This window comes from Amycolatopsis sp. NPDC003676 (genome assembly GCF_053587275.1).
In genome coordinates, this window is record NZ_JBSFNS010000036.1 from 1 (window position 1) to 56,380 (window position 56,380).

Genomic DNA, 56,380 nt, shown 5'->3' on the forward strand with positions numbered 1-56,380 from the left:
GGCGCTTGGCCCGGGTGCGTTCGCGGCGAAGGCGCGCGTGCAGATCCTGCGCGACACCGGCGCGGCGATCGCCCCGCTGAACAGCTTCCTGATCCTGCAGGGCATCGAGACGCTGTCGCTGCGCGTGGAGCGGCACTCCACCAATGCGCTGGCTCTTGCGGAATGGCTGGAAGAGCGCGACGAAGTCGAGAAGGTGTACTACGCCGGTCTGCCGTCGAGCCCGTATCACGCGGCGGCGCAGAAGTACCTGCCGCGCGGTGCCGGCGCGGTGTTGTCGTTCGAGCTGCGCGGCGGCGTCGAGGCGGGCCGGAAGTTCGTCGACGGCACCGAATTGCACAGCCAGCTGGTGAATCTCGGCGACGTGCGCAGCCTGATCGTGCACCCGGCGTCGACCACGCACAGCCAGCTCGGCCCCGAGGAGCAGGTCGCCGCCGGCGTCACCCCGGGTCTCGTGCGGCTCGCCGTCGGACTGGAAGGAATCGAGGACCTGAAGGCCGACCTCGAGGCAGGCTTCCGAGCTGCCAAGGCGGCGCTGTGACCGATCCCGGCGCGAGTCTCCCGCCCGTCACCGGCGCGTGGCGGGCGGGGGACCCACCCGGCAGACGGCACTGGTTCACCGGCCCCGGCGCACTCGCGCTGGAGGCCGGCGCCAGCCTGCCCAGCTACACCCTCGCGTTCGAAACGTGGGGAACGCTCAACTCCGACGGGTCCAACGCCGTCCTCATCGAGCACGCTCTCACCGGCGACAGCCACGCCGCCGGTCCCGCCGAACCCGGGCATCCGAGTCCCGGATGGTGGGACGGACTGATCGGTCCCGGCAAGGCTTTCGACACCGGCGAGCTGTTCGTCGTGGCCCCTAACGTCCTCGGCGGCTGTCAGGGGTCGACAGGCCCGTCCTCGCTCGCCCCGGACGGTGAGGCGTGGGGCAGCCGATTCCCGGCTCTGACCGTCCGGGATCAGGTCAACGCCGAAGCGGCACTCGCGGACGCGCTCGGCATCGAACGCTGGGCTGCCGTCGCGGGCGGTTCGATGGGCGGGATGCGGGCTCTCGAATGGGCCGTAACTCAACCCGATCGTGTTGCCTCGGCGCTCGTTCTCGCTTCGACCGCGCGCGCGTCCGCCGAGCAAATCGCTTGGGCCGCACCCCAACTCCACGCGATCCGAGGCGACTTGGCCTGGCGAGGCGGCGACTACTACACCGCCGCTGAAGGCCCGTACCGCGGACTGGGTGTGGCCCGGCGGATCGCGCACGTCACCTATCGCTGCGAACCCGAACTGGAGACGCGTTTCGGGAACCGGCCGCAGCCGGACGAGGATCCGCTGGCCGGCGGGCGATTCGCGGTCGAGTCCTATCTGGACCATCACGCGGACAAGCTCGTCCACCGCTTCGACGCGGGTTCCTACGTGGTGCTCACCGAATCCATGAACACCCACGACGTCGGCCGCGACCGCGGTGGGGTCGCCGCCGCCTTGGGCCGGGTCACCGCGCGCACAGTGGTCGCTGCGGTGGACAGCGACCGGCTCTATCCGCCGTACCAGTCGCACGAGATCGCGGCGGGAGTCGGCGGCGAGGCCACGATGCTGACTTCGCCGTACGGCCACGACTCGTTCCTCATCGAGACCGAGCAGATCGCCGCGCTGGTCAAGACCTTGCTGGGCTGAGCCGCGAGAAAGGCCGCCTTGAGCGAACTCAAGGCGGCCTTCCCGAATCTCAGCGAAACGTCAGCCGATCGCCGAGGTCAGCGGCGAGTAGTAGCCGCCCCGCTGCCCGGCGGCAGTCGGGTGGTACGACTCGTCCACCGGCCAGGTCAAGCTGTGCAGGTAGTCGCTGGCCGCCGAGCAGATGTTGTGCCCGACGAACGCCGACCGCACGTCCACGAACTTCCCGCCCGCAGCGGAAACCCGGGACGAAATCACCGAAGCCAGCGTGTCCGCCCCGGAGTTGATCGCCGACCGCTTCGTGTCGCTCAGCCCGACGCTGCACGAACCCGGCACGGTGTAGAAGCGCGGGTAGGACAAAACGACCAGCGAAGCCCCGGGAGCCTTGCTCTTGGCCGCCGAGTACACCTTGTCCAGCAAGCCGGGCAGGGTGTTCTGGACATACGTCTTGGCGGTGTTGACCCGGTCGACGCAGGTCTGGTCGCTTCCCAGCGTGCACGTCTTGATCACGTCGGTGAAGCCGGCGTCGTTGCCGCCCACGGTGAGCGTGATCAAGGTGGCGTTGGACGGCATCGAGCTGATCTGGTTCAGCACGTCGCCGGTCTTCGCGCCCGAACAGGCGAGGAAGGTGAAATTGGTGCCGGAGTGGGCGTTGGCCCACAGCTGGCCGTACGCGTTGGCACTGCGTTTGCAGCTGCCGGAATCCCCGTAGCTCCCGGCGCCCACTCCGGAGGAGTAGGAGTCGCCGAGCGCGACGTAGTTTTGCGACGCAGCGCTCGCACCGGTGGCGAAGCCGAGCGAGGCAGCGAGAGCGACCCCCAGGGCCGCGCACATCCGAAGGATGCGTCGTGATGGTTGACGGGTGGTTGCAGCCATAGGTCACTCCTGTCGTGACAGCTTGACGCGGTAAAGCTTTACCAGGTGCAATCCCCACGAGACACCCCTGAAATCCGGGTGCGTCCACTTGGCTCAAGCAGGAAGTAGGGCGGGAAGTTAGCGCTCGCTAACCGCGGGACCTACTATGTGCGGATGTCGGCGAATTCCCTCCCACTGGTGAACGGCGCGAAGCCGAACAGACGGGAACAGATCCTCACCGCCGCCGCCGAGCTGTTCGCCCACCACGGTTTCCACGGCGTCGGCATCGACGACATCGGCGCGGCCGTCGGCATCTCCGGTCCCGCGCTGTACCGGCATTTCCGCAGCAAGGACGCGATTCTCGGGGAAATGCTCAACTCGATCAGCCACTACCTGCTCGAAGGCGGCACCCAGCGCGCCGAAGCGGGCGGCACCCCGGACGAGCTGCTCGCCGCGCTCGTCCGGTTCCACGTCGACTTCGCGCTCGACCACCCCTCGCTCATCACCGTGCAGGAGCGCAATCTCGCGAATCTCACCGACGGTGACCGCAAGCAGGTGCGCGCGCTCCAGCGGCAGTACGTCGAGGTGTGGGTGCGGGCGATTCGCGAAGCTGTGCCCGGCCTCGGCGAACGCCAGGCGCGCTCGGCGGCACACGCCGTGTTCGGCTTGATCAACTCGACGCCCTACAACCGCCATCTCGGTGACGGCGCGCTCGCCGATCTGCTGTGCCGGCTCGCGCTGGGCGCCCTTTCCGCGGCGGGCTGAGGCCGCGATCCGGGGTATCCCGCCGACCGCCGGTCTGGTGTTTGATAGGCACGTGACCGCGGACCGGAGCGAGGGCGAGCAGCGGCTCGTCGAGAAGGCACAGCGCGCGCTCGTCGCCATCAGTCTTGGCGAGGACACGGAGGCGCTGGAAGAGGTCACGCCCTCGTCGCAGGAGCCGGGCGAACGCGACGAGGAGACGAAAGAGCTGATGCTGCTGCTCTTCGGCGAGTGCAGCGCGATGGTGTCCACGCTCGGTGACGGCGGCACCGCCCCGGTCAAGGTGCAGGTTTTCGACGAGGCGGGCGAAGAGGTTTCGATCGACCAGGCCGATCCGCCGGTCCGCACCGCCGTCCGCACGCTGCTCGCCGAAGTGCACGGCAATACCGCCGCCGCCCGCGAACAGGTCGAGATCGCGTTGGCGAGCGCCGCCCCGAACGAGGTGGACAGCCTGCTGTTGCAGGCGTTGCGCTGGACGATCCGGCTGTCGGTCGAATGCCTCGAACGGGATCTGCCGGTGGCCGGCTGGATCTCGGACGCCGTAGCGGGCTGACCGCCGCCTTCTCTTCACTCACTCGTGGCCGCCCCAATGTGGCATTGGGTGCGTCAGACGCACCGAACGCCACATTGGGTGCGTCACATGCACCCAATGCCACATTGGGGCGCTGTGGGCTGGACTGGACAGCGGGGTTAACGGCCACTAACATCGGGTCCGGAGTTAACGACCGCTAACGTCTCGACGGAGAGTCATGGACACGCCGGTACTGCGCAGTTCCGCGGATCGCAGCAGCGACACCTTCACCCGTAGCGTCACTTCGCACGGCGAATTGGTCGAGGATCTGCACAAGCGGCTCGCCGCCGCCCGGCTCGGCGGGCCGGAGAAGTCGCGCGCCCGCCATGTGGAACGCGGCAAGCTGCTGCCGCGCGACCGGGTGGACACGCTGCTGGACCCGGGATCGCCGTTCCTCGAGCTTTCCCCGCTCGCCGCGACCGGGCTGTACGACGACGAGGCCCCGTCCGCGGGCATCATCACCGGGATCGGGCGCGTGTCCGGCCGCGAATGCGTGATCGTCGCGAACGACGCCACGGTCAAGGGCGGCACGTACTACCCGCTGACGGTGAAGAAGCACCTGCGGGCGCAGGAAGTCGCGCTGCACAACAACTTGCCGTGCATTTACCTGGTCGACTCCGGCGGCGCGTTCCTGCCGCGCCAGGACGAGGTTTTCCCGGACCGCGAGCACTTCGGCCGGATCTTCTACAACCAGGCCACCATGTCCGCGCGCGGCATCCCGCAGATCGCCGCCGTGCTCGGCTCGTGCACCGCTGGCGGCGCGTACGTCCCGGCGATGAGCGACGAAGCGGTCATCGTGCGCAATCAGGGCACTATTTTCCTCGGCGGCCCGCCGCTGGTGAAGGCCGCGACCGGCGAGGTCGTCACCGCTGAAGAACTGGGCGGCGGCGACGTGCACGCCCGCCAGTCCGGCGTCACCGACCACCTCGCGGATGACGACGCGCACGCGCTGCGCATCGTCCGCGACATCGTCTCCACGCTCGGCCCGCGCACGCCGCGGCCGTGGGACGTCAAGGCGATCGAGCCGCCCGCGGTGGACGAGCGCGAGTTGTACGGCGTGGTGCCGACGGATTCGCGCACCCCGTACGACGTGCGCGAGGTCATCGCCCGCGTCGTCGACGGCAGCCGGTTCGCGGAGTTCAAAAAGGAATACGGCTCGACGCTCGTCACCGGCTTCGCGCACATCCACGGCCACCCGGTCGGCATCATCGCGAACAACGGCGTGCTGTTCGCCGAGTCCGCGATGAAGGGCGCGCACTTCATCGAACTGTGCGACCGGCGCTCGATTCCCTTGGTATTCCTGCAGAACATCACCGGCTTCATGGTCGGGCGCGCGTACGAGGCGGGCGGCATCGCCAAGCACGGCGCGAAAATGGTGACCGCGGTGGCGTGCGCGCGGGTGCCGAAGTTCACCGTGATCATCGGCGGCTCCTTCGGCGCGGGCAACTACTCCATGTGCGGGCGGGCGTATTCGCCGCGCTTCCTGTGGATGTGGCCGAACGCGCGGATTTCCGTGATGGGCGGCGAGCAGGCGGCGTCGGTGCTGTCGACGGTGCGCCGCGACGCGATCGAGGGCCGCGGCGGCGAATGGTCCACAGAGGACGAAGAGACCTTCAAGGACCCGATCCGCGAGCAGTACGAGGAACAGGGCAGCCCGTACTACTCCACCGCGCGGCTGTGGGACGACGGCGTGATCGACCCGGCGGACACCCGCACGGTGCTCGGGCTCGCGCTGTCGGCCGCGGCCAACGCGCCCTTGCCCGAGGTCAACTACGGCGTCTTCCGGATGTGATGAGCGTGTTCGAGACTGTTCTGGTTGCCAACCGCGGCGAGATCGCGGTTCGCGTAATCCGGTCGCTGCGTGCGCTCGGGATCCGTTCGGTCGCGGTGTACAGCGACGCGGACGCCGACGCCAAGCACGTGCGCGAGGCCGACACCGCGGTGCGCCTCGGCCCGGCCGAAGCGGCGAAGAGCTACCTGTCGATCCCGGCGATTGTCGCGGCGGCAAAGGAAACCGGCGCGCAGGCTGTGCACCCTGGCTATGGCTTCCTCGCCGAGAACACCGCGTTCGCGCGGGCTTGCGCGGAGGCCGGGCTGGTGTTCATCGGCCCGCCGCCGGAAGCGATCGACAAGATGGGCGACAAGATCCGGGCGAAGGCCACGGTGTCCGCGGCCGGGGTTCCGGTGGTGCCCGGAGCGTCCGATGTGGACATTCCGGAGGGCGGGTTCGCCGAAGCGGCGGCGAAAGTCGGCTATCCGCTGCTGCTGAAGCCGTCCGCGGGCGGTGGCGGCAAGGGCATGCGCCTGGTGCACGAAGAGTCCGAATTGGCTGCTGCGATCGAGTCCGCGCGCCGGGAAGCGAAGAGTTCGTTCGGCGACGACACGTTGCTGATGGAGCGGTTCGTCACCACCCCGCGGCACATCGAAATCCAGGTTCTGGCTGACACGCACGGCACTGTGCTGCATCTCGGCGAGCGCGAGTGCAGCCTGCAGCGGCGGCACCAGAAGATCATCGAGGAAGCGCCGTCGGTGCTGCTCGACGAGGCCACGCGGGCGAAAATGGGCGCGGCGGCCGCGGAAGCCGCGCGGTCGGTCGGCTACGTCGGCGCGGGCACGGTCGAGTTCATCATGTCCGCGCACAATCCGGACGAGTTCTTCTTCATGGAGATGAACACCCGGCTGCAGGTCGAGCACCCGGTCACGGAAATGGTGACTGGTCTCGACCTGGTGTCCTGGCAGGTGCGGGTGGCGGCAGGGGAGCCACTCGGACTGACGCAGGACGACGTGCGCCTCGACGGGCACGCGGTCGAAGCCCGGGTCTACGCCGAAGATCCGGCGCGCGGGTTCATCCCGACCGGCGGCACGGTGCTGGCCGTGCACGAGCCCTCCGGCGACGGTGTGCGAGTGGACTCGTGGATGTCGGTCGGCGCGGTGGTCGGGTCGAACTACGACCCGATGCTGGCGAAGATCATCGCGCACGGCCCGGACCGGGCGTCGGCGTTGCAGAAACTGGACCGCGCGCTGGCCGACATCGCGTTGCTCGGCCTCGGCACGAACATCGCGTTCCTGCGCGGTTTGCTGGCCGACGAGGACGTCCGCGCCGGAAAGCTGGACACCGAACTGGTGGACCGGCGACTGTCCGAATTGGTCTCCTCGGAAGTCCCGGCCGGGTTTTTCGTCGCCGCCGCAATGGATCGGCTGATTTCGCTGCAGCCGACGGGTGCGGTCGTGGACCCGTGGGACATCCCGAACGGCTGGCGGCTCAGCGGCCCCGGCGGGATCACTTTCCGCTTGCGGACCGGGGAAAACCAGGCCGTCGTGCGGGTCGAGGGCACGCCGTCGGACGCTTCGGTGCAGGTGGACGACGCCGAGCCGGTACGCGTTTCCGCCCGCCGCGAAGGCGATCTGCTCGAGGTGCGCCGGGCCAACGGGGTGGAGCGGTACCGCTGCGCCGACGGTCCACAACGGACAGTGTGGCTGGCCCGCGAAGGCCAGTCGTTCGCGTTCGCCGACCAGGAATTCACGCTCTCCTCGCGCGGCGAGGCGGCGGGTGCTGGTCCGGTGAAGAGCCCGATGCCGGGAACGGTGCTGGTGGTCAAGGCCGCCGAAGGCGACGTGGTGAGCGCGGGTACGCCGCTGCTGGTCGTCGAGGCGATGAAGATGGAGCACACCGTGACCGCGCCGATCGACGGTGTGGTGACTGAGCTTTCGGTGCGGGTCGGCCAGCAGGTCGCGCTCGACGAGACGCTTGCCGTCGTGAGCGCAGCAGAGGAGAAGCAGTGATCGACTTCCGGCTGGACGAGGAATACGAGGCGCTCCGCAAGACGGTCGAGGACTTCGCGCAGGCCGAGGTCGCGCCGGTGATCGGCCCGCTGTACGAGAAGGAAGAATTCCCGTACGAACTGGTCGCCAAAATGGGCGAAATGGGCTTGTTCGGCCTGCCGTTCCCGGAGGAATTCGGCGGCATGGGCGGCGACTACTTCGCGCTGTGCCTCGCGCTGGAGGAGCTGGCGCGGGTCGACTCCTCGGTCGCGATCACGCTGGAGGCGGGGGTTTCGCTCGGCGCGATGCCCATCTACCGCTTCGGCACCCAGGAGCAGAAGGAAACCTGGCTGCCCATGCTGACGACGGCCGAGGCGCTCGGCGGATTCGGCCTCACCGAACCGGGCGGCGGCTCCGACGCCGGGGCCACCCGCACGCGCGCCCGGCTCGACGGCGACGAGTGGATCATCAACGGCAGCAAGGCGTTCATCACCAACTCTGGTACGGACATCACGAAGCTGGTCACCGTCACCGCGGTCACCGACGTGATGGAGAACGGCCGCAAGGAGATCTCGGCGATCATCGTCCCGTCCGGCACGCCGGGTTTCGCGGTGGCCCCGAAGTACTCGAAGGTCGGCTGGAACTGCTCGGACACCCACGAACTGTCCTTTTCGGACGTCCGGGTGCCCGCCGAGAACCTGGTGGGCAAGCGGGGCCGCGGCTATGCGCAGTTCCTGTCCATTTTGGACGAGGGCCGGGTGGCGATCGCCGCGCTGAGCGTCGGTCTCGCGCAGGGCTGCGTGGACGAATGCCTGAAGTACGCGAAGGACCGCGTCGCGTTCGGCCACCGGATCGGCGAGTACCAGGCCATTCAGTTCAAGATCGCGGACATGGAAGTGCGTGCGCACACCGCGCGGCTGGCGTATTACCAGGCGGCGTCGAAGATGCTGCGCGGCGAACCGTTCAAGAAGGAAGCGTCGATCGCGAAACTGGTGGCGTCGAACGCGGCGATGGACAACGCCCGTGACGCCACGCAGATCTTCGGCGGATACGGCTTCATGAACGAATTCCCGGTCAGCCGCTTCTACCGCGACGCGAAGATCCTGGAAATCGGCGAGGGCACCAGCGAGGTCCAGAAGATGCTGATCGCGCGCCACCTCGGGGTCGGCGCCTGAGACCCAGCGCCGCCGGGGCGTCCGGGCGGAGTCCCGGCGGCGCTGCTTCACCTGTCCTTATTGTGGAGCCATGGAGTTCACTATCCGGCCTGGGGTTGCCGGAGACGCAGACGTATTGCTGGGGTTTTTCGACGACGCCGTCGCATGGCTGGTCGCGCGGGGCAGCGCGGGCCAATGGGGCACAAAGCCGTGGAGCACCATCCCGAAGCGGGTCGAGCGGGTGCGCGAGTACGCGGCCGATCCCGAGCTCCGGATGGCGGAGATCGACGGAAAACCCGCGGGCGCGCTGATTCTCGGCCAAGCGATGCCGTACGCGCCGCAGGTCGACGAGCCCGAGCTGTACGTCCGGCTGCTGATCACTTCCCGCCAGTTCACCGGGCATCGGGTCGGTTCGCGGCTGTTGCGGCACGCGATGGACGAGGCGAAACGGCGTGGGATCGACCTCGTGCGCGTCGACTGCTGGGCGGGCGGCGACGGCGATCTGCCGCGCTATTACGAGAGCCAGGGCTTCAAGCCGACCGAGCAGTTCACCGTCGACGGCTGGCTCGGCCAGGTTCTCGAGCAACGGGTTGGGGGATAGCGGCCCGGACTGATCCGGAGGACGATATTGGCTAAGTGTCAATAGACCGAGGAGTCCGCCATGGCCAGGCAGTCGCTCTCCGGAAAGGTCGTCGTCGTCACGGGCGGCGCGCAGGGCATCGGGGCGGCCACCGCCGCCGCGCTGCACCGGCGCGGCGCCCGGCTCGTGCTGGGCGACCTCGACCGGGTCCGGGCCGAGAAAACCGCTGGTGAGCTGGGTCCGGACGTGGTCGCGTCGCCGCTGGACGTCACCGACACGGCCGCCTTCACCGCGTTCCTGGACGACGTCGAAAGCACCATCGGGCCGATCGACGTGCTGATCAACAACGCCGGGATCATGCCGCTCTCGCCGCTGGACGAGGAGGACGACGCGGCCACCCGGCGGCTGCTGGAGATCAACGTCCACGCGGTCGTGCACGGCACGCGCGAGGCCGTCAAACGGATGAAGCCGCGCGGGCGCGGGCACATCGTGAACGTGGCGTCGATGGCCGGAAAGTCCGGATTCGCCGGGGCGGCCACGTATTGCGCCACGAAACACGCTGTGGTCGGGCTGTCCGAGGCGGTGCATCTGGAGCTGCGCGGCACCGGCGTCGAGGTGTCGTGCGTGATGCCCGCCGTGGTGCGCACGGAGCTCGCGTCGGGGCTGGGCGAAGCGCGGTTCATCAAATCGGTCGGGCCGGAAGACGTCGCGGCGGCGATCGTCGACGCGCTGGAGCGGCCGAAGTTCGACGTATTCGTGCCGAAATCGCTCGATCTGACCGGCCGGATCACGCGGTTGTTCCCGCGCGCGTTCGGCGAATGGCTGGTGCGCGCGCTCGGCGGCGATCAATTGCTGGCGTCCGCCGCGCATTCGCCCGAGCGCGCCGAGTACGAGAGCCGGGCTGCCCGGAGCGCGCCGTCCGTCCCGCCTGGTGGGAGCGTCTGAGGTGGACGTGCGCTTGCCGGGTGCTTGCGGGAGTGGCGTGTTGATGCCGCGCCCGCGCGCACGGCAAGATGCCCGGCAGACGACGAGTTCCAGGAGGCACTGAATGGTTTCCCCACCGGCCCGGTTGGCTGCCGCGGCGGCCAATGTCGTGGGCAAGGTTTTCCAGGGTGGGGTCGCCGATCTGCGGCCGATGCCGCGAGTGCTGATCGACCAGGGGCCCAACCGGTCGGTGTACCGGATGACGCACGGCGCGTCCGAGGTCTCCGGCCCGCCGGTGCTGCTGGTGCCGCCGCTGGCCGCGCCCGCGCTGTGCTTCGACCTGCGCCGCGGCTGCAGCCTCATCGAGCACCTGGTGGAGGGCGGACGGCCGACCTACCTCGTGGACTACGGGATGGTCGCGTTCTCCGACCGCCGCCTCGGCATCGAGCACTGGATCGACGAGGTGCTGCCGAGGGCGATCCGGAAGGTCAGCGAGGACGCCGGCGGACAGGGCGTGCACCTGGTGTCGTGGTCGCTCGGCGGGATTTTCTCCATGCTCGTCAGCGCGGACCAGCCGGACCTGCCGATCGAATCGATCACCGCGGTCGGCTCGCCGGTCGATTTCACCGCGATCCCGATCGTCGCGCCGTTCCGCCCGCTCGTGGACCTGACCGGCGGGCACCTGCTCACGCCGGTCTACCGGGTGTTCGGCGGCGCACCGTCCTATTTGGTCACCCGGGTGTTCCGGGCCACCGGGATTTCCAAGGAAATCACGAAACCGCTGGCGATCCTGAAAAATCTCGACGACCGCGACTACCTCGCGCAGATCGAGGCGGTGGACCACTTCATGGGCAACATGTACGCCTATCCCGGGCGGACGTTCGGCCAGCTGTACCACCGCCTGTTCCGCACCAACGACCTCGCCGAGGGCACCGTCGACCTGAACGGGCGCAAGATCAGCCTGTCCGACGTGAAGACGCCGATGCTGGTGGTGGCGGGCGAAAACGACACCATCGCGCCGCGGGCGTCGGTGGAACGCGTGGTGCAGCTGCTGGAAAACGCGCCGGAGGTCCGGTTCCGCACCGCGCCCGGCGGGCACCTCGGCGTGCTCACCGGCCGTCGCGCGCGGGGCACGACCTGGCGGTACCTCGACGAATTCCTGGACGACCGGTCAGCTGGCTGAGGGCTGCGGCGGGAAGAACCACGTCCGCACGTCGCGGGTGAGCAGCGCGCGCAGGGCGAGCCCGGCGAAAATCAGCGGCAGAATGCCGGGCAGGCCCTTGCTGAGCAGCGTGACCAGACTGTTGAGCACCAGGAGGCCTTCGATGACCGCGGCGGTCACGTAGGCCCATTGCTGGCGCTTCGGCAATACGACGGCGCACACCGCGAGCGCGATGGCGGTGGCGTAGGTGATCACGATGTAGAGCTGGGTGAGGCTGATCAGGTCGACCAGCGAAACGCCGGCCATCCCGGCCAGCAGCAGCGGCCCGATCGCGCTCAGCGCGACCTGGATCCACATGAAGATGCGGGCCTGTTTGAGGTCGGCCGGCGCCACCGGAGCGGTCATGCCGGGCAGATTAGGGCATTTCCGGGCTTTTTCGCGCGGATTCCGGGCAGCGGAGATCAATCCGATATGCGCGCGAAGTCGGTAATAAACCGGCGGTACCGTGGGCCGGTGATCGCTGCATACGTGACGTCGCTCGGCGACAGTTCCGAGATCAAGGTCGGTCAGCTTCCAGACCCCGAGCCGGGGCCGCGCGAGGTGCTGGTGAAGGTCTCCGCGGTGACGGTGAACCACGTCGACACTTTCATCCGTTCCGGCGCGTATCCCACCGAGGTTTCTTTCCCGTTTGTCATCGGCCGGGACCTGGTGGGCACCGTTGTCTCGTCGCCAGTAAACCGCTTCGCTCCCGGTGACCGCGTGTGGTGCAACAGCCTCGGCCACGACGGCCGGCAGGGATCCTTCGCCGAGTACTGCGCGGTTCCCGAGGATCGGCTGTATCGCTTGCCGGACGGGGTTTCCGACGACGCCGTCGCCGTTCTGCACACCGCCGCCACCGCGTACCTTGGCCTTTTCGAGCACGCCGACGCCGGTTACGGCGAGACGATCGCGGTGCTCGGCGCGGGCGGCGGTGTCGGCAGCGCCGTCGTCCAACTTGCTTCGACCGCCGGCCTGCGCGTCATCGCGACCGCCCGCGCCGACGACGCGGAATGGTGCCGGGAATGCGGTGCCGACGAGGTTTTCGACTACACCGATCCCGACCTCTACCGCAAACTCCCCACGGTGGATCTGTTGTGGGACAACGCGGGCGTTCACGACCTGGTTTCGGCGGTGCCGCTCTTGTCTCGTGGCGGCCGCATCATCGCGATGGCCGGAATGGAGTCGACACCGACATTGCCGATCGGCCAGCTGTACACGCGCGACGCGAGCATCCGCGGTTTCGCCATCAGCAACGCCGGTGTCACCGCGCTGGGTTCCGCTGCCCGGGTTATCAACCGGGCCCTGTCCACCGGAATCCTTCGCCCCCGGGTCGGCACTCGCCTGCCTCTGTCGTCGGCCGCCGAAGCGCACCGATTGCAGGAATCAGGCGAGGCGTGCGGCCGGATCGTGCTGGAGGTTTGAGTCGACTGTGAGGACGACCTTGCCCTGGAGGTGACCGCCGTCGAGCAGCCGATGCGCGTCGGCGATGCGCTCGAACGGGAACGTCTCCTGCACGTGGACCCTGAGCTTGCCCTGCTCGACGAGCGCGACCAGCTCGCGCAGCGCGACCGGATCCGGCTCGACTCCGATGCCGCTGAACCGCATTCCCGCTGCCTCGTACTTCGCGATCAGCTCGGTGTCCTCCTCGGCGACCGCCGTCACCAGATGCCCGCCTGGCCGCAACACTCCGTGGGACCGCTCGACGGTGTCGCCGCCGAGAGTGTCGAGAACAACGTCGATTTCGCTCGCCACTTCACTGAAGTCGACCTTCTTGTAGTCGATGACTTCGTCGGCACCGAGCCCCTCGACGAACTCCCGCTTGCTCTCGCTGGCCGTCGTTATTACATGCGCACCAAGGGCTTTCGCGATCTGGATCGCGACGTGCCCGACCCCGCCGCCACCGGCGTGAATCAGAACGCGGTCGCCTGAGGTGACTTCGCCAAGGTCGACCAGCCCCTGCCACGCCGTGAGCCCGACGATCGGCAACGCCGCGGCCTCTACGTGCGAAAGCTCCTTCGGCTTGCGGATGAGATGCAAGGCCGGTGCCGCCACGAGCTCGGCGTATGCGTTGGCCGCGCGGGGAAACAACGGCATCCCGAATACTTCGTCGCCGGGCCGGAACCGCCAGGTCAACGCCTCTTCGACCACGCCGCTGACATCCCAGCCGAGCACGAACGGCGGCTGGCCGAGCAACGGGAACTCGCCGTCGCGCAGCCGTGCTTCCAACGGATTCAGCCCGACGGCCTTGACCCGCACTAGGACTTCGGTCGGCAATGGGCGGGGTTCGGGCGCGTCCACGATCGTGAGCACGTCGGGGCCGCCGAGTTTCTGCTGGGTGATGACTCGCATGGCTCTCCTGGTTTCTGGAGGGGTACGAAAACCAGGCTAGGATTCCGATAGGTACCAGCAGGTACCTTGGACTCCATGAGCGGTTCCCGCGGAATCTTCCTCGCCGATTGCCCGGCGCGGCTGGCAGTAGAGCTGATCGCCGACAAGTGGACGGTGGTCGTGCTCGCGGGCCTCAGCAAGGGGCCGGTGCGTCACGGCGGCCTGGTGGAGCTGATCGGCGGGATCTCGCGGAAAGTGCTCACCCAGACGCTGCGTCGGCTTGAAGCGCATGGGCTGGTCCGGCGTCAGGCGTATGCCGAGGCGCCGCCGCGCGTCGAGTACGAGCTGACTCCGCTGGGAGCGACGCTGATCGAGCCGATCCACACCCTGACGGAGTGGGCGCGCGCGAATGGGGACGCGGTTTTGGATGCGCTGGATGCAGCCGCCGAAAATGCTTGAATAAGGCCTCTTGGCTGCGTTTTTGCTAGCTAATTACTGGCTTGACTGAGCTTTTCGTAATCAGTGGCACTGCTGCTGTTGTCACGATTCGGGTTCAGAACGGCGACAGCTGAGGACGGTGCGCAACAAACGCCAGGTCGCACGCGATCCGTGGGTCACCGCAGGCGGCAGAGGGGCTGCGCAACTCGATCAAACGGACAATAACTATGAGCGTTCCAGAAGATCGCAGTGTTGTCGAGTTCGAAGAACCGGATCACCGGGACGGCCGGTTGAGACGGCGGATGGAGCTGGAGTTCATCGACAGCGGGCTCGACAGCTCGTCGCTCGAGAAACAGTCAGTCGACGACCTCCGTGCGTCGCTGGTCCGGCTCGACGACATCATCGTCCGGCAGCAGAAGAAACTCGAGCTGCACGAGGATGCACTGGCGACAGAAAGCGGGTCGAAAGGGCGTGCCGACGCCCTCCGCAAGGTGAATGCCCATCGCAGTGCCTTGAAGATCGCCCTCGAGCGGCGTGAGCAGATCCTCGAGTTGATCAACGGACTGACCGTCGGACAGGAGATCGGCAAGCTGAGAAACGCGGTGTCCGGGGTCGACGACGCCGGAACGAAAGAGGAATTCCACCGGTTGCTCGGCGAATTCGAAAGCAAGACCGACGAGATCGACGGCGAACTGAAGGAAACCAGCCGGAATATCGCCGAGGTCGAGGCCGCGGCGATGGCCACCGACATCGACAAGTACGAGCGGAAAGCCAAGGTGTGGCAGAACTTCCTGGCGAAGGAATCCGTCGCGACCTATGTCGGAGCGGCGATCCTGCTGATCATGTGCCTCGCGGTGGTGGCCGCGATGTTCGCCGCGGTGGAGATCAACCAGGTGCTGTCCAGCGCGTTTCTGCTGGTGCTGGGGTATTTCTTTGGGCAATCCACCGGGAAGCGGCAAGTGGAATAGCTCGGCCCGCCTCCACGAGACGGGCCGAGCGGGTGGACTACTTGAGCTGTGCGCTGGTCTTGCCCAGCACCCGCCGAGCCACGATCAGCTGCTGAATCTGCTGCGTCCCCTCGAAGATGTCCAGAATCTTGGCATCCCGGGACCACTTCTCCAGCAGCGATTCCTCCGTATACCCATACGCCCCGGCAAGCTCGACGCACTTCAACGTCACATCGACGACCGTGCGGCCAGCCTTAGCCTTCGCCATGGAAGCCTGCAGCGAGTTCGGCTGACGGTTGTCCGCCATCCACGCCGACTCCAGCGTCAGCAGATACGCAGCCTCGTAGTCCGCTTCCAGTTGCAGGAAAGTCGCGGCCGCGGCGTGCTGCGTCAACGCCGGGCGGTCGTAGTCGATGACAACGCCAGCTTCGGTCAGCACACGGCGAGTCTCGTCCAGTGCCGCGCGCGCGACGCCGATCGCCATGGCGGCCACGAGAGGGCGGGTGTTGTCGAAGGTCTGCATGACCCCGGCGAAGCCCTTGGCGGTGTCGATTTCCGGCGTGCCCAAGAGGTTTTCGCGCGGAACGCGGCAGTTCTCGAAGCGCAGCACGGCGGTGTCGGACGCGCGGATGCCCAGTTTGTGCTCCACGCGCACGACCTCGAAGCCGGGCGTGCCCTTCTCCACCACGAACGACTTGATCGCGGCGCGGCCCTTCGTGCGGTCCAGCGTCGCCCAGACCACCACGGCGTCCGCGCGCTGGCCGGACGTCACGAAGATCTTTTCGCCGTTCAGGATGTAGTCGTCGCCGTCCTCGGTGGCCGTCGTGGTGATGGCGGCGGAGTCCGAACCGCAGCCGGGTTCGGTGATCGCCATCGCGGCCCACAGGCCCTTGAAGCGCTCAAGCTGTTCGTCGGTCGCCACCGAGCCGATCGCGGCGTTGCCGAGGCCCTGGCGCGGCATGGACAGCAGCAGGCCGACGTCGCCCCAGCACATTTCGATCGTGCCGAGCACCACGTTCAGGTTGGCGCCGTTGCGGTTTCCCTTGGGACCATTGTCCTTTTCGGACCGGCGCACGCCAGCGGCGCCGGCACCGCCCTCGCCGGAGGAGTTCAGGCCGTCCAGCAGCGCGGCGAACATGTCCAATTCGGACGGATAGGTGTGCTCGGCGCGGTCGTACTTGCGCGAGATCGGCCGGAACACCTCGGCCGCGGCCTGGTACGCCTGGTTGATCAGCGCACCGGCCTTCTTCGGAGCTTCCAGGTTGATCATGAGTTGCCTTTCGGAGCAAGAAAAAGGATCAGAGGAGGACGGCGCCTTCCATCACGCCGATCGCCCGCAGGTCGCGGTACCAGCGCTCCACCGGGTGCTCCTTCACGAACCCGTGCCCGCCCAGCAACTGCACGCCGGCGTTGCCGATCTGCATGCCCTTGTCCGTCGCGAGCTTCCGGGCGAGCGCCGCTTCCCGCGCGTATTCCTTGCCCTGCTCGGCCCGCGAAGCCGCGCGCAGCGTGACCAGGCGCAGGCCTTCCAGTTCGATCGCGATGTCCGCCACCGAGAACGCGACTGCCTGCCGGTGGCTGATCGGCTCGCCGAACGCGGTGCGCTCGTTCACGTAAGGCACGACGTAGTCCAGCACGGCCTTGCCGACACCCGCGGCGAGCGCGGCCCAGCCGAGCCGGGAAAGCCTTACCACCTCAGTGAAAACGTCCGCCTTGCCGCCGCCGAGCAATGCGCCCGCGGGCAGCGAAACCTTCTCCAGGTGCAGCTTTCCGGTCGCCGCGCCGCGCAGGCCCATCGCGGGTTCGGACTCGATCGTCACGCCCGCGTTGGACGATTCGACCAGGAACAGCGCCGGTCCGCGGCCTTCCAGATCGGCCGAGACGAGGAACAGCTCAGCCTCCGCCGCGCGCGGGACGAGCGACTTCACGCCGTCGAGCTGGTAGCCCTTCGGGGTGCGCTTCGCCTTGGTGGCGGGCTTGAACGGGTCGAACAGCGGCGTCCGTTCCAGCAGCGCGAGCGCGGCGGCGGGCACCTGCTCGCCGGTGAACGCGGGCACGTAATCGGCCTGCTGCTGCTCGTCGCCCCACGCGACCAGCGCGGTGCTCACCGCCGACGGGGCCAGCACCGCCACCGCGAGTCCAAGGTCGCCGTGCGCGAGCGCCTCCGCGACCAGCGCGTTCGTGACGACCGAACGCTCCGTGCCCGCGCCGCCCAGCTCCTCCGGGATGCCGACGAGGCTGATGCCCAGTTCGGCCGCGCGGCTCAGCAGACCCTCCGGTGCCGCGAGCTTCTCGTCGGCGTCCGCGGCGGCCGGGCGCAGCTGCTCGGCGGCGAACTCGCCGACCGTCTCGACGATGAGCTTCTGGTCCTCGTCCGGTGTGAGGTCGAACAGCCCGCGGTCGTCCGGTTTCGCCAGCCGCGCCGGCTTGCCCAGCCGCTGGACCGAGGTGAACGACCTGGTCGCGGCCCCCGCCGCGCGGAAACCGCTCCGGGTTCCCGTCTTGACCAGGTTCTGCACCGGTCCGCGCAGCCCGACCCGGTCGATCGCCTTGCTCCCGGCCAACCGGGTGAGCGCGGCCAGGCCGAGGCCCATCGCGTCTCGTTTCCTTGGCGCAGCCATGCAGCATCTCCCTCGCGTTACCTACTGACGAGTAGGTTAACGCGGCGACGCGGAATCCGCCAGTGCGGCCCGGCTCACTCGACCACCGGCCGCCTGGCCAGCGACGTGCGTTCGAACGCGATGAGCAGCAAGACCGAGGCCGTGACGATCAGTAGCAGCAAGGCCGCGGGCACGTTTCCGAGCAACGGCGTGAGCGCGAGCAGCACCACTGCGAGCACGAGTCGCTGCCGGTTCCAGGTACCGAGGTTGCGTCGCCGCAGTGAGCTCAGGGCGACCAGATACAGGGCGAGTCCGCCGGTCAGCGCCCATAGCGCGACGCCGTGCAGCGCGTCCGCCGGATTGGTGTGCAGGGACAGGAACGTCTTCTTCAACCCGAGCGCGACGAGGACGATTCCGGCGATCAGCGGCAGGTGGAGATAGGTGTAGGAGTCGGTGGCGAGCTTGGTCCGCGCGATGCCTTCGGCGCGGGCGAGCCGGCGCTCGGCGACGTTCGCGACCAGGTCGAAGTACGTCCACCACATCCCGGCGGCGAGCGCGATCCCGCAGATCGCCGACCCGGCGACGAGCCAGGTGATCGGCACGTGCCCGATCCCGATGCCGATCGCGACGACCGATTCGCCCAGCGCGATGATCACGATCAGCCCGAACCGCTCGGCGAAATGCGCGGGCGAATGCAGCCGCCAGCCTTCGGGGCCGGACAGGTAGACGTTGAGGTAGTCCACCCCGAGCGCGACCACCCACAGCACCAGCTGCCAGGGTCCGCCCACAACGTCGGCGACGGCCAGCAGCACCAAGCTCGGGAGCAGCCCGCGCAGCATCTTCAGCAGCACCCGGCGCAATCCGGCGTCGTGCCGGGCGGCGCCGAGGTAGGCGACGATGTGCAGCAGCCGCACGACGGCGTAACAGGCGACGAACAGCAACGGCCCGTCGAGCCCGCCTGGTTCGTTGGTGAGCGCCTGCGGCACCGCGAGCGCGACGAGGAACATCACCGCCATCGCGCCGAACATCGCCAGCCGCGCGATCCCGTGGTCGACGTGGATCATCGTGCCGAGCCACGCGTAACTGCACCAGCACCACCACAGCACCATCAGCACCAGCAGTCCCTCGCCGAGGCCGAGCAGGCTCAGGTGCCCGGACATCAGCTCGGTCGTCTGCGTGATGGCGTAGACGAAGACCAGGTCGAAGAAAAGCTCGAGGGTGGTGACGCGGTGGCCTTCGTCCGCGCGAACCAGATGCAACCGTCTCGTGGGCACGGCAGATGCTTACACGTCCGGGGGAGGGGCGGGAGCGGTTTCGCGGAGAGCGTTCAGTCGAGCCCGAGAACCGCGTGCAGTACCGCCGTGAGCTCCGTCTGCAGGTGCGGCCTGCTCTTGATCCGCCCGGTCCGGCTCAGGTCGTTCGCGATGGTCAGCGCAGCGTGCACCCGGATCTTCGCCTCGCGCGCCGGAAGCTCCGGAAACACCGCGCACAGCAGGGAAACCCATTGATCGACGTAGTCGCGCTGGACCCGTCGCAGGTCAGCTTTGTCGCGTTCCGGCATGGTCACCCGGTCCGCCGTGAACGACACCAGCAGTTCCGGCGTGCGCAGCAGAATGTGCACATACGACGCCGCGAGCCGACCTAGCGCGGACCGTTCGTCGGGTGCCTGCAGCGCTTGCTCGGCCGCCAGTGCGAGCCGGTCCGCCGCGCGGTGTCCGATCGCGACCATCAGCGCGCCCTTGCTCGGGAAGTGCCGGTACACGCTGGGTCCGGCGATGCCCGCCGCCGCGCCGATGTCTTCCATGCTCACCGTGTGGAAGCCGCGTTCGGCGAAGAGCCCGGTCGCGGCGCTCAGCACCTGCTCGCGGCGGGACGGCGTGCCGAGGCTGCTCGCGACCGGCGCCACGGGCTCGGCCGGGACCGGCAGCGAGACGTTGAGCACGTCCAACGCCAGCTCGACCAGCAGCGGCACGAAGCGTTTGCGCGCCACCGAGGTGTGGTGCACCGCGACGCTCCCGAACACCGACAGCGCGGCCCAGCACAGCAGCTCAGCCTCGTCGACCGACAGTTCCGGACGCAGCGTGAGCAGGGCTTTCGTCCACGCGTCGAGCACCGCGCCGGACCGGCGGCGGATCTCGCGGCGCTGCTCGCGCGGCAGATGCGGACCTTCCCAACGCCACAGCGCGGCGATCTCCCGGCGCTCGACGGCCTGCGTCGCGAGGCCGGTGAGCAGGGCGTCCAGCTGCTCCAGCGGCGGTGCGGAATCGGCGAGCGCGGCCGCGGTGGCCGTCTCCATGTCGTCGATCCCGGCGAGCACGACGTAGGCGAGGATCGCCTGCTTGTCGGCGAAATGCCGGTACAGCGCGGGTCCGGTGACGCCCGCCGCGGCGGCTATGTCGTTGATCCCGACGCCGTGGAACCCGCGCGCGCGGAACAGTTCGGCCGCGACGGCGGCGAGCTGGGCCTTGCGGTCGCGAGGCCGCGTGCCGCGTGCGGGAGACGTACTCATGGTGAACTGACCATAGCGCGAATCGAAACTACGGCAACCCATTGACACCATGGGGTTCATCGGGCTTATGTTAATGGCCATTAGCACCTACTGGCCGGTATAGTCGGCGGCGAGATACACCGCAGTGTCCAACCATGCCGCTTCGCGGAGGAGTGTTCAGTGAGTAGCGAGGCCTACATCTACGAGGCGTTGCGCACGCCCCGGGGCAAGAACAAGGGCGGTGCCCTGCACGGCACCAAGCCGGTCGACCTGGTGGTCGGCCTCATCGAAGAGCTGAAGGTCCGCCACCCGAACCTCGATCCGCAGGCGATCGACGACATCGTGCTCGGCGTCGTGTCCCCGGTGGGCGAGCAGGGCGCGGACATCGCGCGCACCGCCGCGCTCGTCGCGGGCCTGCCGCAGACGGTCGCGGGCGTGCAGCTCAACCGGTTCTGCGCGTCCGGGCTCGAGGCCACGAACGTCGCGGCGCAGAAGGTCCGCTCCGGCTGGGACCAGCTGGTCATCGCGGGCGGCGTCGAGTCGATGTCGCGGGTCCCGATGGGTTCGGACGGCGGCGCGCTGTTCATGGACCCGGCCACCGCGTACGACCACTACATCGCCCCGCAGGGCATCGGCGCGGACCTCATCGCGACGATGGAGGGCTTCTCCCGCGAGGACGTCGACGCGTTCGCGGTCCGCTCGCAGGAGAAGGCCGAGGCGGCCTGGTCCGGCGGCTACTTCGCGAAGTCCGTGGTGCCGGTGAAGGACATGAACGGCGTCACGATCCTCGACCACGACGAGCACCGCCGTCCGGGGTCCACTGTGGAGGGTCTGGCGAAGCTCAAGCCCGCCTTCACCACGATCGGCGAGATGGGCGGCTTCGACGCCGTCGCGCTCCAGAAGTACCACCAGGTCGAGAAGATCGACCACGTGCACACCGGCGGCAACTCGTCCGGCATCGTCGACGGCTCAGCCATCGTCCTGGTCGGCAGCGAGGAAGCGGGCAAACGGGCCGGCCTCACGCCGCGGGCGCGCATCGTCGCCACCGCCTCGATCGGCTCCGAGCCCACGATCATGCTGACCGGTCCGACGCCGGCCACCGAGAAGGTCCTGAAGACCGCGGGCCTGACCCCGGACGACATCGACCTGTGGGAGCTCAACGAGGCGTTCGCGTCCGTCGTGCTCAAGTGGCAGAAGGACCTGAACCTGCCGGACGAGAAGATCAACGTCAACGGCGGCGCGATCGCCATGGGCCACCCGCTCGGCGCCACCGGCGCGATGCTGGTCGGCACCGTCGTGGACGAGCTGGAACGCCGTCAGGCGCGCCGGGCCCTGGTGACCCTGTGCATCGGCGGCGGCATGGGTGTCGCGACCATCATCGAGCGGGTGTGAGGACCGAGATGACCGAGAGCAAGACCATCCGCTGGGACAAGGATTCCGACGGCATCGTCACGCTGACGCTGGACGACCCGGACCAGTCGGCCAACACGATGAACCAGGCCTTCCGCGAGTCGCTCGCCGCGACCGTGGACCGGCTCGAGGCGGAGAAGGACGACATCGCCGGTGTCGTGCTCACCTCGGCGAAGAAGACCTTCTTCGCCGGCGGCGACCTGCGCGACCTGATCCAGGCGCAGCCGGAGCACGCGGCCGAGATCACCGCGTCCAGCACCGCGATGAAGGGCCAGATGCGCCGGCTCGAGCAGCTCGGCAAGCCGGTCGTCGCGGCCATCAACGGCGCGGCGCTCGGCGGCGGTCTCGAAATCGCGCTGGCGACGCACCACCGCATCGCGGCCGACGTCAAGGGCAGCCAGATCGGCCTTCCCGAGGTCACGCTGGGCCTGCTGCCCGGCGGTGGCGGCGTGGTCCGCACCGTGCGGCTGCTCGGCATCCAGAGCGCGCTGCTGAACGTGCTGCTGCAGGGCCAGCGGCTCAAGCCGCGCAAGGCGCTGGAGCTGGGCCTGGTGCACGAGGTCGTGGACACCGTCGACGAATTGGTGCCCGCCGCGAAGGCGTGGATCAAGGCCAACCCCGAGGGCGGCGTGCAGCCGTGGGACGTCAAGGGCTACAAGATCCCGGGCGGCACCCCGTCGAACCCGAGCTTCGCGGCGAACCTGCCCGCGTTCCCGGCGAACCTGCGCAAGCAGCTCAAGGGCGCGCCGATGCCCGCGCCGCGGGCGATCCTCGCCGCCGCGATCGAGGGCTCGCAGGTTGACTTCGACACCGCGATCCAGGTCGAGACGCGTTACTTCGTCAGCCTGGCCATCGGGCAGGTTTCGAAGAACATGACCAAGGCGTTCTTCTTCGACCTGCAGTCGATCAACTCCGGCGGTTCGCGTCCGGACGGGTTCGAGAAGTACACGGCCAAGAAGGTCGGCGTGCTCGGCGCCGGGATGATGGGCGCCGCGATCGCGTACGTGTCCGCGAAGGCGGGCATTGACGTCGTGCTCAAGGACGTCTCGCAGGAGGCGGCCGAGAAGGGCAAGGGCTACGCGGTCAAGCTCGAGGAGAAGGCGCTCTCGCGCGGCAAGACCACGCAGGAGAAGTCGGACGCGCTGCTGGCGCGGATCAAGCCGACCGCCGACCCGGCCGACTTCGCGGGCGTCGACTTCGTGATCGAGGCCGTGTTCGAGAGCGTCGAGCTGAAGCACAAGGTGTTCGGCGAGATCGAGAGCATCGTCAACGCGGACGCGGTGCTGGGCTCCAACACCTCGACCCTGCCGATCACCGCGCTGGCCGAGGGCGTGCAGCGGACCGAGGACTTCATCGGGATCCACTTCTTCTCGCCGGTGGACAAGATGCCGCTGGTCGAGATCATCTGCGGCGAGAAGACGTCGCCCGCCACGCTGGCGAAGGTCTTCGACTACACGCTGCAGATCCGCAAGACCCCGATCGTCGTCAACGACAGCCGCGGCTTCTTCACCTCGCGGGTCATCGGCACCTTCATCAACGAGGCCGTGGCCGCGCTGGGCGAGGGCGTCGAGCCGGCGTCGATCGAGCAGGCGGGTTCGCAGGCCGGCTACCCGGCGCCGCCGCTGCAGCTGATGGACGAGCTGACCCTCACGCTGCCGCGCAAGATCCGGGCGGAAACCCGCGCCGCGATCGAGGCCGAGGGAGGCACCTGGACGCCGCACGCGTCCGAGGCTGTCATCGACACGATGCTCGACAAGTACGACCGCAAGGGCCGTTCCACCGGGGCGGGCTTCTACGAGTACGACGAGAACGGCAAGCGCACCGGGCTGTGGCCGGGCCTGCGCGAGGCGTTCAACTCGGGTTCGGCGGACGTGCCGTTCGAGGACCTCAAGGAGCGCATGCTCTTCGCCGAGGCGCTGGAAACGGTGAAGTGCTTCGACGAGGGCGTCCTGACCACGGTCGCGGACGCCAACATCGGGTCCATCTTCGGCATCGGCTTCCCGGCGTGGACCGGCGGCGTGATCCAGTACATCAACCAGTACGAGGGCGGGCTGCAGGGCTTCGTGGACCGGGCTCGCGAACTGGCGTCGCGGTACGGCAGCCACTTCGAGCCGCCGCAGTCGCTGGTGGAGAAGGCCGCCAAGGGCGAGATTTACGAATAAGGCCTGATCTTGTGGCAGCGGGGCCGCTCCGGGGATTTTCCCGGGGCGGCCCCGTTTTTCGTGCGTTGCGGGCGTGGGACGATCCCCACGGGCTCCGGAGGTGATGATGACAGCGGAACAGCTGCCGGTCTTGGACGAACATCGGATCGTCGTGCGGGCCGACGCGGAGACGGTCTGGCGGGCGATCAACCAGGTCGTCGAGCGCGTCTCGGGCCGGTTGGCGACCGGCTACGCCTGGGCCGTCGGTGCCGCCGACTGGAAGGCGACCGGTCCTCGTCCGCTCGCTGAAGGGTCGACGGTTCCCGGCTTCCGGGTCGTCGAGGCCGAACCGCACGAGCTGCTCGCCCTCGCCGGACGGCACCGGTTTTCTGAGTACCGCCTTACTTTCCGGCTCGAAGCTGTCTCGGATGGACAGACGCTGGTCCGCGCCGAGAGCCGCGCCCGGTTCCCTGGAATATTCGGGTCCGGTTACCGCTTGCTAGTCGTCGGCAGCGGTGGGCACGCGGTCGGGATGCGGAGGTTGCTGGGAACGATCGCGCGCCTCGCGAACAATTAATTCCCCATTCTTGAATTGATCTACGATTTTCGTAGCAAGACGGGAAAATGATCAACGCGCGCCCGGGAACCCGTCGCTCAGCGCGACGACGCGTCCGACGAACGGCTGAACGCGCCGCCACCCGAATGGTCGTAAGTCGCGTGCGGCAAACCGGGAAACCGTTGCCATGACGGCACAATTCCGGGACCCCTCCCGGCTCGCGCGTGGGATAATTCGGCATGGACCAGACGGTGGCCGTCGCTGGGGAACAACTCGCGTTCGCTGGGGCAGATCGGCTTGTCAAACTCATCGGGGCGCTTTATCAGCGGCCCCGCGTCGGCGACCGGCCGCGGGAATTGCGGGGCGACGGAGAATGGCGGCCCGGTTATCACCGGGAACGCGCCGGGCGGCGCGGGCTGCCCATGGTGTGCCTCGTCGGCGACGCGCGCGAGGGGGTGCTCGAAGAGCTGGGCTCGCGGATGCAGAACGCGAAACCGGCGGGCACGGTGCGTTCCGTCTATCTCTCGCTCGCTGATCGGCCGGACGTCGACCCGCCGGGCAAGGCGACCGAGGCGACCGTCGAGGTGGTGCGCGACATTCTGTGGCGCGTCCGCAACAGCCTCGTCCGCAGTTCTCGCACGCGGGAAAGCCGGTTGCGGTTCCGGCTGTTCACGCTGGTGGATCAGCTCATGGCGAAGCGGTTTCCGGACGGCGAAACCGATACCGAAGCCATCCTGCTGCGCGAACTGCAGGAGAACGGCCTGCTGGTCCGGTTCCGCTCGGCCATCGACAGCGTCAGCCGCGAGCTGGTGCCGCAGCATCCGACGTGGCGGTTTCCGTTGCTGCTGCTGCGCTGGCTGACGATCGGCTTCTTCCGGCTCGCCGTCACCGGGCGCGTGCCGGGGCTGTCCGGACGGTACCGCTGGTTCCTGCGCCAGCCGCACCTCGCGCCGGAGATGTCCGGCAGCTTCGTCCGCTTCGCGATGCGGCTCACCGACGGCGAATGGCAGCACGAATCGCCCCAGTACGTCGCACGGTTGCTGGTCAACGCGTTCCTGGAGGACCTGCGCCGCGAGTACCGGCTGCGGCCGTGGCAGTTCTGGCGGCGGCGCCGGATGACGTATCCGGTGCTGCTGCTCGACGAGGTCGGCCCGGCCAACGGCGGATACCGGCTGCTCGACCTGATCAACGAGGTCCGCAACCAGGTCGGCCTGTTCGACCCGCTGCTCGTGGTGAGCGCGAGCCAGGCGCCGCCGCCGGACGCCGCGCCGAGCGAGGACCGGCCGAAGTACCACGCCGCTGATGCCGCCGACGCGTACCGGGTGTGGCAGAACCGGCTCAGCGCCGACCGGCGCGCCCGCCGCCCGACCGCGTGGTACCTGCCGATCGGGCTCGACGCGCCGCACAGCGAAACCGAAAAAACCGAGGTGCGCAAGCGAATGCTGGCGCTGGGCGAGCACTACGACCTGTCCGGCGGACGGGCCCGGGCGGCGTGGTGGACGACGCGCTGGGTCCGGGCCGGGGTGCCCGCGGTGGTGCTCGTGCTGGTAGCCGGATTCGCCGTCGTGCGCTATCAGTCCTTTCTGGACAGTCATTGCGGCACCTCGAGCGAGTGGCTGACGCGGGTGGACGACCAGTGCGTCGGCGTGTCCGACGGCACGTTCACGCTGTTCTCCCCGGTCGACAAGGAGGGGACGATCCAGCAGGTCGAAGCCGTGATCGCGGACCAGAACCGGCGCGCGGAGGAACTGCACCAGCAGCATCCGGAACGGCCGTACATCACGCTGGTCGACCTGGAGGCGCTGACGTCGTCGAACGGCACCGCCGAAGGGCTCACCGCGGAACGGGAATCGCTGGAGGGTTTCGCCGTCGCACAGTCGCGGCAACTCGACGCGACCGCCGCGGCCGAACCGATCGTGCGCATGCTGATCGCCAACGGCGGCAAAGGAATGCTCCAGGGTGCGGCGGTCGCGAAGACGCTGCTGGAGATGGCGAAACAGGACCCCAGCATCGTCGGCGTGGTCGGGCTCGACATGAGCAGCGCGCCGACGTCCGAAACGATCCGCGCACTCGGCGACGCGGGCATTCCCGTGGTCGCCGCGACGCTCACCGCCGACCAGTTGGCGGACCAGAACCCGATTTACTTCCAGGTCGCGCCGCAGAACCGCCGGGAGGCCGCGGTTGCCGCGGCGTTCGCCGCCCAGCGTCCCGGCCCCCGAGCGCTGCGCGTCTACTACCCCGACGACGACTCCGATTTCTACAGCGCGAACCTCCGCGACGATGTGCTGGCAGCCTTTAAACAGAAGGGTTTCACCGTCGAAGCACGCGCGTTCGACGGAGACGGCGGGCCGCCCGGGACCGCGCACGTGCGGTACGGCTACCGGAATGTCGGCAACGCAGGTGCTGCCGGGCGGGACAGCTGCTCCTACAACGGTTACACGTTCTTCGCCGGCCGAGGAGTCCCCGACTTCGGGGCGTTCCTCGCCGGAGCCGCGCAGTGCGGCAGCACGGCGACGATCATCGGCGACGACGACGTCTCCCGCTATGTCGCGGATACTGTTGCGCGGGAACGCAATCGCGCGCTGCCGTACTACTATCTCGCGCTGGCGAGCGCACCGGCCACGCCCGCGAAAGGCCTCGCGCGGGACTTCTACACCACGCTCAACGCCAAATTCGCCTTCGAGCACACCGAAAAAGGCCGGTCGTTCGACGGCCACGCCGCGCTGTCCTACGACGCCGCTTTGGTGATGATCACCGCGACCGCGTACCTGCGCGAAACGTCGTCGAACATCCCGGTGACGCCCGGCGCGGTGTGGCGCGAGATCGCCGCGATCCACACCTCGCGGCCGGACGCGAACCAGACCAACAAATACATCGAGGGCGTCAGCGGAACCATCGACTACGGCGGCGACATCGGCAGGCACGTCCCACAGGACAAGCCGCTCGCGGTACTGCAGGTCCAAGGCGGCGAGGTCGATCCGGCGCTGCAGGGCTTCTGCGGGAAGGCGGTGGTCCGTCCTCCGGACTCGTGGTGCCCGGCGGACGGCTGAGCCGCTGTCGATCTGCAGGGGTCGATCAGGCGGTTCCCTCGGAGATGACGATCACTGTCGATGCCGAAGAGCAACTGTCTTTATTGGAGGATCACGCATCGCCGCGTACGACGACGCCCAGACAATCAGCGTGGAGCCGGGCTACTTCTTGACCTCTGCGGATGCCCAGTTGCCGGGCGAAAACGCGGCTACCACATCGACATTGCCGTGGCCGTGCTCGTCGTACGGCTCGTGTGCACCTCTACAGCCATTGATCGCTCCTCGATCGAACTTGGTGCAGGTAGGTCGTACGGACGGCGGAGGCTGTTACAGGTGGTGAGCATGGATGCTTGACCCCGACGTTTACCTTCGCCGTAATCGACGAGCGGCTGCTGGCGCTGCCGGAAGGAACGCACGTGCTGACCGGGCTGGATCCGGTGTTGTTCGCAGTGGGTCTACTCGCCGCATTTCCCGCGACAGTATCTGCCGCTTGACTCGCAGTGACATGTCCTCAGATCGTCGGGAGTACGTGCAGTCAGCCAGGGGTAACGGCATGCTGGAGTAGAGCTGGAAGCGCTGGCTTCGTTGACCGGTAAGCATGGCAGTTCGATTTCGTGCTCTCTCCGTCACCGGACGAACGGGCCGCTCATTCGCTGTAACAGTTTTCCGCGGATTCCCGACCTCCTCGATTGTCTGGATTGCGAGGAGGCGCCGCATGCTGCGGAAACTGGGGATGGCTTTGGCCGTAGGCGTTCTGGTCGCCGGATGCGGAGCGGCGCCGACCGGCAACGCACCGTCGGCTGTCACGAGCGAGTATTCGCCGCCGCCGACTACGAGCTACAGCGCACCGGAAACCTCGGCAACGCTGACGGCCCCGTCGACTTCGATCGCGGTCCCGGTCGCCACGCCGCCGGTCGCGCCGCCGACCACGGCAGCCAAGCCGAAGACGACACCGAAAACCCAGGCCGCGCCGCGGGTCACCACACCGAAGGAGCAGCCAGCACCGGACCCCGCTCCGGCCGACTGCGGTGCCGACTACTACCGCAACTCCTCCGGAAACTGCGTCCACCGCCCGGACTCGAACCCCGCCGGCGCGACCGCGCAGTGCAAGGACGGCAGTTACAGCTACAGCCAGCACCGTTCCGGCACCTGCTCCGGCCACGGCGGCGTCAAACAGTGGCTCTGAATCCGCCGGCCCAAGCAAGCGCTGGGCCAAACGGACCAGTCCGCTAAGTCGGATCGATCACGAATCGACCGTTCCTGCCATCCCACCCGGTAGCGTGCGAATCCGGTACGGCATACGGAACGGGGGACGTGGTGGCACGGGCAGGCGCGCGGCCGATCATCGTGGTGCTCGCCTCGTGCGGGCTGGTCGCTTCGTTCATGCAGACGCTGGTCATCCCGTTGATCCCGGCGTTCCCGAGACTGCTGAACACGACGCCGACGGACGCGTCCTGGGTCGTCACCGTCACGCTGCTCGCGGCGGCGGTGTGCACGCCGGTCGCCGGGCGGCTCGGGGATCTTTACGGCAAGCGCCGCGTGCTCCTGATAAGCCTGGCGGTGCTGATCGCCGGGTCGGTGGTCTCGGCGCTGACCAGTTCGCTCGCGCTGATGATCGTCGGCCGCGGGCTGCAGGGTTGCGCGATGGGCGTCATTCCGCTCGGCATCAGCATCATGCGCGACGAACTGCCGCCGGAACGCGTCAGCGGCGCGATTTCGCTGATGAGCGCGACCCTTGGCGTCGGCGGCGCGATCGGGTTGCCGGTCGCGGCGATCGTGGCCGAGCACGCGGACTGGCACGTGCTGTTCTGGGGCGCGGCCGGGCTCGGGCTCGGTTGTGCGCTGCTGATCCTGCGATTCGTTCCGGAATCGCCGGTCCGCACGCCCGCGCCGTTCGATTTCCTTGGCACGCTCGGATTGATCGTCGGTCTCACGAGCCTGTTGCTGCCGATTGTGAAGGGCGGCGAATGGGGTTGGGGCAGCCCGGCGACGCTCGGGTTCGCCGCGACCGCCTTGGTCGTACTCGCTGCATGGGGCTGGTATCAACTGCGGCGGCGGGACCCGCTGGTCGATCTGCGCGTTTCGGCGCGGCGGCCGGTGCTGTTCACGAACCTTGCGTCCGTGCTCGTCGGCTTCGCGATGTACGCGATGTCGTTGTCGTTTCCGCAATTGCTGCAGGCACCTTCGGCGACCGGCTACGGTCTCGGGCTCAGCATGGTGCAAGCCGGTCTGTGCCTCGCGCCGAACGGCCTGGTGATGATGGCTCTATCGCCGGTGTCCGCGCGGCTGACCAACCGCTACGGCGCCCGCGTCACGCTCATGACCGGTGCGATCGTGATCGCGGTCGGGTACCTCTTCGCGATTTTCCTGATGGCCAACGCGGTCGAGCTGATCATCGCGTCGGTGATCATCGGGGCGGGCGTCGGAATCGCTTACGCCGCAATGCCCGCGCTGATCATGAGCGCGGTGCCGGTCACCGAAACCGCGTCGGCGAACGGGCTCAACTCGCTCATGCGTTCCGTCGGCACCTCGACCTCCAGTGCCGTGATGGCCACGATGCTGGCCCACCTGACGATCACCGTCGGCTCGTTCACCGTGCCGTCGCTCGCCGGTTTCCGCGCCACCTTCGCGGTTGCCGCGGCGGCGGCGGTAGCCGGGCTGGCGTTGACCGCGGTGGTGCCGCGATTCCGTGCCGCCAGCCCGGAACTCGCCCGGGTCTAGAGCAGCGGCGGAACAGCCACGTCGATCAGGTGCGGCCCCGGCTCGGCGACCGCGCGCCGGAACTGCTCGGCCAGCTCCTCCGCCGTCGTCGCCCGGGTCGCCGGAACGCCCATGCCCTCGGCGATCTTCACGAAATCCAGGTCCGGACGGCCGATGTCGAGCAGGTCCTTCGCACGCGGCCCGTCGCCGGACGCACCGACGCGCTGCAGTTCCATCCGCAGGATCGCGTACGCGTTGTTGTTGAGCACCACGGTGGTCACGTCGAGGTTCTCGCGCGCTTGCGTCCACAGCGCGGAGATCGTGTACATCGCACTGCCGTCGGATTCGAGGTTGATCACCGGCCGCTTCGGTGCCGCGATCGCCGCGCCGACGGCCACCGGCATGCCGTAGCCGATCGCGCCGCCGGTCAGGGTCAGCACGTCGTGCCGCGGCGCGCCCGCTGTCGCGGCGGGGAGCATGAGACCGGACGTGTTCGCCTCGTCCACGATGATCGCGTTCTCCGGCAGCAGCGCGCCGATCACGTCGACCCAGTTCTGCACGGTGATCGGTCCGCTCGGCAGCGCCGGCCGTCCAGCCTCCTGCAGAACCGGCTCGGTGTCGGCGGCGACCAAAGCGGCGACCGCTTCCAGCGCGGCCGGAACGTCCTGACCGACGGTCGCGAGGACGTGGACCTCCGCGCCTTCCGGCGTCAGCTCGCTCGGCATGCCGGGGTAGGCGAAGAACGACACCGGCGCCCGCGTGCCCGCGACGATCAGGTGCTTGATCCCGTCCAGCTGGTACTTGGCCTGTTCAGCGAGATACCCCAGCCGTTCGATGTTCGGCAGACCGGCTCCGCGCTCCAGCCGTGCCGGGAAAGTTTCGGCGAGCGCCTTCGCCCCGGTCGCGGCGGCGATCCGGCTGGTCGCGCGCAAACCGGCTTCGTGGCAAGCGGATCCGCCGATGAGCAACGCCACCGGCTCACCGCTGCGCAGCACGTCCGCGATCTTCTGGACGGTCGTCGCGTCGACCGTCTGCGGCACGCGCGGCGGAATCGGCTCGCACGTTTCGCCGCCCTCGCCCCACGACGCGTCGGCGGGAAGGATCAGGGTCGCGACCCGGCCCGGTGCGTCCTGCGCCGCCGCGACCGCCGCCGCGGCATCCGCGCCGACGTCCTTCGTGTGTCCGGACCGGCGTACCCAGCCTTCGAGCGTGCCCGCGATGGCGTCGATGTCCGACTCCAGCGGGGCGTCGTACTGCTTGTGGTAGGTCGCGTGGTCGCCGATCACGTTGACCACCGGCGTGTGCGCGCGGCGCGCGTTGTGCAGGTTCGCCAGGCCGTTCCCCAGGCCAGGACCGAGGTGCAGCAGCGTCGCGGCGGGCTTGCCGGCGACCCGCGCGTACCCGTCCGCGGCACCGGTCACGACGCCCTCGAACAGCGCGAGCACGCCGCGCATCTCCGGCACCGAATCGAGCGCGGCGACGAAGTGCATCTCCGACGTGCCGGGATTGGAGAAGCACACGTCGACCCCGCTGTCGACGAGTGTGCGGATGAGGGACTGGGCGCCGTTGAGCGTGCTCACTGTGCTCACTTTCCGGTTTGCGCGAACAGGACGCCGGGGTTCAGGATCCCGGCCGGGTCGAAGCTGTCCTTGACCCGGCGCAGCAGATCGAGCTTCGCCGGGTCTTCGAGTTTGGCGTAGTACTTCGTCTTGGTACGGCCGAGGCCGTGCTCGCCGGAGATCGCGCCGCCGAGTTCGTACGCGCAGCCGAAGATGTCGGTCAGCAACCGCGAGCGAGTGTCCGGGTCCTTGCAGAAGATCGCCAGGTGGACATTGCCGTCGCCGGCGTGCCCGCAGCCGAGCGCGCCGCCGCCGGTCGCCATCGCCAGCTCGCGGGCCTTGGCCATGAATTCCGGCATCGCGGTCCGCGGCACCACCACGTCGATGATGTCGTCCGCTCCCACGGCTTTGGCGTTCCAGAAGGCTTTTTCCCGCGCTTCGATGAGCTTGCGCGCGGCATTGCCTTCAAGCACGTACGCGTCGGTCGCGCCGAGTTCGACCAGCAGCTCGCCGAGCGTCTCGACGTCCTCGCCGAGCCGGTCGGCCACCCGGTTTTCCAGCGCTACGGCCAGATACGCCTGCGTCCGGTCGCGGATTTCCGCCGGGACGCCCAGTTCGAGCTTGTCGTTGTAGACCATCGCGGCCATCGTCAGGTTGTCGATGTACTCGAGGATCTGCGGCGCGAGGCCGCTCGCGGCGATCCTCGGCACCGCCGCCATGACCTGTTCGAAATCGTCGAACGGGGCGAGCACGGTCGCGCCGTGCGGCAGCCGCGGCTGCAGTTTGACGATCACCTCGGTCACCAGCGCGAGGGTGCCCTCCGAGCCGATGATCAGCTGGGTCAGGTCGTACCCGCTGGAAATCTTCGACATCCGGCCGCCGACGCGGATGATCTCGCCGGTCGCGAGCACCGCCTGCAGACCCGAGACGTTGCCGCGCGTGATGCCGTAGCGGATCGCGCGCATGCCGCCGGCGTTGGTGCCGACGGTGCCGCCGACGCTCGCGCTCAGTTCGCCGGGATAGACGGGGTAGGTGAGGCCGTGCTCGGCGGTCTTTGCGTCGAGCTCGGCCAGCGTGACGCCCGGCTGGACCACGGCGACGTGGTTGCCGGTGTCGATTTCGAGCACCGAGTTCATCCGCTCGAACGAGACGACGAGCCCGCCTTCGACCGGACGCGCCGCGGCGGACAGCCCGCTGCCGGACCCGCGCGCGGTCACCGGGATGCCCTCGGCGGAGGCGATCTTCAGCAGCGCGGAGACCTCTTCGGCGGTGGCTGGCTTCGCGACGTACGCCGGTTTCTGGCCGGGCGTGCTGAGCGCTTCGTCGTGCGCGTAATCGTCGGAAATCGCGTCACCGGTCAGCAGGTTCCCAGCTCCGACGGCACCTGCCAGCTGTGTTGCGATCTTGCTCATGCCACTCCTTCGTGCGCGCGTACGTCCAAGGCCGAAGCCTAGCCGTTCTGCCACGAGGCTGGCCATGAATAGTTTTCACGTTAGCCGACGGGCGGCGGGCACGAAAAAGGCCACGCCGCGCGCGTGGCCAGAAGGGGGAGAACCCAAGCAGGGACCGGCCCGCGCCAACAGGCCGGCCCCTGGGTTAATCCTCGGTGCCGGTCAGACGAGCCAGCCGAGCACGTGCGCCAGGTGCGCGAGCAGACCCGAGATCAGGTCGTGGCCGTGGTGCACGTGCTGGGTGAACATCTGCATTGAGGGGCTCCTTGTTCGGATTGTTCTTCCTTGGTGCTCTCGCGAGGAGCCAACGCAGATTTCCACCGGCGCGCTCGCGGTGTCAAAACGCGGTTTTCCCTGTGCTGGCAAGGGATCGACGGCCGAAGAATCTTCCCATGTTAAACATGTAAGGCTTTCGGGTTTGTCGCCGGGGGTGCACTGTGGACTCTTCGCCACGGTTCGTAGCGATCGCCGGGTCCGATCACCCTGGGTAGCAGACGCGCACTGCGGCAACCGGGCGGCGTCGCCCCTCGAACCGGTGAATGCGAAGCCACGATTGGTGAGTTGCCGAGGTTCACACCGCCGGGTGATCATCCGGGTAGGATCCCTTGTCCGGCAGGGGAATCCGGGTCGCTTTCATGATCGCGGAGGGTTAACCCGGCTTCACTCTGGCGGAACAATCTGGCCCGATCGGGCAGTGAAAAGGGCCGGCCCCTCCGCAGTGGAGGAACCGGCCCTTTGCTGGTGACTGTCAGTCCGCGCGGGCGAACGACAGCGTCTCGCCTTCCACGCCGCGCAGCCACAGATCCTGCGCGGCCGCGGCCATCTCGGACAGCCCCTCCTCGATGGTCGCGAACACGTTGCCGGGCACCCAGCCCGCGTCGCCGTTGATCAGGAGGTTGTTGCGGCCGTAGAAAATCGCGAGATCCGTGGCACCCTGGTCGCTGTGCGCCTCGCTGCCGTCGTCGTAGCCGTACGCCGGGTTGCCGATTTCCCATGCCTCGAATCCGAAGTAGACGACGTCGCCGGGAATCGGCGTGATCGTCGGATTCTCGCGGCCCGGCTTCGGATCGGCGAAGGGCGGCACGAGCGTGTAGACCTCGTTGCGCGCGTACTTTGCGTGGTAGGCCGAACCGCTCTGCGGCAGTGCGGCCCACACCGCTTTGCAGGTGCGCGGTGCTTCGTTGTCGAGCAGCCGGGCGCGGCAGGTGACGCCGCGCTTGTCGAGGCTGATGGTGATGTAGCGCGCCATGCCTCAGCTCCCCGTAACCGACGAGACGACCTCGCCCCAGATGCGCAGCGCGTCGTCGACCTGTTCCGCGTTGACGACCAGGGGCGGCACCATACGCACGACGTTCGAGTACGCGCCACAGGTGAGCAGCAGCAGCCCACTCTTGGCAGCTGCCTGCTGCGCCGCCTGCGCAGTGGCCGTGTCCGGTTCGCCGTCCGCGGTAGTGAACTCAGTGCCCACGAGGAGCCCGAGACCGCGTACGTCGCCGATAGCCGGCGTCTTGTCCGCGATGACGCGCGCGCCCTCGAGAAGCTGACGCCCGCGCTCCGCGGCGTTCTCGACCAAGCCTTCGTCCTGAATGACGTCGAGCGTCGCGATGGCTGCCGCGCACGACACTGCGTTGCCGCCGTACGTGCCGCCTTGGGAACCCGGGTACGCCTTCGCCATCAGCTCTTCCGAAGCGGCGATGCCCGACAGCGGGAAGCCGCTGGCGAGGCCCTTCGCGATCAGCACGACGTCCGGGTGGACGTCGAAGTGGTCGTGGCCCCAGAACTTGCCGGTGCGGCCGAAGCCCGCCTGCACCTCGTCGAGCACCAGCAGGATGCCGTGCCGGTCGGCGCGCTCGCGCAGCCCGGCCATGAACGCGGTGTTCGCGGGAACGTAGCCGCCTTCGCCGAGCACCGGCTCGATGAAGAACGCGGCCGTCTCGTTCGGCGCGGAGACGGTCTGGAAGAGGTAGTCGAGCTCGCGCAGGGCGAACTTCGTGGCCGTTTCCTCGTCCCAGCCGTAGTGGTAGGCGTACGGGAACGGCGCGACGTGCACGCCGGACATCAGCGGCGAGATGCCCGCGCTGAACCGCGTGCCGGACGTGGTCATGGTGGCCGCGGCGACCGTGCGGCCGTGGAAACCGCCCTGGAACACGATGACGTTCGGCCGCTTCGTCGCCTGCCGCGCCAGGCGCAGCGCGGCCTCCACGGCTTCGCTGCCGGAGTTGGCGTAGAAGAGCGAATCGAGTCCGGACGGCAGCACGTCGCCGAGCTTGCGGGTCAGTTCGAGCAGCGGTTTGTGCATGACGGTCGTGTACTGGCCGTGCACGAGCTTGCCGATCTGCTCGCGCGCGGCCTCGACCACGCGCGGGTGACAGTGCCCGGTGCTGGTCACCCCGATGCCCGCGGTGAAGTCGAGATGACGTTTCCCGTCCACGTCGTAGAGGTAAACCCCTTCACCGTGGTCGACGACGACGGGCGTTGCCTGCTTGAGCAGCGGGGACAGCTGGGCCATGCGGCGCCCTCCTGGGATGCGGGTGGAGACGGTTGTCGATTGTTGACAATATCCATAGCATGAGTTCGGGACAACAGGAACAGGAGCGAGCTGGATGAGCGGGATCACCGAGAACGGCGTCGTCGGCGCGGTCGGCAAGGAACTCTTCATCGGCGGCAAGTGGGTCGCCGCGCGCAGCGGGAAGACCTTCGACGTGCAGGATCCCTCCACCGGAGAGGTCCTGTGCCAGGTCGCGGACGCCGGGCCGGAAGACGGTCTCGCGGCGCTCGACGCGGCGGTCGCGGCACAGTCCGGCTGGGCGGCAGTGGCACCCCGGGAACGCGGCGAAATCCTGCGCCGCGCGTACGACAAGCTCATCGAGCGCCGCGACGAGCTGGCGCTGCTGATGACGCTGGAGATGGGCAAGCCGCTGGCCGAGGCCGCCGGCGAAATCACTTACGCCGCCGAGTTCTTCCGCTGGTTCGCCGAGGAAGCGGTGCGGATCGACGGCGGCTACGCGGTGGCCCCGAACGGCTCGGGCCGGTTCCTGATCACGCGCCAGCCGGTGGGTCCGACGCTGCTCATCACGCCGTGGAACTTCCCGATGGCGATGGGCACGCGCAAGATCGGCCCGGCCGTCGCCGCGGGCTGCACGATGGTGATCAAGCCAGCCGCGCAGACTCCGCTGTCGATGCTCGCGCTCACCCAGATCCTCGCCGACGCCGGGCTGCCCGAGGGGGTGCTGAACGTCGTCACCACCAAGGACGCGGGCGGGGTGATGGAGCCGCTGATCCGCGACGGACGCGCGCGCAAGCTGTCCTTCACCGGTTCGACCGGGGTCGGGCGCAAGCTGCTGGAGCAGTGCGCGGAGAAGGTGCTGCGCACGTCGATGGAACTGGGCGGCAACGCGCCGTTCGTCGTGTTCGACGACGCGGACCTGGACGCCGCGGTCGAGGGCGCGATGCAGGCCAAGATGCGCAACATCGGCGAGGCGTGCACCGCGGCCAACCGGTTCTACGTGCAACGCGGTGTGGCCGAGGAGTTCTCCCGCAAGCTCACCGAGCGGATGCAGGCGCTGCCGATGGGCCGCGGCACCGACGAGGGCGTCGTGGTCGGTCCGCTGATCGACGAGGCCGCGGTGAAGAAGGTGACCGAGCTGGTCAAGGACGCCACGGACAAGGGCGCGCGCGTGCTCACCGGCGGCTCGCGAGTCGACGGTCCGGGGCACTTCTACCCGGCGACCGTGCTCACCGACGTTCCGGTGGACGCCCGGCTGGCCAGCGAGGAAATCTTCGGCCCGGTCGCGCCGATCACCCCGTTCGACACCGAGGACGAGGCGGTCGAGAAGGCCAACGACACCGAATTCGGCCTCGTGTCCTACCTGTTCACCAGCGATCTGAAGCGCGCGCTGCGGGTCTCGGAACGCTTGGAGGCCGGGATGATCGGCCTCAACCAGGGCATCGTGTCCAATCCGGCGGCTCCGTTCGGCGGCGTCAAGCAGTCCGGTCTCGGCCGCGAGGGCGGCACGGTCGGCATCGACGAGTTCCTGGAGACCAAGTACATCGCGGTGAGCCTGTGACACACCGGATTGCGAGCATCCCGGGCGACGGAATCGGGGTCGACGTCACGATCGAAGCGCGCCGGGTTCTCGACGCGGCCGCGGCGAAGTACGGCTTCTCGTTGGAGTGGACCGAATTCGACTGGAGCTGCGAACGGTACGCGAAGACCGGCGCGATGATGCCCGAAGACGGGGTCGCGCAACTGTCGGGCTTCGACGGCATCCTGCTCGGCGCGGTCGGCTTCCCTGGCGTGGCGGACCACGTTTCGTTGTGGGGCCTGCTGATTCCCTTGCGGCGGGCGTTCCAGCAGTACGTCAACCTGCGGCCGGTCCGGCTGCTGCCGGGGACGTCCTCGGTGCTGGCCGGGCGGAAGGCCGACGAGCTGGAAATGGTGATCGTCCGGGAGAACTCCGAGGGCGAGTACTCGGCGATCGGCGGACGGCACAACGCCGGGCGGCCGGACGAGTTCGTGCTGCAGGAATCGGTGTTCACGCGGGTCGGGGTGGAACGGATCATCCGGTACACCTTCGATCTCGCACGCACGCGTTCGCAGCACGTCACCTCGGCGACCAAGTCCAACGGGCTGATCCACTCGATGCCTTACTGGGACGAGATTTTCGCCGAGGTCGCCGCGCAGTATCCCGATGTCCGCGCGGAACAGTGCCACGTGGACGCGCTGGCCGCGCGGATGGTGCAGGCTCCGGACCGGCTCGACGTGGTGGTGGCGTCGAACCTGTTCGGCGACATTTTGAGCGACCTGGCGGCCGCGATCACCGGCGGACTGGGCATGGCGCCGTCCGGAAACATCAACCCATCAGGTGACTTTCCGTCGATGTTCGAGGCGGTCCACGGCAGTGCTCCGGACATCGCCGGACAGGGCATCGCGAACCCGGTCGCCCAGATCCTCGCCGGGGCGATGCTGCTCGAGCATCTCGGGGAAACCGTTGCCGCACAAGCGATCCGCGCCTCGGTCGACGAGGTGCTGACCGCGGGCGAAACGCTCACCCCCGACCTCGGCGGAACCGCTACCACAACTTCGCTCGGCGCCGCGGTGGCTGATTCGCTCCGCTGATTTTTCGTCGGTGCCGCGAGGTTCACTCTTCCCTGACCCGGTCGGCGGGTCCACGAGGGGAGGAGGGCACCGATGTGCCAGATGTGCGAGGAGCCGGAAAGATCCGAGGAGCAGTACCTGATCGAGGTGCTGGACCGGATCAGGGAATACGGATGGTGCGTCCAGGGCGTGCAGGGGCCAGGTGCCCGGCCGCCCTGGGCGTACACCGCGGGCCTGACCGCGCAAGGCCTGCCGGAACTGGCAGTCACCGGATTGTCTTTGCACGAAGCGGGGTACGTGCTCAACGCCGGAGCCGAGCAGATCCTGCATACCGGCCCGCCGGAGCCTGGCGAACAGTGGCTGCTGCCCCGGCTGCCCAGGCTGGAAGTAGTGAAGCTCAGCGCCCCCGCGACGCACCTGCATATCGCGGTTTGCTGCTATGGCACCGGAATCGAAGCCATGCAGCTGGTCTACGCCGATCCAACGGGCCGGTTCCCGTGGTCGCCGCACTACAACCTCGGCCTTGGCGGACAGCCCGTGCTGGGGGTGCGTAATGCCTGAGTTTCTCTTGCTGCGCCAGGCTTTTTCGCGCTTTCGCCCGGTAGAATCGAAGCATGCCCGAACTTCTGGCCCCCACCGTCCGATTGCATCGCCCGTGGCTGGAAGCACACGCCGAATGGGGTCCAGGCCTGCACGAGGACGGCTTCGGCCTGTCGGCGTCGGACGAGGTCGATTCTCCCGCTGGCTTCGCCGCCTGGGTGGATTCTTTGACACAGGACCGCGCCCGGTACCGCTGGCTAGTCGAGGACGGTCAGGTGCTAGGCGGAATCGCCCTGCGCACCGGCCCAGCGGAGTACGTGTCGTGGGCCGGGCACATCGGCTTCGGCATCCGCCCGTCGGCGCGTGGCCGCGGTCTGGCTTCCTGGGCGCTGCGCCAGATGCTGCTCGAGGCCCGGGAGCTGTCGCGGGTGCTCTTGGTGTGCGAGGGGGAGAACCTGGCGTCCGCCAAGACGATCGAACGCGCGGGCGGGGTGCTGGAGGAGGTACGCCAGACCGAGCACGGACCGGTGCGGCGGTACTGGATCACGACCTGAGCTGTTCAAGCGGCACGTTCCGGGACACCCGGATGCGGACGCAGCGAACCGCCTGCTTCGCCGTCGGCAGATGTCGGTGCGCGGCCCGGGCTGGGAGGCTGCTTGTGTTGCTGCTGAGCGATGCGGGAGCCGAGTGGTCGTCTCTTGCCGTCCTCGGCAGACGTCGGCGCGCGGCCCGGGCCGGGAGGCTGGTTGCGTCGGTGCTCAGCGGTGCGGGAGCCAAGCGGTCGGTTCTCGCTTCCCTCGGCAGATGTCGGTGCGCGGCCCGGGCTGGGAGGCTGCTTGTGTTGCTGCTGAGCGATGCGGGAGCCGAGTGGTCGTCTCTTGCCGTCCTCGGCAGACGTCGGCGCGCGGCCCGGGCCGCAGCCGCGATTCCTGCGCGGAGGATGGCGGCGCAGCTCGATGGCGCGGCGATCAAGCCCCGGTCACCCAGCCGCCGCGACCCCGTCCTTCAAACTCCGCCCCGGAAGCAACCGGCTGATCGCGTCCTCCATGTGCGCGTCCAGCAAATGCAGCGCCGTCTCCTCGTCGCCCGAGCGCAGGGCTTCGATGATCCGCGTGTGCTCCTCCAGCCGATCCTCCACGCCCTGATACGTGCTCTGCAGCAACGTCAGGCACATCCGCGTCTCGATCAGCAACGTCCGGGCCATCCGCATCAGCCGTTTGCTGCCGGAGGCGTTGATCAGCGCCTCGTGAAACCGGAGGTCCGCCTCGGACAGCGCGGCCGGATCGTCGGCGGCGGCAGCCATATCGGCGACGTTCTGCTCCAGCAGCGCGGCCACTGCCTCGCGGTCGCCGCGGAAGGCGCACAGCAGCGCGGCTCTCTCCACCGCGGAACGGGCGAGATAAATGTCGAACACGTCCGCCGGTTCGAGGTCGATCACGAACAGGCCCCGGTGGCGTTCGCTGCGCAGCAGGCCCTCGGACACGAGGTGCTGCATCGCCTCCCGCAGCGGGCCGCGCGAGACCTGGAAGCGGGCGGCCAGGTCGGTTTCGCCGAGCTGGGTGCCCGGCGGGAGCGCGCCGGTCATGATCGCGTCGCGCAGCTGGCGCGCGATCACCGCGGCGGTCGATTCCCGGCTCACCGGTTCTATGTCAGGCAGTGCGACCACGGGTCAGCCCCTCGTCCGGAACAACGCGCCCAGCGAACGCACCAACCGGGTCGAGCCGGTCAGGCGCAGGCCTTCCCAGATGGTCACCTGGTTGGCGGTCAGCACCGGTTTGCCGAGCTTCTCCTCGATCGCGGTGATCTCGCCGAGCGTGCGCATCGCGGTGTCGGGCACCAGAACCGCGTCGGCGTCCGGGTGGTCGTGGCTTACCGCCAGATCGATCACGGCCTCGGGCGCGAGCTGGCCGACCTCGGCGGCGGTGTCGATGTCGGCGCTCGACATCGAGAGCACCTCGACGCCGCCTGCGGCGAGGAAGTCCACGAACAGCCGCGCGACGTCGTCGGGGTAGCTCGCGGCTACCGCGACCCGTTGTACGCCAAGGGCTTTCGCCGCGTGCACGAAGGCGAACGACGTGCTCGAAGCCGGGACCCCGGCAACTGCGGCGAGCTGGTCGGCCTGGTTGCGCGCGCCGTCCCAGCCGTACACGAAGCTGCCGGACGTGCAAGCCCACACCACCGCTTCCGGCTGGTGTTTCGCGAGCAGCCGGGCGCCTTCGGCGAGCCGGGCCTCGCTGCCGAGGTCGAGCAGCTCCGGCACCGCGTGCAGGTCGGTGCCGTAGATGTGCGCGACCGGCAGGCTGATGTCGCCGTCGGAGCCGCCGAGAAGCTGTTCCGCGAGCGGGTAGTCGTCCTCGGCCGCGTGGTCGGGGTAGATGAAGCCGATCGTGGTCACGAAACCTCCGGGATGCGCAAATTGTCGACAATATTAGCGGGACGGGTCAAGACACCTCCCGCAGCCACTGGCCGGGACCCACGACGGGCAGGTGCATCCGGCGCAGGCAGGCCCACATGGTCAGCTGGTTGGCGGTCAGCACGGGTTTGCCGAGCGCCTTCTCCAGCGGTTCGATCAGGTCGAACGTGGGGAGGTTGGTGCAGCTGACGAAAATCGCCTCGGCGTCGCGGTGGTCCGCGGCCAGGATCCGCTCGGCGATGGTGCGGTAGCTGACCTTCCAGATGCCGCCGCCCAGCCCGAGGTGGTCGCTGGACACGGTGTCCACGCCGACCTCGGCGAGGAAGTCGTGGAGTTTGCCGGTGAGGTCGGCGTCGTACGGCGTGAGCACCGAGACCCGGTGCAGGTCGAGCTGGTGCAGCACCTCGACGAGAGCGCCGGAGGTGGTGACCGCGTCCGGCGCGCCCGCGTCGCAGATCGCCTTGGTGAGCGAGCGTTCGTAGTCGATGCCGTTCACGAAGCTGCCGGAGGTGCACAGGTACGCGACCACCTCGGGCTCCACGTGCAGCACGTCGCGCGTGGCCGTGGCGAGGTGTCGGCTGTCGCTCACCAGCTGGGCCATTTCCATGCTCACCGGGACCGGTTCGTACGGGGTGCGGGCGAGGTGCAGCGACACCTCCATCGGCACCCAGCGCCACAGTTCGCGCTCGAGCGCGAGGTCGAACGGCGCGATCACGCCGATGCCGCGCTGGGCTAGCGGGCCCTCGAACGCGAGGAAGTCCAGATCCAAGGTTCAGCCTCCGGAATACGCCTGTGCGGATGCCCGTCCGGTGCTCCGGGGGTGGTCCTCGGATTGTTGACAATCATACGAGCCACTTTTACCGTGTCAATCGTGATCGCCCCGGAGACCCCCGTACTGGCAGTGCTCTGCGGGGCAGACCAACCACCGGACATGGCCGCTATCGAAGACGCGGCGGTAGTTCGTTACACCGACGAGCGCGGGCTCGCCGGTGCGCTGTCCGGAGCCGACGCGCTTTTTGTCTACGATTTCCTTTCCGGTGCGGTTCCGGGGGCCTGGTCCGCCGCGGACCGGTTGCAGTGGCTGCACATCGCGAGCGCCGGCGTCGACCCGGTGCTGTTCCCGGGGCTGCGCGAGAGCGACGTCGTGCTCACGAACTCGCGCGGGGTGTTCGACGACGCCATCGCGGAGTACGTGCTGGGCGTCGTGCTGTCGTTCGCCAAGGACTTCGCGCGTTCGCTCGACCTGCAGCGCGCCGGCACGTGGAAGCACCGCGAGACCGAGCGGATCGCCGGGCGGGAGGTGTTGGTGGTCGGCACCGGACCGATCGGAAGGGCCATCGCGCGGATGCTGCGGGCGGCCGGGATGCGCGTGTCCGGGGCGGGCCGGCGGGCCCGGGTCGGGGATCCGGATTTCGGTGTCGTGCGCGAATCCGCCGACCTGGTGCGGTATTTGCCCGAGTTCGACTACGTCGTCGCGGTCGCGCCGCTCACCGATCAGACCAAGGGCATGTTCGACTCCGCCGCGTTCGCCGCGATGAAACCGTCCGCGCGATTCGTGAATGTCGGCCGCGGCGAACTGGTGGTCACCCCCGAGCTGATCGCGGCCTTGCAGGCGGGCGAGATCGCCGGTGCCGCGCTCGACGTCTTCGAAACCGAGCCGCTGCCCGCCGAAAGTCCACTGTGGACCATGCCGGACGTCCTGCTGTCCCCGCACATGTCGGGCGACTTCATCGGCTGGCGGCGGACGCTGGTCGAGGTGTTCGCGGGGAACTTCCGGCGCTGGGTCGCCGGGGAACCGCTGTGGAACGTCGTGGACAAACGGCTCGGCTACGTGCCGTCCGAATCGCAGGGAGGCGCCGGATGGGCGACCGGGAATTGACCGCCAGCGAACTCGTCGCCGCCTATGCCACCGGCGAACTGTCGCCGGTCGAGGCGACGAAGAGCGCCCTGCAGAACATCGAGGACCGCGACGGCGAGATCAACGCCTACTGCCTCGTCGACGCCGATCGCGCGCTCGACCAGGCGAAGGCGGCCGAGGCCCGCTGGCGCGACGGGAATCCGATCGGCGCGCTCGACGGCGTCCCGGCGTCGATCAAGGACATCTTCCTCACCCAGGGCTGGCCGACGCTGCGCGGTTCCACGAGCATCCCGGTGGACCAGCCGTGGGAGGTCGACAGCCCGGTGATGGCGCGGATGCGCGAGGCGGGTCTCGTCGTGCTGGGCAAGACGACCACGCCGGAGATCGCGTGGAAGGGCGTCACCGACAGCGCGCTCGCCGGCATCACGCGCAATCCGGTGAACCCGCGGATGACGGCGGGCGGGTCCAGCGGCGGCAGCGCGGCCGCGGTCGCGGCGGCAATGGGCGAGCTGTCCGTTGGCACCGACGGCGGCGGTTCGGTGCGGATTCCCGCGTCGTTCTGCGGAATCGTCGGCATGAAACCGACCCACGGCCGGATCCCGCTGTTCCCGGCGAGCCCGTTCGGCCCGCTCGCGCACGCCGGGCCGATGGCGCGCTGCGTGGACGACACGGCGCTGCTGCTGGACGTCCTCGCGCTCCCGGACCACCGCGACCCGACCGGGCTCGCGCCGCCGATCAGCGCGTACCGCGAGGCGGTGCGGCGCGATGTGCGCGGGCTGATCGCGGCGTACTCGCCGGCGCTCGGTTTCGTCGACGTGGACCCGGAAATCGCCGCGATCGTCCAGTCGGCGGTGCAGTCGCTCGCCGACGCCGGGCTGCAGGTCGAGCAGGCCGATCCCGGATTCGCCGACCCGAAGGACGCCTTCGACGTGCTGTGGTCGGCGGGCGCGGCGAAGTCGCTCGACGCGTTCCCGCCGGGCAGCGAGCCGCGGGTCGACCCTGGCCTGCGCCGCGTGTGGGAACGGGGCCACACCTACTCCGCGGGCGACTACCTCGACGCCACCGCGGAACGCGCCGCGCTCGGGATCCTGATGGGCGAGTTCCACACCCGCTACGACGTGCTGCTCACGCCGACCGTCCCGATCCCGCCGTTCGAGGCGGGCCACGACGTGCCGCCGGGCAGCGGGATGAGCGAATGGCCGGAGTGGACGCCGTTCACCTACCCGTTCAACATGACGCAGCAGCCCGCGATCAGCGTCCCGGCCGGGCGCACCGAATCGGGTCTTCCGGTGGGGCTGCAGATCGTCGGCCCCCGGCATTCGGACGACCTGGTGCTGGCGGTGGCGAAGCTGCTGGAGGAGGTCCGGCCCTGGGCCGCGCCGTGACGCTCGCCGGGCAGGCGCGAGTCACGTTTTCGGCGCGATCGGCTGTGGCAGGCTGTCGCGCATGACCGAGTTCACCGCGCCCATCGACGACCGCTGGTTCGAGGACTACCCCGAGGGATCGGTGTACGAGTTCGGCGACACGACCGTCACCGAAGCGGAGATCATCGAGTTCGCCGCGAAGTACGACCCGCAGAGCTTCCACGTCGATCCGGTCGCCGCGAAGGAGGGCCCGTTCGGCGGGCTGATCGCGAGCGGCTGGCACACGTCGAGCCTGATGATGCGGATGTTCGCCGACCACTACCTGTCGTCGGTCGCGAGCCTCGGCAGCCCCGGCGTCGACGAACTGCGCTGGCCGCGTCCGGTGCGGCCGGGCGACCGGCTGCGGATGCGGGCGACCGTCACCGAGGCGCGGCTGTCGAAGTCGAAGCCCGATCGCGGCCTCGTGCGCACCCGGATGGAACTGTTCAACGGCGACGACGAGCTGGTGTTCAGCGCGAGCGCGGTCAACTTCCTGTCGGTGCGACCGGCTCCGCGGCCCGGTTCGTGAGCTGCCGGATCTCGCGGCTGCACAGCGCGAGCCCGGTCGAAACCAGGATCAGCACCCCGCACGCGACGAGCACCGGCTCGCGGCCGAAGTGCTGCACGAGGGGACCCGCCGCGATCTGCCCGAGCGGCATCGCGGCGAGCGAACCCAGCATGTCGTAGGAGTACACGCGCGCGAGCTTGTCGGGCGGGATGTGTTCCTGCAGCGAAACATCCCACGCGACGCTGAACTGCTCCATCGCCAGCCCGGCCATCAGCATCGCGATCAGCAGCGGGACGAGCGACGGCCACCAGCCGAGCGTCAGCACCGGCAGCGCGTCCATCGTCACCAGTGCCACGCCGACGAACAACGCGTGCCGCGGCCGCCAATGCGCGGCGACGATCCCGCCCACCAGCGCGCCCGCCGTCTGCAACGCCAGCGCCAGTCCCCAACCGGACCGCCCGAACGTCTCGTCCGCGACGACCGGCCCGATGACCACGAGTGTGCCGAGCCCGGCGGCGTTGACGAAGGCGAACTGCGCCACCACCACCCACACCCAGGCGCGGGACCGGAACTCGTGCCACCCGGCGACCAGATCGGCGATCGGCCGTGCGCCCGAAACCCGATCGGTGCGCGGCAGCCGCACGGCGTGGTAGGCGAGCGCGGCGGCGAAGAACAACAGCGCGTTCACCGCTAGCGCCCAGCCGGATCCTGCCGCCGCCACCGCGATTCCGGCGACCCCGGCTCCGGCGATGCGCCCGCCGTTGACCAGCAGGCGCAGCAACGCGTTCGCCGGAGCCAGCAGGTCTCGCGGCACGGTCTGCGGAGTGATCGCCGCCGATGCGGGCAGCGACATCGCCGCGACCGCTCCGTTGACCACGCTCAGCGAGATCAGGAACGGGACCGAGCCGAATCCACAAAGGACACTCGCGGCGATCAGCGCCTGGCTGAGCCCGGCCGCGATCTCGGTGCCCTGCAGGATCACCGCACGCGGCAGCCGGTCCGCGAGCACGCCGCCGAAGAGCAGCAGCAGGATGTTCGCCAGCGACCGGGCCCCGACGACGAGCCCGAGATCGACCGCCGACCCGGTGCGGTCGAGCACCGCGAACGCGAGCGCGACCGGAGCGACCGCATTGCCGAAGGTGCCGAGCGTCCGCCCGGCGGAGAGGGCACGGAAACTGCGGTGCCGCAACGGCTCCAGGAGGCTCACCTCGCGAGCATCCTCTGAGTGTCAACCGAATAATCAGCAGGTAAGAACGCTCGGCGAGGCCAAGCGAAGAGTGCTGTGCTCGGCTGATGCGGACGACGACCCTTGGCCGCAGCGGCCTCGAAGTATCCCGGATCGCCTTCGGCACCGGCGGGTTCGGCGGTCAGTGGGGCAGTTTCGACGAGGACACCGCGATCGCGGCGATCCGGCGCGCACACGAACTCGGCATCACTCTCTTCGACACCGCTCGCGCTTACGGCACCGCCGAAGCACTCCTCGGCAAAGCGTTGCGCAGCGAGTTGGACCATCGCCGCGACAGCGTCGTCATAGCCACCAAAGGCGGGACGAACCCCGGTTCCGAACGCATCCGCGATTCACGCCGAGCATGGCTCACCCAAGGAATTGACGAGAGCCTGCGCGCGCTCGGCGTCGACCACCTCGACCTCTACCAAGTCCACTGGCCGGACCCGCAGATCCCAGCCGCCGAGGTCGCCGGGACTCTGCAGCAGTTCGTGGACGCGGGCAAGACCCGCCACGCCGGAGTGTCGAACTACGACTCCGCGCAGCTCAGCGCTTTGAACGAGACGGTGGAAACCGTGCAGGTGCCCTACCACCTCTTCCGCCGCGGCGCGGAAACCGATCCACTTCCGTACGCCCGCGCGCACAACATCGGCGTGCTCGCCTACAGCGCGCTCGGCAGCGGTCTGCTGACCGGCTCGCTGACCGCCGAGACCGTCTTCGACCCGTCGGACTGGCGGTCGCGTTCGTCCGCTTTCCGCGGGGATTCATTGCGGCACAACCTGAAGATCGTCGAGCAGCTCGCCGCTTTCGCCAGGGAGAGAGACGCGGAGGTGAGCCAGCTAGCTCTCGCGTGGACGCTGGCGAAGGTCGACGTCGCCATCGTCGGCGCCCGCCGCCCGGCCAGCATCGAGAAGAGCGCGACCGACCTTCTGCTCACCTCAGCGGACCTCGCCGAGATCGACCGGATCGTCGAGCAAGCCTTGCCGGTCGGCGGAGCCAGCCCGGAAGGCATCGACTGACCTACTTCACCCGCGTCGCGAATTCCAGCTCGGCGAGCGCCGTATCCAGATGCGTCAGGATCCGCTGCAAGTGCGGCACGCTGCGCCGGCACCCGGTAACACCGAAGTCGAGGTTGTCCCCGTTGCTGGTCAGCGTGATGTTCAGGGCCTGCCCGTCGAGCAGCACCGACGCCGGATAGATGCCGTCGAGCGCCGCGCCGTTCCAGTACATCTGCTTGCGCGGGCCCGGGACGTTCGAGATCACCAGGTTGAACGGCGGCCGCGTGTTGCCGACGACGCCGGGGATCGGCGACGCGCCCAGCTGGGCCACGTTGATCCCGGACAGCAGCAGCGTCTGCAGCGGCGACAGCTGCGAGAACAGCTTCTTGCCGTTCGACATCGACTCGGAGATCGCGGCCAGCCGCTGCGCCGGATCGGTCAGGTCGGTGGCGAGGTTGCACAGCAGCGCGCCGATGTTGTTGCCGGTCGCGTCGCCGGTGTCGCGGCGGCGCAGCGACACCGGGACCATCGCGACCAGCGGCGCGTCCGGCAGCGCGCTCTGTTCGATCAGGTAATCGCGCAGCGCGCCGGAGCACATGGCGAGCACGACGTCGTTGCGGGACACGCCCGCGGCGGTCGCGACCTCGCGCACCCGGTCGAGCGGCCAGGACTGCGCGGCGAACCGGCGCGCGCCGCCGATCGGCACGTTCAGCATCGTCTTCGGCGCCTGCATCGGCAGCGTGAGCCGGTGCTCGCGGAACGCCTCGCGGGCCACCTTCGCCGCGGCCGGCGCGATACCCGCGACCTGCTCGAACGTCTTGCCCACCAGGGCGAACGGCGACGCCGGGGCGCGGCCGTTGTGGTTGGCGGCGGGCTTCTCGCGCGCACCCCACGGCGGCGGGCAGTCCAGGTCGGCGGGGTCGTCCGACAGCGTGCCCTGCAGGTGCCGCAGCGCCGAAACGCCGTCCATCAGCGCGTGGTGGATCTTCGAGTACACCGCGAACCGGCCGTCGCGCAGTCCTTCGATGAGGTGCGTTTCCCACAGCGGCCGGTGCCGGTCGAGCAGCGTGCTGTGCCAGCGCGAGGTGAGCTCGAGCAGCTCGCGGATCCGGCCCGGCTGCGGCAGCGCGGAATGCCGGAAGTGGTAGTCGAGCTCCAGATCGGTGTCGCGGGACCAGCGCACGTGCCCGACGGTGTTCACCGGACGACTCGGCCGCATCCGGAACACGCTGCGCATGTTGTCCGATTCCAGCAGGTTCCGGCGGAGGTCGCGCAGATAGTCCTCGCCCGCGCCCTCGGGCTTGCGGAACAGCTGAAGCCCGCCTACGTGCATCGGGTGCTCGCGGGTCTCGACCATCAGGAACATCGAGTCGGTTACCGGCATCAACGGCATTCGGACACCCCTTTCCGCCGCCGTGGGGACCTCGGCGTCCCCGGCCCCCGGAGTGTACGCACGAAAAAGGCGGTGTCTCAGATCTCGCGGCCAGGTGGGGGACAACGGGGCGGCGCGGCAGGCCGCAGACCCTGACAAACCCTGTCCGGTGACGTGTCTGCAGCTGCTTACCGGGGGCGGATACCATCGCTGGCGTGGCAGGACGGACTGGAGCTCAGCAGCTGGGGGACGCGCTCACGGCTCTCGGGACCGAGGTGGTGTTCGGCCTGCCGGGAGTCCACAACCTGCCGCTGTGGGAGGCGTTGGCCGGCACCGGGATCCGGCTCGTCAACGTCCGGCACGAACAGACCGCGGGATACGCCGCCGACGGTTATGCCCGCAGGACGGGAAAACTCGGCGTCGCGCTCGTGACCACCGGCCCCGGCGCGGCGAACACGCTCGGCGCGGTCGGCGAAGCGATGGCGTCCGCGGCCCCGGTGCTCGTGATCGCCACGGACATCCCGTCGACGCTGCGCCGTCCGGGTGTCGTGCGCGGGGTGCTGCACGAAACTTCCGATCAGCAGGCGATGTTCGCGCCGGTCACCAAGGCCGGGTTCACCGTGCACCGCGCGGATCAGATCGGCACGACGCTGCACCGCGCCGCCCGGCTCGCGCTGATGCCGCAAAGCGGCCCGGTGTATTTGGGCATTCCGACCGATTTCCTCCGTGAGACCACGCCGCCGCGCGAACCGCCCGCGCCGCCCGCCGAACGCGTGCTCGACCTGCCGGACCTGCCTCGCGCGTCGGAGTTGCTGGCGTCCGCGCGCCGTCCGCTGATCTGGGCGGGCGGCGGCGCGTTGCGCTCCGAAGCCGGGGAAGCGATCGGAAATCTCGCGCAGCGGCTGGCCGCGCCGGTGATCACCACCTTCGGTGCCCGCGGCCTGCTTCCGCCCGAACATCCTTGTCTGGCCCCGAATCCGGTGCACGCGCCGGAGGTCGGGCAGCTGTGGGACGAGGCCGACGTGGTGCTCGCGATCGGCACCGACTTCGACGGCCTGATGACGCAGAACTGGCAGATGCCCGCGCCGCCGAAGCTGATCGCGATCAACGTCGACGCGGGCGACGCGGCGAAGAACTACCGGCCGGACGTCACCCTGGTCGGCGACGCTCGCCGCGTCGTCGAATCCCTGCATCCGGAAACCCGCCCCGGCCTGGACGAATTGACCGCGCGGCTGGCCGGGATCGGCCGCCGGGTGCGCAGGCGCATCCGCGACGAGGAACCGCAGGCCGCCGACTTTCTGTCCACTTTGGAGGAAGTGCTCCCGGCGGACGGGACAATCGTCACCGACATGTGCGTCGCCGGATACTGGATCGGCGGCTTCCACCGGGTCCGCGCGCCGCGCCGGCTGGCGTACCCGATGGGCTGGGGCACGCTCGGCTACGGCTTCCCGGCGTCGCTCGGCGCGGGCGCGGCGGCCGAGGCGACCGGCGGCGGGCGCGTCCTGTGCGTCACCGGCGACGGCGGTTTCCTTTACGCGGTAGGGGATTTGGCGACGCTCGCCGAGGAACAGCTGCCGGTGACGGTCGTGGTCGTCGACGACGGCGGCTACGGCATGCTGCGCTTCGACCAGGATCAGGAAGGCCTGCCGCACCGCGGAGTCGACTGGGACAGCCCGGATTTCGTCGGGCTGGCCCGCTCGTTCGGCGTGCACGCGGATCGGGTGTCCGGCTTCGGCCGCGCGTTTCGCCGGCTGCTGAGCGAATTCGTGGAATCGGACGAGCCGAACGTGCTGGTGGTCCGCGCGAAGCTCAAGCCGCCGCTGAACACTTCGCCGCGGTGGTACCGGAAACCGCGCGGCTAGGCATCGCCTCGCAGCGACCGGACCATGCTCCGCAGGATCCGGAACGCATCTGACTGTTCGGTCTCGGTCAGTCCTTCCAGCATCCTGACCTCGACGGACCGGACCGCGGCGCTCGCCTTCTCCAGACTCCGCCGTCCGCGCGGCGTGAGCCGGGCCGGAAGAGCTTTCCCGACGGGCGCTTCCGCGGGCCTGGTCACGTAGCCGTCTCGCTCCAGGGCTTGGAGCAGCACATTCATCGACTGCCGGGTCACGAACGTGCCGCGGGCGAGCTCGGAGTTCGACAGGCCCGGTCGTTGCGACAGCAGTTCGAGGCAGGAGTAGTGCGTCACCGTCATCCCGAGCGGGCGCAGCACCTCCTCCATCGCCGCGCGCAGTGCGCTCGAGGTTTCTTTCAGCAGGTAGCCCAGTGACTTGTCCAGGTTCACTCCGTCGGCTTGACTCATGTCAGGATTCTGACATACAGTGGCTCGTGTCAGGAACCTGACACGAAGAAAAGGAGCAGCACCTTGCCCGCCATCGGCCCCGATTTCCTCTCGCTCCAGGCGCGCGACCTGGACGTTTCACAGGCGTTCTACGAGCGCTACCTCGGCCTCGTCCGCTCGCCCGCCGGTCCTCCGCACGCCGTCGTCTTCGAGACGAAGCCGATCGCGTTCGCCCTCCGCGACGTCGTTCCCGGCACCGATCTCGCCTCCGCCGCCCGTCCCGGCATCGGCGCCGCGATCTGGCTGCTCGCCACCGACGTCCAGGCCATCCACGACGCGCTAGTCGCCGACGGGCACCCGATCGTCTCCGCGCCGATCGACGGTCCCTTCGGCCGGACGTTCACCTTTGCCGACCCCGACGGCTACCACGTCACCCTCCACGACCGTGGCTGACGCGAACACCCTGGTTTTCGGGGCTACCGGAGCACTCGGCCAGCACGTCCTGGACGCGCTGGTGTCGCGGGGCGTGAGTCCCGAAACGATCACCGCGGCAGGTCGGAACCAAGCGCGCCTTGAGGAACTCGCTTCCGCTGGGTTCCGTGCCACAGCGGTTGATCTGTCGGATTCGGCCGCCGTCGCGGAACTGGTCTCGCGGCACTCGGACATCGTGCTGATCTCGGGACGCGACGAGAATCGCCTTGCTCAGCACGAGTCGGTCATCGAAGCAGCGAAGAACGCCCGCCACCTCTACTACACCAGCGGAGTCCGCGCCGACGACGACCGGTTCGAGATCAACGCGGACCACCGGGCGACCGAGAAGGCACTCGCCGCTTCCGGCCTGACGTACACGATTCTGCGGAACACCTGGTACATCGAGAACTATGTCCAGTCGCTGGCCGGTCCTCGCTTCACCGGCGTGCTCGCCGCGGCGACCGGTGACGCCGTCGTCGCGGCAGCCAGCCGGAAGGACCTGGCCGAGGCATTGGCCGTCGTGGTCACCACCGATGGCCACGACAATGTCACGTACGACCTCTCCGGCGACACGGACTTCACCTACGCCGACATTGCCGAAGCGATGTCCGTCGTGCTGGAGCGAGAGGTCGTTTACCGACCGGTCGCGCCCGAGGAATTGCGGGCAATGCTCTTGAAAGCAGGAATGGACGACGAGCTGGCTGGCTTCCTGGTCAGTCTCGACGAAACCATCGCCGCCGGGATTTTCGCGCGGGTCGGCGACGATCTTTCCCGGCTCCTGGGCCGGCCGACGACCGGCCTCGTCGAAGGGCTGACCGCGAAGTGATCCCGGCCGGTCAGCGATTCTGGATCAACACCGTGACCCTGGACCACGTCGAAGCGGCCGCCGAGGGCGGCTTCACGCAAGCGGATCACGGTGCGGGCAAACGCCTTCGCCAGCCGAGTCCGGGCGACGAGATGATTTTCTACTCGCCGCGCACGAGTTTGCAGGGCGGCACACCCGTCCGGCAATTCACCGCGTGGGCCACCATCACCGGCGAAAAGCCTTACCAGGCTTACGTGAGCGACGATTTCCAGCCATGGCGGCTCGCGGCTTCCTTCCACGCTTGCCAGCGCGTGGACGCGAAGCCGCTAGTCGACCAGCTGTCGTTCGTCACCGATCCCGCGCATTGGGGTTTGCCGTTCCGCCGTAGCTTGTTTTCCATTCCGCAGCAGGATTTCGCGACGATCCTCGCGCGCATGACCGCGTGAGGTCAGCTGCGCGAGTCCGCTTCCCAGCTGAGGAACGCGTCCAGCGTCGCTGACCGGTGCGCCCGCGCGCAGTGCTCGATCCATTCGGGGCCGGAACCGGCACGGATGAGATCGAGCAGCTGGTCGTGTTCGGCGACCGAGGCGAGCGCGCGGGCGGGGACGAACGAGAACGTCGAATCGCGGATCCCGGCGAGCTGGGACCAGCCCTTCTTGACCAGGTCGACCAGGCTCGGGTTGGGGCAGCGGGTGTAGAGGACCTCGTGGAACTCGTGGTTGAGCCGGGTGAACTCGACCGGTTCGAGCTGGTCGAGACCGGCGCGCATCCGGTCGTTGAGTTCGCCTGCCTCGGCGAGGTCGTCGGCGGTCAGATGCGGCGCGGCGAGCGCGGTGGCCGCGCTTTCCACGATCGCGAGCATCTGCATCGTGTGCTCGTAGCCGACCGGATCGATCGCCGCGACGGTCGCGCCGACGTTGCGCTCGAAGTGCACCAGCCCCTCGGCCTGCAGCAGCCGCACCGCTTCCCGCACCGGGACCGTGCTCACGTCGAATTCCTTGGCCAGCGAACCGAGGACCAGCCGATGGCCCGCCGGGTACGCGCCCGCGGTGATGCGGGACTTGAGAACTTGGTACGTGTGCTGGCTCTTGCTGAGCCCGCCGGCCGCCTCGTGTGTTGTGGACATCCCTGTCGCCTCCCCTTCACAGCCCGCCGGGGCGGGGTGTCCAGGCCACGGTAACCGGTCCGTTCGCCGCGCTAAATAATATACATTCAATTCAGACGATGCGCCGTCCGAGAGAACGCGCGCCGGGGGCCGCGACTGGGCCATCTGGGCAAAAAGCCTGTTCAGTTACCTCTTTGAGCCTTGTCGGAGCGGCGACTGATTATATACGATCTGCCACGACCTGAAGCACCGTCAGCAGCAGGGGAGGCGCGATGCCGCGCACGACCGGGATCAGCAGAGAGCACCGTCGCGTCGTCTTGGCGGCCATGGTCGGCACGACTATCGAATGGTTCGACTTCTTCATCTACGCGATCTGCGCCGGACTGGTCTTCGCGACACAGTATTTCGCGGTGCTCGGCAAGGACGCGCTGATCGTGTCCTTCGCGACGGTCGGCATCAGCTTCTTCTTCCGCCCGGTCGGCGCGATCATCGCCGGGCATCTCGGCGACCGCCTCGGCAGGCGCGCGATGCTGATCCTCACCTTGCTGCTGATGGGGATCTCGACGGTGCTGATCGGCCTGGTGCCGAACACCGCGTCGATCGGCGTGTGGGCACCGATCATCCTGGTGCTGCTGCGCATCGTGCAGGGCCTTTCGGCAGGCGGCGAATGGGGCGGCGCGGCCCTGCTCGCGGTCGAGCACGCGCCCGCCGACCGGCGCGGGCTGTACGGCGCGTTCCCGCAGATCGGCGTGCCGATCGGGCTGCTGCTGGCCAACGGCGTGCTCGCGCTGGTCACCGCGCTGACGTCGCCGGAGCAGTTCCTGGCGTGGGGCTGGCGGATCCCGTTCCTGCTGAGCGTCGTGCTGATCGTCGCCGGGCTGATGATCCGGTCGCGGGTCGCGGAAAGCCCGGTGTTCGAGGAGGTCCGCGAGAAGAAGGCGCGGTCGAGCATGCCGCTGGTGCAGTTGTTCCGGCACCACTGGAAGCTGGTGATCGCGGGCGCGCTGCTGTTCGCGGCCAACAACGCAGTCGGCTACATGACCACCGGCGGATACGTGCAGTCGTACGCGACCAAGACCCTGCACCTCGGCCGTTCGACAGTGCTGATCGCGGTGATGCTGTCCGCGGTCGCCTGGCTGGTGAGCACGCTGCTCGGCGGCTGGCTCGCGGACCGGATCGGCCGCGTCCGCACTTACCAGATCGGGTTCGTCATCCAGCTGGTGTGGATGTTCCCGTTCTTCGCCCTGATCAACACGGCCAACGTCGGACTGCTTCTGGTGGCGCTGTTCCTGTTCTCGGTCGGGCTCGGGTTCACCTACGGCCCGCAATCGGCGCTGTACTCGGAGATGTACCCGACGACGGTCCGCTACAGCGGCGCGGCGATCTCGTACGCGATCGGCGCGGTGCTCGGCGGGGCGTTCGCGCCGACCATCGCCGAATCACTGCAGACCCGCACCGGAACCGTCTACGCGGTCGCTGGCTACCTCGCCGTGATGACCGTGATCGGCCTGGTCACCAGCTTCTTCGTCAAGGACCGGAAGGGCGTGTCACTGAGTTCCGCGCCCGCGAACGCACAGGCAACTACCGTCGAAAACGTCTGAGCAGGGGGCGCGCGATGCGGACCCAGACCCGAAGCGACTACTGCGCGTGGCTCGACGCGGCCGCCCGGGACGCGCACGACGCGATCAACCGGATCCACGTCGAGGCTTACGCCGATCTGGTCCGCGCCGCCGAGCTGTACAAGGGCGAGCTGGCGTGCCGCCGCCCGGCGCGGCGGCCGGCGCCTGGTCTGCCCGGCCGGGGACAGCGCCATCGGAGCCATCGGGACGCCGGACTGCGGAGTTCCGCGATGGCGCGCGTCGAGGGGTCGCGGTTCGCCGATCCCCGGCCGGGCGGGTAGAAAGGGCGGCGGCGGCCGGTCGCCGCTCCCCGCGGTGCCGGCCGGTTGAGCCGACCCCGAGGAGGAGCAATGCCGGACCAGCAGCCGAACCCGCTGTGGCACCCGTTCGCGGACATGGGCGCGGTCGACGGGAACCGGTTCGTGGTGACCTGCGGCGAGGGGTCCTATGTCTGGGACGACGCGGGCCGTCGTTACTTCGACGCCTCCGCGTCGCTGTGGTACTCGAACCTCGGCCACGGCCGTCCCGAAATCACCCGCGCGGTCACCGAGCAGCTCGAGAAGCTGGACGCGTACAACCTGTTCGGCGGCGTCGCGAACGAACCGGCTTTGAAGCTGGCGTCGCGGCTGTCCGAGCTGGCGCCGGTGCCGGGGTCGAAGGTGTTCCTCGGCTCGGGCGGCGGCGACATGGTGGACACCGCGGTGAAGATCGCGCGGTCCTACTTCGTCCACACCGGACGTCCGGACAAGACCCACATCATCAGCCGGACCCAGGGCTATCACGGCACGCACGGATTCGGCACCGCCGCGGCCGGGATCCCGGTGAACGCGGAAGGCTGGGGCCCGCCGGCCGCGGACTTTTCGCAGGTGCCGTATGACAACGCGGCGGCGCTGGAGGAGGAAATCCTCCGCGTGGGGCCGGAGCGAGTGGCCGCGTTCTTCTGCGAACCGGTCATCGGCGCGGGCGGCGTGCTGCTGCCGCCGGACGGGTACATCGAGGAAGTGGCGGCGATCTGCCGCAAGCACGAGGTGCTGTTCGTCGCGGACTGTGTTATCTGCGCGTGGGGCAGGCTCGGCACCTGGTACGGCATCGACCGCTGGTCGGTGCAGCCAGACCTGGTGACCACGGCGAAGGGCGTGACGAGCGGGACGATCCCGCTGGGCGTCCTGCTGGTCGCGCCGCACGTGGCGGAACCGTTCTTCACCGGACGCCCGGGCGCGCCGATCCTGCGCCACGGCGCGACTTACGCCGGACACCCGGTCGCCTGCGCCGCGGCCAACGCGACGCTGGACATCTACGAACGCGACGACATCATCCCGCGCGGCAAGGCGTTGGAGAAGCCGCTCGCGGACGCGCTTTCCGGCGCGGTCAGCCATCCCGCGGTGGCGGAAGTCCGGGCCGGGCTGGGATTCCTGGCCGCGGTGGAACTCGCGCCCGACCTGCTGTCGGCGGACCCGGGCGCGCCCGGCCGGTTGCACAAGTTCCTGCTGGAGGAAGGCGTGATCGTGCGCTCGCTCGGGAAGGGGATGGCGGTTTCGCCGCCGCTGGTCGCCGAGGAGGCTGAGC

Annotated in this window: 53 protein-coding genes (1 of these 53 cut by a window edge); 35 read left to right on the forward strand and 18 right to left on the reverse strand. The window is 68.8% G+C overall.

The window, feature by feature from the left end:
- Both ACWDNU_RS21745 and metX read left to right on the forward strand, forming a co-directional pair.
- Positions 1 to 538 (forward strand): PLP-dependent transferase (locus ACWDNU_RS21745; RefSeq protein ID WP_449670231.1); only part of this gene is annotated, 538 nt, incomplete at its 5' end.
- Complete coding sequence (gene metX, locus ACWDNU_RS21750; RefSeq protein WP_449670232.1) at positions 535 to 1,662, forward strand: homoserine O-acetyltransferase MetX; 1,128 nt, start codon at positions 535 to 537, stop codon at positions 1,660 to 1,662. The genes ACWDNU_RS21745 and metX, both read left to right, overlap by 4 nt.
- Before the next feature lie 60 nt (positions 1,663 to 1,722).
- Here the strand turns inward: metX and ACWDNU_RS21755 are convergent, their stop codons facing one another.
- The gene (locus ACWDNU_RS21755) at positions 1,723 to 2,493 is read right to left on the reverse strand and encodes an SGNH/GDSL hydrolase family protein (protein ID WP_370934355.1); all 771 of its coding nucleotides are present in this window, start codon (positions 2,491 to 2,493) and stop codon (positions 1,723 to 1,725) included.
- A 195-nt stretch (positions 2,494 to 2,688) separates the two neighbouring features.
- Here ACWDNU_RS21755 and ACWDNU_RS21760 point away from each other — a divergent pair, with 195 nt between their 5' ends.
- The 8 genes from ACWDNU_RS21760 to ACWDNU_RS21795 all read left to right on the forward strand — a co-directional run bounded on the left by ACWDNU_RS21760 (position 2,689) and on the right by ACWDNU_RS21795 (position 11,450).
- Entirely contained in the window at positions 2,689 to 3,279 is a 591-nt protein-coding gene (locus ACWDNU_RS21760) for an SACE_7040 family transcriptional regulator (protein ID WP_370934356.1), read from the forward strand.
- A 52-nt stretch (positions 3,280 to 3,331) separates the two neighbouring features.
- Positions 3,332 to 3,829, forward strand: a complete 498-nt coding sequence (locus tag ACWDNU_RS21765) for a hypothetical protein (RefSeq protein WP_086024916.1) — start codon at positions 3,332 to 3,334, stop codon at positions 3,827 to 3,829.
- A gap of 196 nt (positions 3,830 to 4,025) precedes the next feature.
- Positions 4,026 to 5,639: a carboxyl transferase domain-containing protein gene (locus ACWDNU_RS21770; RefSeq protein WP_449670233.1), complete on the forward strand. Its 1,614-nt coding sequence runs from the start codon at positions 4,026 to 4,028 to the stop codon at positions 5,637 to 5,639.
- A 5-nt stretch (positions 5,640 to 5,644) separates the two neighbouring features.
- Positions 5,645 to 7,630, forward strand: coding sequence for an acetyl/propionyl/methylcrotonyl-CoA carboxylase subunit alpha (locus ACWDNU_RS21775; protein ID WP_449670234.1), 1,986 nt, complete (start codon positions 5,645 to 5,647; stop codon positions 7,628 to 7,630).
- A complete protein-coding gene (locus tag ACWDNU_RS21780; protein WP_344270946.1) occupies positions 7,627 to 8,784 on the forward strand; it encodes an acyl-CoA dehydrogenase family protein in 1,158 nt (385 codons plus the stop codon). The genes ACWDNU_RS21775 and ACWDNU_RS21780 overlap by 4 nt, the downstream gene beginning before the upstream one ends.
- 70 nt (positions 8,785 to 8,854) lie before the next feature.
- Positions 8,855 to 9,364 carry a GNAT family N-acetyltransferase gene (locus ACWDNU_RS21785; RefSeq protein WP_449670235.1) on the forward strand — a complete coding sequence of 170 codons (510 nt, stop codon included), beginning with the start codon at positions 8,855 to 8,857 and terminating at the stop codon, positions 9,362 to 9,364.
- 60 nt (positions 9,365 to 9,424) lie between these two features.
- Positions 9,425 to 10,288 (forward strand): SDR family oxidoreductase, encoded by an 864-nt coding sequence (locus tag ACWDNU_RS21790; RefSeq protein WP_449670236.1) that lies wholly within the window; start codon positions 9,425 to 9,427, stop codon positions 10,286 to 10,288.
- A gap of 103 nt (positions 10,289 to 10,391) precedes the next feature.
- The gene (locus ACWDNU_RS21795) at positions 10,392 to 11,450 is read left to right on the forward strand and encodes an alpha/beta hydrolase (protein ID WP_370934361.1); all 1,059 of its coding nucleotides are present in this window, start codon (positions 10,392 to 10,394) and stop codon (positions 11,448 to 11,450) included.
- Here the strand turns inward: ACWDNU_RS21795 and ACWDNU_RS21800 are convergent.
- Positions 11,439 to 11,834 (reverse strand): hypothetical protein, encoded by a 396-nt coding sequence (locus ACWDNU_RS21800; RefSeq protein WP_370934362.1) that lies wholly within the window; start codon positions 11,832 to 11,834, stop codon positions 11,439 to 11,441. The two genes, ACWDNU_RS21795 and ACWDNU_RS21800, sit on opposite strands and share 12 nt — an antisense overlap.
- Positions 11,835 to 11,942: 108 nt before the next feature.
- Between ACWDNU_RS21800 and ACWDNU_RS21805 the strand changes: the two genes are divergently transcribed.
- Positions 11,943 to 12,890, forward strand: a complete 948-nt coding sequence (locus tag ACWDNU_RS21805) for an NADPH:quinone reductase (protein ID WP_449670237.1) — start codon at positions 11,943 to 11,945, stop codon at positions 12,888 to 12,890.
- Here ACWDNU_RS21805 and ACWDNU_RS21810 read toward each other — a convergent pair.
- Positions 12,852 to 13,817 carry an NADP-dependent oxidoreductase gene (locus ACWDNU_RS21810; protein ID WP_449670238.1) on the reverse strand — a complete coding sequence of 322 codons (966 nt, stop codon included), beginning with the start codon at positions 13,815 to 13,817 and terminating at the stop codon, positions 12,852 to 12,854. The two genes, ACWDNU_RS21805 and ACWDNU_RS21810, sit on opposite strands and share 39 nt — an antisense overlap.
- 75 nt (positions 13,818 to 13,892) lie before the next feature.
- On the opposite strand from ACWDNU_RS21810, the gene ACWDNU_RS21815 reads away from it, so the two are divergent.
- The gene (locus tag ACWDNU_RS21815) at positions 13,893 to 14,255 is read left to right on the forward strand and encodes a winged helix-turn-helix transcriptional regulator (protein ID WP_449670239.1); all 363 of its coding nucleotides are present in this window, start codon (positions 13,893 to 13,895) and stop codon (positions 14,253 to 14,255) included.
- Between the two features lie 206 nt (positions 14,256 to 14,461).
- Positions 14,462 to 15,202: a hypothetical protein gene (locus ACWDNU_RS21820; protein ID WP_449670240.1), complete on the forward strand. Its 741-nt coding sequence runs from the start codon at positions 14,462 to 14,464 to the stop codon at positions 15,200 to 15,202.
- 37 nt (positions 15,203 to 15,239) lie between these two features.
- On the opposite strand, the gene ACWDNU_RS21825 is transcribed toward ACWDNU_RS21820, so the two are convergent.
- The 4 genes from ACWDNU_RS21825 to ACWDNU_RS21840 all read right to left on the reverse strand — a co-directional run bounded on the left by ACWDNU_RS21825 (position 15,240) and on the right by ACWDNU_RS21840 (position 20,290).
- Positions 15,240 to 16,451, reverse strand: coding sequence for an acyl-CoA dehydrogenase family protein (locus ACWDNU_RS21825; RefSeq protein ID WP_449670241.1), 1,212 nt, complete (start codon positions 16,449 to 16,451; stop codon positions 15,240 to 15,242).
- Positions 16,452 to 16,479: 28 nt separating this feature from the next.
- Positions 16,480 to 17,775 carry an acyl-CoA dehydrogenase family protein gene (locus tag ACWDNU_RS21830; RefSeq protein WP_449670276.1) on the reverse strand — a complete coding sequence of 432 codons (1,296 nt, stop codon included), beginning with the start codon at positions 17,773 to 17,775 and terminating at the stop codon, positions 16,480 to 16,482.
- A 101-nt stretch (positions 17,776 to 17,876) separates the two neighbouring features.
- Positions 17,877 to 19,055, reverse strand: a complete 1,179-nt coding sequence (locus tag ACWDNU_RS21835) for a low temperature requirement protein A (protein ID WP_449670242.1) — start codon at positions 19,053 to 19,055, stop codon at positions 17,877 to 17,879.
- A 53-nt stretch (positions 19,056 to 19,108) separates the two neighbouring features.
- The gene (locus ACWDNU_RS21840) at positions 19,109 to 20,290 is read right to left on the reverse strand and encodes a TetR/AcrR family transcriptional regulator (RefSeq protein ID WP_449670243.1); all 1,182 of its coding nucleotides are present in this window, start codon (positions 20,288 to 20,290) and stop codon (positions 19,109 to 19,111) included.
- Between the two features lie 159 nt (positions 20,291 to 20,449).
- On the opposite strand from ACWDNU_RS21840, the gene ACWDNU_RS21845 reads away from it, so the two are divergent.
- From ACWDNU_RS21845 to ACWDNU_RS21875, 7 genes are all read left to right on the forward strand, one after another.
- The gene (locus ACWDNU_RS21845) at positions 20,450 to 21,661 is read left to right on the forward strand and encodes an acetyl-CoA C-acetyltransferase (RefSeq protein WP_370934370.1); all 1,212 of its coding nucleotides are present in this window, start codon (positions 20,450 to 20,452) and stop codon (positions 21,659 to 21,661) included.
- Positions 21,662 to 21,669: 8 nt separating this feature from the next.
- Entirely contained in the window at positions 21,670 to 23,841 is a 2,172-nt protein-coding gene (locus ACWDNU_RS21850) for a 3-hydroxyacyl-CoA dehydrogenase NAD-binding domain-containing protein (RefSeq protein ID WP_370934371.1), read from the forward strand.
- Positions 23,842 to 23,947: 106 nt separating this feature from the next.
- Positions 23,948 to 24,397 carry a hypothetical protein gene (locus tag ACWDNU_RS21855; protein ID WP_449670244.1) on the forward strand — a complete coding sequence of 150 codons (450 nt, stop codon included), beginning with the start codon at positions 23,948 to 23,950 and terminating at the stop codon, positions 24,395 to 24,397.
- Positions 24,398 to 24,615: 218 nt separating this feature from the next.
- Positions 24,616 to 27,426, forward strand: a complete 2,811-nt coding sequence (locus ACWDNU_RS21860; RefSeq protein WP_370934373.1) for an ABC transporter substrate-binding protein — start codon at positions 24,616 to 24,618, stop codon at positions 27,424 to 27,426.
- A 329-nt stretch (positions 27,427 to 27,755) separates the two neighbouring features.
- The gene (locus ACWDNU_RS21865) at positions 27,756 to 27,899 is read left to right on the forward strand and encodes a hypothetical protein (protein WP_449670245.1); all 144 of its coding nucleotides are present in this window, start codon (positions 27,756 to 27,758) and stop codon (positions 27,897 to 27,899) included.
- 221 nt (positions 27,900 to 28,120) lie between these two features.
- Positions 28,121 to 28,591, forward strand: coding sequence for a DUF3761 domain-containing protein (locus tag ACWDNU_RS21870; RefSeq protein ID WP_449670246.1), 471 nt, complete (start codon positions 28,121 to 28,123; stop codon positions 28,589 to 28,591).
- A 131-nt stretch (positions 28,592 to 28,722) separates the two neighbouring features.
- Positions 28,723 to 30,126, forward strand: a complete 1,404-nt coding sequence (locus ACWDNU_RS21875) for an MFS transporter (protein ID WP_449670277.1) — start codon at positions 28,723 to 28,725, stop codon at positions 30,124 to 30,126.
- On the opposite strand, the gene ACWDNU_RS21880 is transcribed toward ACWDNU_RS21875, so the two are convergent.
- The 4 genes from ACWDNU_RS21880 to ACWDNU_RS21895 form a co-directional block, all read right to left on the reverse strand.
- Entirely contained in the window at positions 30,123 to 31,685 is a 1,563-nt protein-coding gene (locus ACWDNU_RS21880; protein ID WP_449670247.1) for an acetolactate synthase large subunit, read from the reverse strand. The two genes, ACWDNU_RS21875 and ACWDNU_RS21880, sit on opposite strands and share 4 nt — an antisense overlap.
- Before the next feature lie 5 nt (positions 31,686 to 31,690).
- Positions 31,691 to 33,076, reverse strand: coding sequence for an FAD-binding oxidoreductase (locus ACWDNU_RS21885; protein ID WP_449670248.1), 1,386 nt, complete (start codon positions 33,074 to 33,076; stop codon positions 31,691 to 31,693).
- Between the two features lie 787 nt (positions 33,077 to 33,863).
- Positions 33,864 to 34,364, reverse strand: coding sequence for a DUF3830 family protein (locus tag ACWDNU_RS21890; RefSeq protein WP_449670249.1), 501 nt, complete (start codon positions 34,362 to 34,364; stop codon positions 33,864 to 33,866).
- Between the two features lie 3 nt (positions 34,365 to 34,367).
- On the reverse strand, positions 34,368 to 35,624 hold the full coding sequence (locus ACWDNU_RS21895; protein ID WP_449670250.1) for an aspartate aminotransferase family protein: 1,257 nt from the start codon (positions 35,622 to 35,624) through the stop codon (positions 34,368 to 34,370).
- A 94-nt stretch (positions 35,625 to 35,718) separates the two neighbouring features.
- On the opposite strand from ACWDNU_RS21895, the gene ACWDNU_RS21900 reads away from it, so the two are divergent.
- From ACWDNU_RS21900 to ACWDNU_RS21915, 4 genes are all read left to right on the forward strand, one after another.
- Positions 35,719 to 37,182 (forward strand): NAD-dependent succinate-semialdehyde dehydrogenase, encoded by a 1,464-nt coding sequence (locus ACWDNU_RS21900; RefSeq protein WP_370934380.1) that lies wholly within the window; start codon positions 35,719 to 35,721, stop codon positions 37,180 to 37,182.
- The gene (locus ACWDNU_RS21905) at positions 37,179 to 38,234 is read left to right on the forward strand and encodes a tartrate dehydrogenase (protein ID WP_449670251.1); all 1,056 of its coding nucleotides are present in this window, start codon (positions 37,179 to 37,181) and stop codon (positions 38,232 to 38,234) included. Before ACWDNU_RS21900 ends, ACWDNU_RS21905 begins: the two co-directional genes overlap by 4 nt.
- A 72-nt stretch (positions 38,235 to 38,306) precedes the next feature.
- Positions 38,307 to 38,774 carry a DUF4262 domain-containing protein gene (locus ACWDNU_RS21910; protein WP_370934382.1) on the forward strand — a complete coding sequence of 156 codons (468 nt, stop codon included), beginning with the start codon at positions 38,307 to 38,309 and terminating at the stop codon, positions 38,772 to 38,774.
- Between the two features lie 53 nt (positions 38,775 to 38,827).
- A complete protein-coding gene (locus ACWDNU_RS21915) occupies positions 38,828 to 39,307 on the forward strand; it encodes a GNAT family N-acetyltransferase (RefSeq protein ID WP_449670252.1) in 480 nt (159 codons plus the stop codon).
- Between the two features lie 425 nt (positions 39,308 to 39,732).
- Here the strand turns inward: ACWDNU_RS21915 and ACWDNU_RS21920 are convergent, their stop codons facing one another.
- From ACWDNU_RS21920 to ACWDNU_RS21930, 3 genes are read right to left on the reverse strand one after another with little or no spacing between them, the layout of a single operon-like run.
- Positions 39,733 to 40,419: a GntR family transcriptional regulator gene (locus tag ACWDNU_RS21920; protein ID WP_370934384.1), complete on the reverse strand. Its 687-nt coding sequence runs from the start codon at positions 40,417 to 40,419 to the stop codon at positions 39,733 to 39,735.
- 3 nt (positions 40,420 to 40,422) lie between these two features.
- Positions 40,423 to 41,148 carry a maleate cis-trans isomerase family protein gene (locus ACWDNU_RS21925; RefSeq protein WP_370934385.1) on the reverse strand — a complete coding sequence of 242 codons (726 nt, stop codon included), beginning with the start codon at positions 41,146 to 41,148 and terminating at the stop codon, positions 40,423 to 40,425.
- Between the two features lie 46 nt (positions 41,149 to 41,194).
- Positions 41,195 to 41,935, reverse strand: a complete 741-nt coding sequence (locus ACWDNU_RS21930; protein ID WP_370934386.1) for a maleate cis-trans isomerase family protein — start codon at positions 41,933 to 41,935, stop codon at positions 41,195 to 41,197.
- Positions 41,936 to 42,097: 162 nt separating this feature from the next.
- On the opposite strand from ACWDNU_RS21930, the gene ACWDNU_RS21935 reads away from it, so the two are divergent.
- The 3 genes from ACWDNU_RS21935 to ACWDNU_RS21945 all read left to right on the forward strand — a co-directional run bounded on the left by ACWDNU_RS21935 (position 42,098) and on the right by ACWDNU_RS21945 (position 44,956).
- On the forward strand, positions 42,098 to 43,045 hold the full coding sequence (locus ACWDNU_RS21935; RefSeq protein ID WP_449670278.1) for a D-2-hydroxyacid dehydrogenase: 948 nt from the start codon (positions 42,098 to 42,100) through the stop codon (positions 43,043 to 43,045).
- Positions 43,027 to 44,409 carry an amidase gene (locus ACWDNU_RS21940; RefSeq protein WP_449670253.1) on the forward strand — a complete coding sequence of 461 codons (1,383 nt, stop codon included), beginning with the start codon at positions 43,027 to 43,029 and terminating at the stop codon, positions 44,407 to 44,409. Before ACWDNU_RS21935 ends, ACWDNU_RS21940 begins: the two co-directional genes overlap by 19 nt.
- Positions 44,410 to 44,470: 61 nt before the next feature.
- Entirely contained in the window at positions 44,471 to 44,956 is a 486-nt protein-coding gene (locus ACWDNU_RS21945; RefSeq protein WP_449670254.1) for a MaoC family dehydratase, read from the forward strand.
- Here ACWDNU_RS21945 and ACWDNU_RS21950 read toward each other — a convergent pair.
- On the reverse strand, positions 44,913 to 46,142 hold the full coding sequence (locus ACWDNU_RS21950; protein WP_449670255.1) for an MFS transporter: 1,230 nt from the start codon (positions 46,140 to 46,142) through the stop codon (positions 44,913 to 44,915). The genes ACWDNU_RS21945 and ACWDNU_RS21950 overlap by 44 nt on opposite strands.
- A gap of 86 nt (positions 46,143 to 46,228) precedes the next feature.
- Between ACWDNU_RS21950 and ACWDNU_RS21955 the strand changes: the two genes are divergently transcribed.
- On the forward strand, positions 46,229 to 47,179 hold the full coding sequence (locus ACWDNU_RS21955) for an aldo/keto reductase (RefSeq protein ID WP_449670256.1): 951 nt from the start codon (positions 46,229 to 46,231) through the stop codon (positions 47,177 to 47,179).
- A 1-nt stretch (position 47,180) separates the two neighbouring features.
- On the opposite strand, the gene ACWDNU_RS21960 is transcribed toward ACWDNU_RS21955, so the two are convergent.
- A complete protein-coding gene (locus ACWDNU_RS21960; protein WP_449670257.1) occupies positions 47,181 to 48,551 on the reverse strand; it encodes a WS/DGAT/MGAT family O-acyltransferase in 1,371 nt (456 codons plus the stop codon).
- A 194-nt stretch (positions 48,552 to 48,745) separates the two neighbouring features.
- Here ACWDNU_RS21960 and ACWDNU_RS21965 point away from each other — a divergent pair, with 194 nt between their 5' ends.
- Positions 48,746 to 50,392, forward strand: coding sequence for a thiamine pyrophosphate-binding protein (locus ACWDNU_RS21965; protein WP_449670258.1), 1,647 nt, complete (start codon positions 48,746 to 48,748; stop codon positions 50,390 to 50,392).
- Here the strand turns inward: ACWDNU_RS21965 and ACWDNU_RS21970 are convergent.
- A complete protein-coding gene (locus ACWDNU_RS21970) occupies positions 50,389 to 50,835 on the reverse strand; it encodes a MarR family winged helix-turn-helix transcriptional regulator (protein ID WP_370934393.1) in 447 nt (148 codons plus the stop codon). The two genes, ACWDNU_RS21965 and ACWDNU_RS21970, sit on opposite strands and share 4 nt — an antisense overlap.
- A gap of 63 nt (positions 50,836 to 50,898) precedes the next feature.
- Between ACWDNU_RS21970 and ACWDNU_RS21975 the strand changes: the two genes are divergently transcribed.
- The 3 genes from ACWDNU_RS21975 to ACWDNU_RS21985 are packed head-to-tail and all read left to right on the forward strand — an operon-like array spanning position 50,899 to position 52,536.
- Positions 50,899 to 51,267: a VOC family protein gene (locus ACWDNU_RS21975; protein ID WP_370934394.1), complete on the forward strand. Its 369-nt coding sequence runs from the start codon at positions 50,899 to 50,901 to the stop codon at positions 51,265 to 51,267.
- Positions 51,260 to 52,111 (forward strand): NAD(P)H-binding protein, encoded by an 852-nt coding sequence (locus ACWDNU_RS21980; RefSeq protein ID WP_449670259.1) that lies wholly within the window; start codon positions 51,260 to 51,262, stop codon positions 52,109 to 52,111. Before ACWDNU_RS21975 ends, ACWDNU_RS21980 begins: the two co-directional genes overlap by 8 nt.
- A 32-nt stretch (positions 52,112 to 52,143) precedes the next feature.
- Positions 52,144 to 52,536, forward strand: a complete 393-nt coding sequence (locus ACWDNU_RS21985; RefSeq protein ID WP_449670260.1) for an EVE domain-containing protein — start codon at positions 52,144 to 52,146, stop codon at positions 52,534 to 52,536.
- 2 nt (positions 52,537 to 52,538) lie between these two features.
- Here ACWDNU_RS21985 and ACWDNU_RS21990 read toward each other — a convergent pair whose 3' ends face one another.
- The gene (locus tag ACWDNU_RS21990; protein WP_449670261.1) at positions 52,539 to 53,216 is read right to left on the reverse strand and encodes a GntR family transcriptional regulator; all 678 of its coding nucleotides are present in this window, start codon (positions 53,214 to 53,216) and stop codon (positions 52,539 to 52,541) included.
- Positions 53,217 to 53,467: 251 nt separating this feature from the next.
- On the opposite strand from ACWDNU_RS21990, the gene ACWDNU_RS21995 reads away from it, so the two are divergent.
- From ACWDNU_RS21995 to ACWDNU_RS22005, 3 genes are all read left to right on the forward strand, one after another.
- On the forward strand, positions 53,468 to 54,796 hold the full coding sequence (locus ACWDNU_RS21995) for an MFS transporter (protein WP_370934398.1): 1,329 nt from the start codon (positions 53,468 to 53,470) through the stop codon (positions 54,794 to 54,796).
- Between the two features lie 14 nt (positions 54,797 to 54,810).
- On the forward strand, positions 54,811 to 55,095 hold the full coding sequence (locus ACWDNU_RS22000; protein ID WP_370934399.1) for a hypothetical protein: 285 nt from the start codon (positions 54,811 to 54,813) through the stop codon (positions 55,093 to 55,095).
- A gap of 69 nt (positions 55,096 to 55,164) precedes the next feature.
- Positions 55,165 to 56,380, forward strand: partial view of an aminotransferase family protein gene (locus tag ACWDNU_RS22005; protein ID WP_449670262.1) — the 5' portion only. Its footprint extends 56 nt past the window's final position; 1,216 of the gene's 1,272 nt are visible here — the first part of the coding sequence; the start codon lies at positions 55,165 to 55,167; its stop codon lies off the right edge, out of view.

Bases quoted from the DNA above. Each gene is read 5' to 3' on its own strand.
- ACWDNU_RS21790 (WP_449670236.1), top strand. From the start codon at position 9,425: ATGGCCAGGCAGTCGCTCTCCGGAAAGGTCGTCGTCGTCACGGGCGGC.
- ACWDNU_RS21940 (WP_449670253.1), top strand. From the start codon at position 43,027: ATGGGCGACCGGGAATTGACCGCCAGCGAACTCGTCGCCGCCTATGCC.
- ACWDNU_RS21825 (WP_449670241.1), bottom strand. From the start codon at position 16,451: ATGATCAACCTGGAAGCTCCGAAGAAGGCCGGTGCGCTGATCAACCAG.
- ACWDNU_RS21960 (WP_449670257.1), bottom strand. From the start codon at position 48,551: ATGCCGTTGATGCCGGTAACCGACTCGATGTTCCTGATGGTCGAGACC.
- ACWDNU_RS21800 (WP_370934362.1), bottom strand. From the start codon at position 11,834: ATGACCGCTCCGGTGGCGCCGGCCGACCTCAAACAGGCCCGCATCTTC.
- ACWDNU_RS21990 (WP_449670261.1), bottom strand. From the start codon at position 53,216: ATGTCCACAACACACGAGGCGGCCGGCGGGCTCAGCAAGAGCCAGCAC.
- ACWDNU_RS22000 (WP_370934399.1), top strand. From the start codon at position 54,811: ATGCGGACCCAGACCCGAAGCGACTACTGCGCGTGGCTCGACGCGGCC.
- ACWDNU_RS21860 (WP_370934373.1), top strand. From the start codon at position 24,616: ATGGACCAGACGGTGGCCGTCGCTGGGGAACAACTCGCGTTCGCTGGG.
- ACWDNU_RS21855 (WP_449670244.1), top strand. From the start codon at position 23,948: ATGACAGCGGAACAGCTGCCGGTCTTGGACGAACATCGGATCGTCGTG.
- ACWDNU_RS21895 (WP_449670250.1), bottom strand. From the start codon at position 35,624: ATGGCCCAGCTGTCCCCGCTGCTCAAGCAGGCAACGCCCGTCGTCGTC.
- ACWDNU_RS21850 (WP_370934371.1), top strand. From the start codon at position 21,670: ATGACCGAGAGCAAGACCATCCGCTGGGACAAGGATTCCGACGGCATC.
- ACWDNU_RS21885 (WP_449670248.1), bottom strand. From the start codon at position 33,076: ATGAGCAAGATCGCAACACAGCTGGCAGGTGCCGTCGGAGCTGGGAAC.
- ACWDNU_RS21840 (WP_449670243.1), bottom strand. From the start codon at position 20,290: ATGAGTACGTCTCCCGCACGCGGCACGCGGCCTCGCGACCGCAAGGCC.
- ACWDNU_RS21890 (WP_449670249.1), bottom strand. From the start codon at position 34,364: ATGGCGCGCTACATCACCATCAGCCTCGACAAGCGCGGCGTCACCTGC.
- ACWDNU_RS21770 (WP_449670233.1), top strand. From the start codon at position 4,026: ATGGACACGCCGGTACTGCGCAGTTCCGCGGATCGCAGCAGCGACACC.
- ACWDNU_RS21810 (WP_449670238.1), bottom strand. From the start codon at position 13,817: ATGCGAGTCATCACCCAGCAGAAACTCGGCGGCCCCGACGTGCTCACG.
- ACWDNU_RS21785 (WP_449670235.1), top strand. From the start codon at position 8,855: ATGGAGTTCACTATCCGGCCTGGGGTTGCCGGAGACGCAGACGTATTG.
- ACWDNU_RS21995 (WP_370934398.1), top strand. From the start codon at position 53,468: ATGCCGCGCACGACCGGGATCAGCAGAGAGCACCGTCGCGTCGTCTTG.
- ACWDNU_RS21830 (WP_449670276.1), bottom strand. From the start codon at position 17,775: ATGGGCCTCGGCCTGGCCGCGCTCACCCGGTTGGCCGGGAGCAAGGCG.
- ACWDNU_RS21910 (WP_370934382.1), top strand. From the start codon at position 38,307: ATGTGCCAGATGTGCGAGGAGCCGGAAAGATCCGAGGAGCAGTACCTG.
- ACWDNU_RS21935 (WP_449670278.1), top strand. From the start codon at position 42,098: ATGGCCGCTATCGAAGACGCGGCGGTAGTTCGTTACACCGACGAGCGC.
- ACWDNU_RS21970 (WP_370934393.1), bottom strand. From the start codon at position 50,835: ATGAGTCAAGCCGACGGAGTGAACCTGGACAAGTCACTGGGCTACCTG.
- ACWDNU_RS21755 (WP_370934355.1), bottom strand. From the start codon at position 2,493: ATGTGCGCGGCCCTGGGGGTCGCTCTCGCTGCCTCGCTCGGCTTCGCC.
- ACWDNU_RS21945 (WP_449670254.1), top strand. From the start codon at position 44,471: ATGACCGAGTTCACCGCGCCCATCGACGACCGCTGGTTCGAGGACTAC.
- ACWDNU_RS21955 (WP_449670256.1), top strand. From the start codon at position 46,229: ATGCGGACGACGACCCTTGGCCGCAGCGGCCTCGAAGTATCCCGGATC.
- ACWDNU_RS21870 (WP_449670246.1), top strand. From the start codon at position 28,121: ATGCTGCGGAAACTGGGGATGGCTTTGGCCGTAGGCGTTCTGGTCGCC.
- ACWDNU_RS21760 (WP_370934356.1), top strand. From the start codon at position 2,689: ATGTCGGCGAATTCCCTCCCACTGGTGAACGGCGCGAAGCCGAACAGA.
- ACWDNU_RS21795 (WP_370934361.1), top strand. From the start codon at position 10,392: ATGGTTTCCCCACCGGCCCGGTTGGCTGCCGCGGCGGCCAATGTCGTG.
- ACWDNU_RS21915 (WP_449670252.1), top strand. From the start codon at position 38,828: ATGCCCGAACTTCTGGCCCCCACCGTCCGATTGCATCGCCCGTGGCTG.
- ACWDNU_RS21815 (WP_449670239.1), top strand. From the start codon at position 13,893: ATGAGCGGTTCCCGCGGAATCTTCCTCGCCGATTGCCCGGCGCGGCTG.
- ACWDNU_RS21820 (WP_449670240.1), top strand. From the start codon at position 14,462: ATGAGCGTTCCAGAAGATCGCAGTGTTGTCGAGTTCGAAGAACCGGAT.
- ACWDNU_RS21900 (WP_370934380.1), top strand. From the start codon at position 35,719: ATGAGCGGGATCACCGAGAACGGCGTCGTCGGCGCGGTCGGCAAGGAA.